This window comes from Streptomyces sp. NPDC101165 (assembly GCF_044768135.1).
Classification (GTDB): Bacteria; Actinomycetota; Actinomycetes; order Streptomycetales; family Streptomycetaceae; genus Streptomyces.
The window spans coordinates 115,344-171,752 of the sequence record NZ_JBIWPG010000007.1 but is presented as its reverse complement, the minus strand read 5'-3'; the positions used below and the strand labels follow the sequence as shown (position 1 = coordinate 171,752).

The following is a 56,409-nucleotide window of genomic DNA, read 5'->3' as shown; positions in this document are numbered from 1 at the left end:
CGGATCGGCGCCGCCCACTTCCTGCACTGGCTGGTCGACGGCGACGTGGCCAACAACCAGCTCAACTGGCAGTGGATGGCCGGCACCGGCACCGACACCCGCCCCAACCGGGTCCTCAACCCGGTCACGCAGGCCAAGAAGTACGACCCGGACGGCACCTACGTGCGCCGTTGGGTCCCCGAACTCGCCGACGTCGAAGCCCCGTCGGTGCACGAACCGTGGAAGCTGCCGGGCCTGGACCGCGCCGCCCTCGACTATCCCGACCCGATCGTCGAACTCTCCGACGGACTCGACCGCTTCCGCCGGGGCCGGGGTAAGCACTGAACCGGTCCACCGAGCACCGGCTCGCCGGGTTCGGCCCGGGCCCCGTAACAGCGCGGAGGGCTTCGCACGGCAGATCGCCGGCCGGCGCGTTCCTTCCGGTCCCGGCGTCAACCGCCCGTCAGGTCCGCCGCCACCTCCCGGGCCGCCCGGGCTCCCGATGCCAGTGCACCCTGCACCGAGCCGGTCGCGCGGTGGTCGCCGCACACGTACCGGCCCGGTGCGACCCGGCTGTGGCGGCTGAGGGGCAGCCCCGGCGGCATCACGGGCAGTGCCTCCTCCACCGTGCGGGCCGCGATCAGGTCCCAGCCGGCGGTGTCGGTCTCGTAGCACTCGGCGAGGGCCGCCCGGACGCCCGTCTCCCGGCCCCTGACGTCATCGCCGAGCACCGAGGTGGCCACGAGTGCGTACCCGCGTCGGGCGTGCGCGGGGTGCAGCTCGCTCATGACGCAGCTGTTGGCGAAGCGCCCCCGCGCGTCCGTCACCAGCGTCGGCTCGCGCAGGGGGGGAGTGGGCGGCGAGGTGGTAGTAGGTCGTGACCGTGCGGTACGGCGGGACGGGCAGGCGCGGCAGCAGTCGGGCCGCCGCACCCGGCCCCGCTGCCACGACCACCGCCCGCGCCGCCACGGGCCGGTCCCCGTCCACGAGGACGCCCTCGTCCGACAGCGCCGTCACCGGCGATTCCAGGGCCAGAGTGCCGGGCCGGAGCCGGGACGCCAGCAGTCCGGGCACGGCCCCGATGCCGGCGGCCGGCAGGCAGAGGGTGCCGCGGGCCATGCTCCGCCACACGAGATGGAAGAAGCGGCTGGAGGTCCCCAGGTCGTCCTCCAGGAACACCCCGGACAGGAACGGCCGGAAGAACCGTTCCACGAACGCGTCGGTGAAGCCTGCCCCGGACAGCGCCCGCCGTGTCGTGGTGTCCCGCCCGCGCCGTAGCAGCGCCGCGGGAGCGAGGGCGTCCCAGCCGGTCAGCGCGGCCAGGGCGGCCAGGTCGCGCGGCCCGGCCAGCCCGTCGGTCAGTCCCGCCACGGCGTGCCGGGTCGCCCGGGTGGGGTCGGCGAACCTGAGCAGCCGGTCGCCGTCACGCACCAGGAAGCCGGGTGTGAAGGGGCGCAACCGCAGCCGCCGCAGGGGCACCCGGCGCCGTACCTGGGGATAGGCGGTGTTGAAGACCTGGAAGCCACGGTCCACGGTGCACCCCGCCACGAGGTCGGTGCGCATCCGGCCGCCGGGCCGGTCCCCGGCCTCCAGCAGCCGTACCCGCAGCCCCGCCGTGAGGAGGTCCCGGGCACAGGCCAGTCCGGCGGGTCCCGCGCCCACGACGACGACGTCCCACCGCGTGCCGTACGGGTCTCGGTTGCTCATCTCGCTCCCTCACCTCCGCCGTCGACCGGGCGCGGCCGCCCGCGCCCGGTCACTCTTCCCCCGCGCACGGCCGGGTGGATGCGGGGCGCGACAGCGGGATGCCGTTCGCCGTACCCGGGTACCGCGGGCCACGACGTCCCAAGTGGCCTGTTCGCCCCGGTACTCGCCGAGGCGCCCCGGGAGTGTCCGGTCGGTTCTCGACGGCCGCCCCGACGCGCGCCGCAGCCCACTGCCGGGCGGCGGTGCGGCCCCGGCCGGGGACCGCCTACAGGGCGTGGCCCCGCAGCCCCACCGGCGCTGCAGCGTGTCGGCGGCGGGGAAGCCGCTGGTGGCCGCTCGTTCCATCAGCGCCACCGGCAGACCCGTGCGGACCGTGTCGCCCGCCACGACCAGCCCGGGCGCGGGCGTGCCCACCGTGGCCTGCAGAACCGAGCGGCCCGTGGCGGGTGCGCGGAGTTCGGACTCGTACCGCGGGCCGAACGGCGTGGGGCGGTCGGACTTGGCCCCGACGGCCGGCGTGCGGCGGTCAGACTCGCCCGGCCGGCCCGCGTACGGCGCCGTCCGTGCCGTACAGGCCGCTCAGCATCCGGACGGCCTCCCGCAGACCCGCGCACCGAGGGAAGCCGCCGGCCCCGCGCCGGTCCCAGCCCGGGCCCGCCGGCAGTACGAAGGGCCCCCTGCGGGCGCCCGCAGATCCCCACTGCAGGTCCGCGACATGCCGGGCCAGCGGCGTCGACGCTGATGAGCGGGTCTGCGCCCACAACACGACGGCGGCCGGGCCGGTGCGCCGGACACAGGCCACCAGCGCCTCCGCCGGTACGGCGGCGCCAAGCATCCGCGTCGGCACGCCGAGTTCGTCCAGCGCCGCGTCGAGTGCCTCCAGCGGCAGCGAGTGCTGCTCGCCGGGTACGCACGCCAGCACGACCGGCTCGGTGCCGACGGGTTCCGCCGCCCGCGGCAGCACCAGCGGCGCACGGCGCAAGGCGGTGGAGATCTGCCAGGACAGCAGGTGCTCCACCTCCACGTAACGGTCGCCGGAGGACTCCCACTTGCGGCCCATCGCGCGCAGTGTCGGCACCATCACCTCCTCCCACGCCGTGGTCAGCCCGTGCTCCCTGACCGCGTCCAGCAGCCGGCTCTCCAGTTCGGGCGCGTCCAGCCGCACCGCGGCCCGGGCCAGCCCCCGGCACTCCTGGCGCACGTCGCCGAGCGGCAGCCCACCGCCTGCACCGCCGCGACGGGCGTCGTCCCGGAGCGCCGGTGCCGGCGGTGGGCTGCCGGAAGGACCGGCCGGGGCAGGGAGGGAAGATCCCCCCTCGCCGTGCCTGAGACGGGCCACCCGAGCCGCTTCGGCCGGGGGAGCGCCGGCCGCCGCCAGCCGGCACATCTCCTCGACCATCGCCACGTCCTGCGGACTCCAACGCCTGTGCCGCCCCTGTGACCGCGAGGCGGGCCCCAGGCCGTAGCGGCGGTCCCAGGAGCGCAGGGTGGTGGGGGAGACGCCCAGTCGACGGGCCACCGCGCCCGTGGTCAGCCCGGCCGACTCCGTCGCGTCGCTCATGACTGTCACCTCGCGCCGCTTCGTCGGGCGTGAGCCCGTCCGTCCGCATGCTCCTGCTTTCAGATTAAACGATGCGAGATCGATGCGAGTTGTCGCCCTCTTCCTCCGGGCGCACGCTGAACGCGCAGGACAACGGCACGTACGGCGCGGTGGGGCCCGAGGCCGCACCGCTCATCGGGTGAGTGTCGCCCCCGATCGGCGACGCCCGCCCGGTTCACGAGGAGAGACGTGGTCATGGACCGCATTCCGGCCGCACCGAGCTCCGTCACCACCGCCGAGCCCGGTCTCGCCCATCCGCCACCGCACGTCGTGGACGGCATCCCGCTGCCCGCCGACGACGCCGCCTGGTCCGCGCTCCACCGGCGGTGGGGCGGGCTGGTCCACGGACTCGCCCAGCAGGCGCTCGGTGACGCAGGGGATGCGGAGGACGTGACCCAGCAGGTGTTCACCGACGCCTGGCGCGGACGGCACGGATACGTCCCGGAGCGTGGAACACCGGCCGCCTGGCTCGTCGGGATCACCCGGCGCAAGGTGGCCGACGCGCTGGCAGCGAGGGCGCGACGCGCCCGGCTCGCCGTCGCGGCCGCCAGCCTGCCCCCGGTGCCGGGCCGCGAGGCCGCCGGCGAGCCCGAGGACGCACTCGACCGGCTGGTAGTGGGCCGCGCGCTGCGGCAACTCAGCTCCGCGCAGCGGCAGGTGCTGCACCTGGCCTACTACGAGGACCTGACGCAGGCACAGATCGCCCGGATCACCGGCTGGCCGCTCGGCACGGTCAAGAGTCACACCCGGCGCGGCCTCGACCACCTCCGCCGCTGCCTCGAGGACTCGGGTGTCGCGGCGGCCTGACGCGCACGATCGATGCAAGTTCGACAATGCTGGAAAAGTGGTCTCCGATTTTGATGCACGGACGACTTGATGCACACACGAAGGGGGTCCTGCTCCTCGGCATCGGCCCTGTGGCAGCGCAGGTCATCCTCCGCCGCCCACGAGAGCCGGCGCCGCGTCCAGGAGGAGCCATGTGTACGGATGGCGGGGCGAACGGAACAGGTCGTCGGAGGCGGCGTGTTCCACGATGCGCCCCAGGCGCAGGACGGCGACGTCGTCCGCGACCTGCCGTACGGCGGTGAGACTGTGGCTGATGAACAGGACGGTCAGGCCGAGACGGCTCTGGAGCTCCCGCAGGGTCCCCAGGACGGCGGCCTGCGACGGCACGTCGAGGGCCGAGGTGATCTCGTCCGCGACATCTGCACCCACCTGCCCCGACGGCAGTCCGTACCGAAGAAGTCGACAGCTCGTGCTCCGGGCGAGCGAGCGTCTGGGGCAACTCCAGCACGCCGGACCACACCCGGCTGCGCGGTGCCGTCGGCCGCGCCTTCACCGCCCGTCGCATGGCGGCCCTGCGCCCCCGTGTCGAGCGGCTCACCGCCGAGCTGCTCGACGATCTGCACCGCTGCTCACCCGACGGCGTCCTCGAACTGGTCGACGGATACGCCTACCCGCTGGCCGTCACGATCGTCTGCGAACTGACCGGCGTCCCCGAGGCGGACCGGGCGGTCTTCCGCCGCTGGGGCCACGACATCCTCGTCATGGAACCCGGACGGCTGCGGGAGTCCTCCCCGGCGGTGATCGAGACCGTCCTGCGCCTGCTCGACGAGCGACGCCGTGCACCCGCCGACGACCTGCTGACCACCCTCGCCGGTGCCCGGGACGACGACAGGCTGCGGCTGACCGAGGAGGAGGCCGTCGCGATGGTCCTCAACGTCGTCATGGCCGGCTACGACAACACGGCCCAGCTCCTCGTCAACGCGATCGCCGCCCTGCTCACCCACCCCGAGCAGCTGCGGCTGCTGCGCGACGACCCCGGTCTGACGCCGGACGCGGTGAACGAGTTCATCCGCTGGTGCGGTCCCGACATCATGGTGCGCATGCGCATCGCCGCCGAGGACCTCGACCTCCACGGCACACCCGTCCGCAAGGGGGACTGCGTCCAGTTCATCCTGGTCTCCGCCAACCGCGACCCCCGCTGCTACGAAGACCCCGACCGCCTGGACATCACCCGCCGCCCCCAGGACGGCACCGAGGGCCACATCGGCTTCGGCCACGGCCTCCACTACTGCGTCGGCGCCGCTCTGTCCCGGCTGCAGTGCGAGATCGCGCTGACGACCCTGCTGGCACGGCACCCCGGCCTGCGCCTGGCCGACGGGCCCGAGGGCCTGCGCCGAACCGCCGTCCCCGGGGGCGGCCTCGCGCCTGCCACACCTGCGGGTACGCGTCTGACAGGGGCCTGGAACAAGTGCCCTCTCAGACAGCGCCGTAGGGGCATCCCTCCGGCGCCCCTGCGGTCCGGTGCACGAAGGCGGGCCGCAGGTCGGGATCCTCGGGGTCGTAGTAGCGGTGGAACACCGCTGTCGCCCCTCCGGACAGGGGCGGGACGATCCAGCTCCAGTCGGTCGGCACCGGGCGCCCGTGCCGCCTCTCGCGGTCCACGTGCGCAAGGAACCGCTGCGATTCCGTGTGGTGGTCGGCCATGCTCACCCCCGCCTTCTCGTAGGAATGCAGGACCGCCAGGTTCAGCTCGACCAGGGCGCGGTCCCGCCACAGGGTGCGCTCGTTGCGGGTGTCGAGGCCGAACAGCTCGGCGACGGCGGGCAGCAGGTTGTACCGGTCGGTGTCGGCGAGGTTGCGCGAGCCGATCTCGGTGCCCATGTACCAGCCGTTGAAGGGCGCGGCCGGGTACGTGACCCCGCCGATCTCCAGCGACATGTCGCTGACGGCCGGCACCGAGTACCAGCGCAGACCGAGGTCGGCGAACCCTGGATGGCCCGGATGCGTCAACGGCACCTCCAACACGGCGTCCTCGGGCACCTCGTAGAACTGCGGGGTCGGGCCGGCGCCGGGCTGCACCAGCAACGGCAGCACCTCGAAGGGGGTTTCGCCGCCCTTCCAGCCCAAGTCCCTGGCCAGCGCCACCCGGTGGGCGCTGCGCGGGTCGTCCGCGTAGCGCACCAACTGCTCGCCCAGCAGCGTGGCGGCGGGACGGCCGGGGCGATCGGGGGCGAAGACGCTGATGACCGGCCGGATACGGCCTCCGTTGGTCGCGATCCGCAGATGCTCGAAGCACTCGCCGGCGATGTCGTCGGGATGTGTGACGTGCCGAAGGTCCCGCACGATCAGGTTGTTCCAGTAGAGCCGGCCTATGCACCGCGCCGCGTTGCGCCAGGCCACCCGCGCGCCGAACGCCAGCTCCGCCGGGGTGTGTTCGTATGTGCCGAAGCGCTCCACCTCCGCGGTGACCTCCGCGAGCCGCCGGCCCGGATCGCCGTCGCCCGGGTTCTCGGCGGCGTACTGGCGGATGAACACCTCGGCGGCCGCCAGGACGGCCTCGTGCGCCGACGGGCGGTGCCGGGCCGGGTCGGACGAGAGGGGGAGTTGCACCGGATTCTCTCCTGCCTGGGGTCTGGTGCTCACACGGGCCCGGCGCGCCGGCAGTGGTCCGGCGGCCGCTCGGCCGGGAGCGGACGGGGCGAAGCCGAGTCCGGTGGGCGGGCGCGGCATGGGAGTGGCCGCACGGCCGGGGCCGGGTCGGGCAGGACGCTCAGTCCTCGGGCGGTTCCCGCAACCGCCGGGGCAGCAGCGCGGCCTCGAGTGCGGGCACGTCGAAGGGGTCGAAATGGATCCGCTCCTGCGGGATACCCTGCCGGGCCAGGGTGGCGCTGGCCTGCGTGACCATGTCCACCGGCCCGGAGAGGAACGCCTCGTGCCGGTACCACGGCCCGAACTCGTTCAGCACCTGCGGCAGGGTGCCCTCCAGCCCCGCAATACGCTCCTGCGACACCGCGGCGCGCACCGAGAGCCAGTGGTGCCGCTGGGACATCCTGAGCATGTCGTCCAGGCCGTAGAGCTCCTCGGCGGTCCGCGCGCCGAGGAAGACGTCGACGTAGCGCTCTCTCCCGGTGCGGGCCGCGTCCTCGACCAGGGCCTTGATGGGGGCCATGCCGGTCCCGCCGGCCACGCACACCAGATCCCGGTCGGTGCGCGGGTCGAGCGTCATGTCGCCCTGAGTGGGTCCGAGTCGCACCGTGTCCCCGGCCTTGGCGCTGTAGACCAGGCCCTGGCTGACCTGGCCCTTGGCGATCGCACGCACGTGGAAGGTCACGGTGTTGTCCGCTCGCGGCGCGTGCGCGGGCGAGTAGTAGCGCCATGCCTTGGGGTGCCAGGGCGTCTCCACGCTCGCGTACTGGCCTGCCGTGTACGGGTAGGGCGCATCGGGCCGCACGGTGATCTCCGCGATGCCGTGGCCGCGGTGCTGGTGCTGGATGATCTCCGCCTCCCACACCGCGGGCGCCGTGCGGGCGTCCTCTCCCGCGGCGTGCATCATCACCTGCGCGACGACGTCGTATCCGTGCGTCCATGCGGCGGCCAGCTCCGGGCTCCACGCCGGGCCGGCGTAGCGGGCCAGGGATGAGAGCAGGCACTCGCCCACCGCGGGGTAGTGGCCGTCCAGCGCCCCGAACTTGCGGTGGTCGCGACCGAGCCGGCCGCAGAACCGGATCAGGTTCTCCGGGTCGTCGACGAGGTCGACGATCTGCAGCAGCCCGCGCAGCAACCGGTCGCGCTGGACGTCCAGGTTGTCCGGGAAGAGCCCGCGCACCTCGGGGTGGCGCGCGAACAGAATGGCGTAGAAGTACACCGTCATGTCCGCTGCTTGCGGGCCGACCACGGCCACGCTCGCGCGCATCAGGGCGATTTCCTCCGCGGTCAGCGGCACGAGGTCCGGCAGTGGACTCGGCGCCGGGGGCGAGGGAGTGGAAGGAGGCGCTGCTGATTCCGGTGACTGTGCCGTGGCATCCGCTGCGTCACGGCGTCCTCGCGACGCACGGGAAAATATCACCGGGCGCCTCCCGTTTCAGATTGAATCGTCATCACCATCAGGGAAATTCGGTGTCAGAGCAGTGGGGAGCGGGGACGGCCGCGACCGCTGCACAACCGGTCGCAGCCGCCGGGGACAGGCCGATGGCCGGCACGGCGTTCCGCTGTGCCGGATGTCCACCCAGTACCCAGAAAGGGTCCGCCGTTCGGCAGTGGCGCCGTCACGATACGACGCCACGGATCAACTCGGCCGCACGCTGGAGACTTTGGAAACGGACGGGGCGGAACTCCCTGGGACGTCCTGCCGTTCGATGGTGATCGGCAGGAACGCATTCACCCTAATACACAATCTTCACCCGTCAACCAAAGGACCGACACGACCTCGCCGCCACTCGCGCGCTTTCGTCCCGCAGGCCCGCCTGTGAGGCGCGTATTCGGTGCGGAGGAGGGGGAGTTGGCTCGGAATCGACCGGAGGAAGCGTGCGCAACCGGCCGGAAGAAAACCGCAGTGCCGCAGCCGTCAACTCCAGGTAATCAGCGCCCACTTCTGCCGGTGCGGTGGCGAAGTCGCTCCGAATTGCCACCCGATACCAGTTGGTTTCGCGCGCTGAGGTGCATTCAGAAGGCATGACTCATGACGGCGTACTACCAGGTGAATTCACCGTGCTGAACGTGATCTCTGTCGGTAAATCCGGATAACCTGGGCACTCGGGTTCCTGGGCTGCGGTCCTTCCCCCCGGAAGACCGGCGTCCCCGCGGGCGCCCGCCGGCGCAGGCGACCGCGGCGCAAGAAGAGGGACCTTCCGCCTTCCGCCGAGAATTCAGGCAAGTGGAAATTGCGCCACCTATTCCTGTCGGCAGTTTCAAGAACCAGACGGGTCTGACGCCGCTCCGCTTGCCTGCCACGGCGTGGCGGCACTGCAGATGAGGGCCGGCACGGCCTGGATGGAAAACGTTGGATAGAGTCGTCGTTGCTGAGAGCCGACGAAACTGATGTCCGCACGACATGTCACCAGGCCTGCGAGGCTCCCTTACCCGGGAGGATAGAGTCGCGCATGATGATCTCCGTCTCCTCCGACATGGACGAACCCGTCGCCCGCCTCCTCGTGGCGGAACTGCGCCGGCGCGGCCACGAGGTGCGTGAGCACGGCGCGCTGCGGTCCGGTGCCGATCCGCAGTGGGCGGTCTGTTCCGAGGCCGCCGCCCGGGACGTCGCCGAGGGCAGGTCCGATCAGGCGGTCGTGTGCTGCTGGACCGGCACCGGCGCCTCCATCGCCGCGAACAAGGTGCCGGGCGTCCGTGCGGCCCTGTGCACGGATGCCGCCACGGCCGAGGGTGCCCGCCGCTGGAACGACGCCAACGTCCTGGCGCTCAGCCTGCGGCTCACCTCGGCACCGGTGCTGACGGAGATCCTCGGCGCCTGGTTCGCCGCCGAGCCGAGCCAGGACCCGGAGGACGTGCAGAACGTGGCCCGCGTCGGCCGCCTGGACGCCGCCAGGAACGTCTCCTAGCGGTGTACGGCGGCCTGGCGCGGGCCAGGGCCGGTCGTTCGCTCGGTGTCGTGTGGGTGGTGTCCGGTGTTCGGCGTGGTGTTCGGTGTTCTGCGTTCGGTCGGATTCAGTGGGCGCCCAGTCCGCCGCCGCCGAACGAGCCGCTCGACCCCTTGCTCCAGCGCGGGCGCTCCTTCGAGGCGCTGGGCCTGGTGTCCATGTTCGTCAGCTCGTACGGGGTGAGCGGGCGACCGCCCTTGGGCATCTCGGGAACCTCCTGGGACTCCCTGTTCTCCCGGACCTCGTGCACCGGGCCCTCGGGTGGCAGGTGCGGCTGCTCCTCGGGGCGTGGTCGCGGGGACTCCCGGTACTTGACGCGCGAGGTCATCCAGTAGCCGCCGGCGAGGAACGCCAGGAGGGCCATGGCCACCAGGAAGAGCACGAGGCTCATCAGACCGCTTGCCGCAGCCAGCTGCATCTGTGCGGTACTCATAGGACAGGAATACCCCACCCGGAACGGGACGAACCGGACACATTGGGTGGCCGCGCCTCCACGGACGGCGACACGGCCCGGTCGCGGCGTCACCTCGCCCCGGTGGAGCGGTGTCACGCGGTCCCGTGAAGCGGGTGTCACCTGGTCCCGGTGAACGGGTTTGCGACGCTCCCGCCCGGCTACCCGCCCGGTGTGACATCGCCGACTTCTCCACAGCAGCTCTACAGGTTCCTGGAGGACCGCTTCGAGTGCGCCCAGGCGTGCACGGAGTGCGCCAGAGCGTGTGCGGTGCGTGCGGGCCTCCTGGATCCGGTCGGTTCGCCGCGGCAGGACCGCGTGCGCCGGCTGGGCATCATGTGCGCCGAGGTGTGCGACTCCACCTGCCGGATGCTGTCCGAGCAGGACCGTCAGGACGAGGAAGGGGTCAGGATCCAGCTGGAATGGTGCCGCTCGGTCTGCCTCGACTGCGCGGACGCTTTCGCCGGGCATCCCGGTGCCGAATCGACCGCGGGGGTGTGCCGGGCCTGTGCCGAGGCGTGCACGGGCTTCATCGCGGCCCTGAACTGAGTCCCGGCGCCGCCATTCCCTATTTCTGAAACACGTTCTACGGTGTGCGCCGTCAGGACCGCCCTTGGGGACCCTGGAGGCGCCGTGCACCTCGACCACACGCCCGAGCAGCAGCGACTGCGCAGCGAGCTGCGCGCCTACTTCGCCGAGCTGGTGCCCGATCATGCCTACGCCCGGTACGCGGATCCGGCCGCGCAGAAGCGGTTCTACCGCGAGACGATCCGGCGGCTCGGCACGGACGGCTGGCTCGGCGTGGGCTGGCCCGAGGAGTACGGCGGGCGCGGGATGTCCGCGATGGAGCAGTTCATCTTCTTCGACGAGGCCGCGCAGGCCGGCGTACCGCTGCCGCTGATGGCGCTGAACACGGTGGGCCCGACGATCATGCAGTTCGGCACCGAGGAGCAGAAGGCGTACTTCCTGCCCCGCATCCTCTCCGGCGAGATCGACTTCGCCATCGGCTACAGCGAGCCCGAGGCCGGCACCGACCTCGCTTCCCTGAAGACACGAGCCGTACGCGACGATGGGGGCACCTCCCGCTCGAGCGAAGCCGAGAGTGGGGGAGAGTACGTCGTCAATGGGCAGAAGATCTGGACCACCAACGGCGACACCGCGGACTGGGTGTGGCTGGCCGTGCGCACCGATCCCGGGGCGCCGCCGCACAAGGGCATCACCATGCTCCTGGTGCCGACCTCCGACCCGGGCTACTCCTGCACCGTCATCAACACCCTCGCCTCGCACGACACCACGGCCAGCTACTACGAGAACATCCGTGTCCCCGTCTCGCGCCGGGTCGGTGAGGAGAACCAGGGCTGGCGGCTGATCACCAACCAGCTCAACCACGAACGCGTCACCCTCGCCGCCCACGGCACCATGGCGATCCGAGCCCTGCACGACGTGCAGCGCTGGGCGATGGAGACCAAGCTCGCCGACGGCCGCCGGGTCGTCGACCTGCCCTGGGTGCGCCGCCTGCTCGCCCGGACCCACACCCGGCTCGACGCCATGAAGCTCCTCAACTGGCAGATGGTGACGGCCGTTCAGGAAGGCACCCTCACCCCGCAGGACGCCTCCGCCGTCAAGGTCTACGGCTCCGAATCCCGCCGGGACGCCTACGCCTGGCTCATGGAGGTCGTCGGCGCCGCCGGCCCGCTGAAGGAGGGCTCGGCGGGCGCAGTCCTGCACGGCGAACTGGAGCGCGGCTACCGCTCCGCCGTGATCTTCACCTTCGGCGGCGGCAACAACGAGATCCAGCGCGAGATCATCTCGTGGATCGGGCTGGGGATGCCTCGGGTTCGGCGGTGACCGTCTTGTGACGAGGCATCTTAGTTGGCACATAGGCTGGATAAATGGCATCGACCCGGACGGTGGGTGGTGCGCACAAGGGAGCAAGTCAGATGGGTGTAGCTCTCGCGAAGAGAAGATCTATGGCTCAGTGTCAGCTTCTGCTGGCATGATCGTGGGCCGTGGGTGATGTCTTTGCGCAGGCTGGTCATGGTGTGCGGGTTGAGTGGGGTCCGGTAGGGGCAGAACGTCTCGCGGGTGATGTTGCCTGCTTGGTGGTCGTCGACGTGTTGTCGTTCACCACGTCCGTGACCGTCGCTGTCGACGCGGGGACGCAGGTGTTCCCCTATCCCTGGCGGGATGAGTCTGCTGTGGGCCTCGCCGAGCAGGTGGACGCCGCTTTGGCGGTGGGGCGACGAGCGGTGACCGACGCTTCGCCATGGTCGCTGTCTCCGGCCGCGCTGCGACGCGCTCCGTTTACTCCGCGGCTGGTGCTGCCTTCGCCGAACGGGTCGGCGATCGCCGCCTCCGCCGCCGAAGGCTCCATCGTGGTCGCCGCCTCGTTGCGGAACGCATCGGCCGTCGGGCGATGGCTCGGTGCGCATGGCCACGGGACCATTGAGCATCCTGTTGGGGTGATCGCCGCCGGCGAACGCTGGCCCGACGGCAGTCTTCGGCCGGCGCTCGAGGATATGCTCGGCGCCGGAGCGGTGGTCGCTGCGCTGCTTGAGTGTGGTGGTGAGGTGCCCTCCTCGGAAGCCGTCATGGCGGCGGCGGTTTTCGCCGGGACTCCGGATCCTCGCGCCGCCGTCGCGTCCAGCTCATCCGGGCGCGAGCTTGGTGCAGCGGGGTTCGCCGACGACGTTGCTATCGCCACGGAGGTGGACGTCAGCTCGGTGGTGCCGGTGCTCACCAACGGCGCTTTCGTCGGCGCCGGTTGATCAGACGCTCGTGCTGGATGGTTCAGGTTGTGAGGGCGCACCTCTGCTGGTCGGGCAGGGGGTAGAGGCGCTGGTGCTCGCGCCGTAGGTGAAAGCGCCAATACTCCTCGAAGTCGCCGTTGTCGTTCAGGGCGCGGAGTTTGAGGACGGCATCGGCTCCGGCCAAGCCCCAGCGGGCGCCGGTGATGTCGAGGCGGCCGCCGATCAGATGACGGCAGGCGCCCTCGATCGCGCCAGTGGCGATCGGCCAGCCCGCCGCGAGGGCGGTGTCGTAGCCGAGTTGGTCGAGGTGGTTGGTCAGATAGCCGACGCAGGCGTCCGCGGCCTCGCGTTTCGCTCCGCGCAGGCGGACCCGGTCGGCCTGCGCGGTGATCTCTCGCGCGGCGCGGGCGGCCTGACCATGCAGGATCGTGATCAGGTGGCTGGCGACCCACGCTTCGGCATCGGCGGTGCCGGGCGGATGGAAGGCGTGCGCCGCGGTCCACAGGTACTCACTGACGTGCACGATGTCGAGCAGGACGTGCACGGGGATGTGGCGTCGGTCGGCTTCGGCATGGATGAGGTCGAGCTGATGGCGGGCGCCGTCGACGAGGACCACCCAGGTACGGACGTGGCCGGGGTCGCGGGCTTCGGCCTGGTCGAAGGCGGCGGCGACGGTGTGCTCGGGCGGGTGGACGACCGACCCGGTCAGCCACTTCGCCGAGGCTTTCGGCCCCGGCCGGATTGTCCGTTCGCGGCTGCGTCCGTCCGGCAGGGCGATGATGTCGTGCGGCCGGCGGGGTGCCGGATCGGCGTCGAAGACGCAGGCCAGAGTGGCCATCCGTTTGCGGTGCGGCTTCTCGCCCGGAGCGAGCCGGGTGCGCATCGCCCGCCGGGCGGTCCGGTGGGCCTTGAGGGTGGCGGGCCGCAGGGCCTCGGGCCGCATGACGATGCCCTTGCCGTCGAACTGCAGGACCAGGAGGGTGTCGGCGGTCGCCGGCAGCGGGATCCGACGCTGGTAGAAGCCGTCGATGTCCCGGGCCGCGGCGATGATGAGGTGTTCGGCCTGACGTTTGCCCAGCACCTTCCCGCACCGTTGATCGATTGCCGCCTTGGCCTGGTCGTAGGAGCCGCGGATGGCCTCGGCGACCGCCAGCCGGCGCAGGCCGTGCGAGTGCCGTCCGGCGGAAAGGGACAGGACCCGGTCGACAGGGTGGACGCTGGGCAGCCCCTTCTGCCGTCAGGAGCACCGCTCGACAGTGACCGTGCCGAACACGCAGGCCAGCCGCCGGTGATGGCCCGTCTCCCGATACGGACGCACCAGCCCGTCCGCCCCGGTCACCACCCCACCGATCCCGCGGGGTTGTCCGCGTTCCCGGCGGGCCCGCTGGCCGAGATGGCCCTGGAATAACAGACGCAGCAGCTCACGGCCCCGCTCCTCGATCAGCTCCTCCACTTCGTGATGCGCCATCCGTGCGGTCGCGGCGTCGGCCAAGTCGCCTTGCAGGCAGCCGAAGGCGCTGACTGCGGCAGCGAACTCATCAATGCCATCGAAGGCGTCGTAGGGTTCCATCGCGCTCTTCTTTCTGCGCTTTGTTCTGGTTGGCACCTACGAAGGTAGAAAGAAGAGCCTTTATCGTTCCGGGAGTTCACGCCTTCGCCTCTGCCGTCCGGTGAGCGAGCGCGAACAGTCCGGGCTGGTCCTCTCTCAGCCAGCCCCGCTCTACCAGCTGTTTCAGCTTCCCCCGCGTCCCCTCGATCTTCGCCGTCACCGCCGGCAGCCCGATCCTCGGCACGATCTGCTTGGCCTGCATCGGATCCGATGCGTCCGCCACGACCTCCACGATGTCGCGGTACACATCCGGCAGTACATCCACCGACAGCCCCTCCCGCCCGTGCGGCACCATGATCGCCCCAACCACCCGCACCGGCTGGTCACCGGCCGTCGGCTTCACCGGTTGCTCGGCGACCGAGGCCCAGTCCGAACTGGACATCTCCGCGACCACCTCGGCCACCGTCTCCCGCAGCCGCGACCACGTCTCCCGCTCGGCCTCCAGTCGCGCCGTCAACTCCGCGATCTGCGACTCAAGCTCCTCCACCCGCACCCGGGCAGCCGCCTCCCGGGCTAGCGTGGTTGCCGATCCTCCGCTTGGGCCAGCGATACCCATGCATCCGCAATGCACCTGACATAGGCAGTGTGTCTCTACCGGGGTGGTCTTTGGGGACCACAGTTCCGGCGAGATCAGACGCCACCCCAGCCCGCGCGTGACTGTAGGGGCGGCACGGAGTTCTGTCATTTGCTCAGCCGTACAGAACGGTAAGGGATGCGAGGAGGAGTGCGGCTGCGGCGGACAGTCCCAGGATCCGGTAGGGGCGCCATACCGTCAGCGCCAGTGCGGCGGCCCACGCCGCTCCTGCGACGGTGGCCGGCCACAATCCGGCCACTGACTCCACGGCGTCCAGCGGGAACGGTGCCAGCAGGAGTGTCGGCGGGATCACCGCTAGCCGGGGTTGGATGCCCAGAAGTCGATACGCCACGATCAGCCCCACGAGCGCGATGGCGAACGAGGCGAGGAGCGACACGTCCGGCCACACCGTCATGCAGAAGCCCGGCGCGTTGGCGCAGGTGCGGGTGTCGTAGCGGTACGCCGAGTCCACCAACCCGAGCGACAGGTACGTGAGAGCGGCACCGGTTCCGGCGGCACCCGCGACGCGCGTGGCCAGTCCCCTACCAGAAGGCGAAGCGCGCTCGTCGTGGCGCTGCACAGAAGTAGTGTCCATGACAGCATCGTTGCGCTTCATCGCGGCCTGGGGCCTGAGTACGCGTACTCAGGCCCCAGCTCGGCGAAGGAAGGACCGGTCCTACAGGTCCTTCCCCTCCCTGTGCGGATTTTCTACATCAGCGCCTGTTCCAGCACGTTCGCGTAGAGGCGGGCTCCCGCGATCTTCGGGTGGAAGGACGCGATGTTCGACGCGATCAGCGGTCCAGGGCCAGGCCGGTGCCGGTGAGACAGCCGTCGATCACGTGGGGTCGGTACTGCAGCATCTTGAGCTTGCGCTTCACAGCGCGGGTGATCTGGCCCAGGTCGGCGGCGGCGAGGTTGCCGATGTCGCGCTTGACCAGGAACCACACGCCTTCTTGCGGGTTCAGGTCGGGGGCGTAGGTGGGCAGTTGGAACACGGTGAGCCAGTCGGCGTTCGCGGCGATGAACTCGTGCAGCGGTGCGGTCAGGTGGATGCGGACGTTGTCCCAGACCAGCACGATCGGTCCGCCGAGCTGGATGCGGGCGCGGACCAGCAGGTCGCGGAAGTCCCGCCAGCCGAAGCCCTTCGGTTGGTCCTTGCGCCCGTTGTACTCGCGGACCGAGTAGATCAGTCGGGACCGCTCGCCCGGCTTGTAGCAGGTCATGCCCGCCATCGACACTCGTCCCGAGCCCCGGCCCCGCACCCGCACTACCGGGGTCTGTCCGATCCGGCCCCAGGTCCTGGCACGCGGCGGCGTCATCGACTGGCCGGCCTCGTCCTCAAAGAGGATCCAGCCGCCGCGCGCCGCCGCGACGCTCTTACCCGCGGCCAGACCTCCTTCTTCCAGAGTTCTACCGCGTCGTCGTCACGCTCGATCGCGCGGCGAGTGGGCTGCTGCCAGGACCACCCATGCCGCTTCAACAGTCGCCACGTGCCCTCCACCGTGTAGGAGACGTGGAACAGTCGCCCGATCAAGTTCTTGACGCGCGCGAGAGTCCATCGCTGGTCAACCCAGCCATGTGCGAGCGGGCCGCGCTCCAACTCCCGCTCCAGCCGGGCGATCTGCTTGTCAGAGAGCCTGGGGCGCCCGGGCGAACCCTTCGAGGCGACATCAGCCGCACCGCCTTCGCGCCACTGCCGTCTCCACCGCTCCACCGATCGCTCTGACACGCGCAGCGCAGTGGCAACAGCGCGGTTCGTCGCCCCGGCCTCGAACCGGGTCACCGCATCGAGGCGCACCCGCTCCCGGGCGTCCCTCTCAGCGTCGGTCAAGCCACCGCCCTGCGCATACCTCACAGCGAAAGCAGTACAGCGCCCCAGGCTCACCGCTCAGCCGAACGGCCCGACATCACCCGATCAAGTTCAGTATCTGAAAATGTGGGCGCTCACCGAGCCGAGAATCGATGGTGACTTCCTTCTCCTGGACGAGGCACAGGACACCAACTCGGTCGTGGAGCAGGTGTTCACAGCTCAGGGGGCCCATGCCCAGCTGGTAATGGTCGGCGACTCCGCTCAAGCCATCTATGGCTGGCGTGGGGCACGTGATGTGATGACCGGCTTCGATGCCACCCGCCTCAGCCTGACCCGCTCCTTCCGGTTCGGCCCCCTTCTCGCCGATCAGGCCAATGTGTGGCTCGGACTTGCGGGAGCATCGATCCGGCTGACTGGCACGGAGGCAATCCCGACGGAGATCGGCGACGTCGCATGTCCGGACGCCGTGCTCTGCCGCACCAACATCGGGGCCATGACGGAGGTACTGCGGCTACTCGCGGCCGGACGTCGTGTCGCGTTGTCGCGAAGTGGGGATACGCTCGTTTCGCTCGCGATCGCCGCCAGGGCTCTCAAGGACGGCCGCCCCACCTCCCATCCCGAGTTGTTCCTCTTCTCCTCATGGGGCGAGCTGCAGGACTATGCGCAGTACGATCCTGCTGGCCGGGATCTGCAGCCGTTCGTGGAACTCGTGGACACTCACGGTCCAGAGGCCATCATCGCTGCAGTCAATGCCCTGACCGACGAAGACCAGGCGGATGTCGTCGTCTCCACAGCTCATAACAGGCCATTTCATTTGGGGAGTCTGCGGTAGCAGATGAGTGTGGCAGCGATCGCGGTGAAGGCCATGAAGTGTTCGGCTTTGCGTTCGTAGCGACGGTGTAGTCGTCGGCATCCGCTGAGCCAGGCGATGGTGCGTTCTACGACCCACCGATGCCGGCCGAGGCGTTGGGAGTTCTCGACTCCGCGACGGGCGATACGTGGTGTGATCCCTCGCATCCGTAACCATCGTCGCAGGTGGGGGTAGTCGTATCCCTTGTCTCCGTGGAGTTTCGCCGGGCGGCGCCGACGTGGGCCACGGCGTGAACGGATAGGCGGTATGCCTCTGACGAGTGGCTCGAAGGCCTGGCTGTCGTGCACGTTGGCGCCGGAGACGCCGATGGAAAGAGGCAGGCCGTTCCGGTCGACGATGAGGTGGATTTTCGATCCACTCTTGCCACGGTCGGTCGGATTCGGTCCCGTCAGCGGCCCCCTTTGACCGCGCGGACGCTGACGGAGTCGATGGCGCACCGCGACCAGTCGAGCTCTCCCTGACCGCCGAGTTCGTCGAGCACCAGGCGGTGCAGTTTGGCCCAGACACGGGCCTGGGACCACTCGGTGAACCGCCGGAACGCGGTGACGCCCGACGGTCCGAACCCAGGCGGCAACTGGTTCCATGTGCAGCCTGACGTGGCCACGAACACGATCGCGGCCAGAACCTCCCGGTCACCGTGCGACCGACGGCGGCCTCCGCCCTGCGGTCGTTCCGGCGCCGGCGGTGCCACCCTCTGAAAGAGCTCCCACAAACCGTCAGGCACCAACCGCTCGACAAGCTCGTTCGCCATACGGCCAGCATCCCGCAAGATCACACCAAACGAAATGGCCTGTTAACGCTTTGGCCGGGCTGTGGTGGGCGGACCCGGCCGCTGGCTATGTGCTGGTGTACTACGCGGCCCGCGAAGTGAAAGAGATCTTCGGAAACCAAGTGAACCAGTAGGCTCTGACCGCCCTCCGCTCAAGGAAGATGTCACGGATGCCCCCCAGAACGCTCCCTCCGGCCCGCCTCCCGCCCCATCGCAGGAACAACTGATCCAGGAGGTTCTTGCCCGCTTCGACGCCTATGCCCGGCTGCGGGGGCGATGCGACAGCGTTTTCGATTCCGCCCGGCCCTCCCCGCAGGAGGAACAGCGCGCCTTTGATGGTCTCTGGCAGGCGGTCACAAAGCTGCGCAGCACTGTCCAGACAGGCCAGTAGGTGCCCCCGACCTGCGACGTCGGACAGCGATGACGGCTGAAGGGTTCTGAGCCGGTCGGCTGCCGGGTGGCCTCTCCGGTGTGGCGCCCGGTCAGCCGGCCTGGGCTTGTTCGGCGTGCGCCTTGGTGTGAGCGAGGCGGTAGGACTCGGTGCCGGTCTGGATGATGGCGCCGTTGAAGGTCAGCCGGTCGACGATGGCTGCGCAGAGCCGCGGATCGGTGAATGTCTTCGTTCACCGCTGAAACTCTCGTTCGAAGCGATGGCGACGCTGTTCTTCTCCTCTCGTTCGGTCAGAACCTGAAACAGCAGCTCAGCGCGCCTACGGTCAAGCTCCATGTAGCCGAGTTCATCAATGCGTAAAAGATCGACTCGGCCGTAGCGGGCGATCGTCTTCGACAGCTGCTTCTCGTCGGCCGCTTCCACCAGCTCGTTCACGAGCTTGGTGGCCAGCACGTAGCGGACGCGGAAGCCGTGCATCGCAGCCTCGGTGCCCAGGGCGATCAGCAGGTGGGACTTTCCGGTGCCGGAGTCGCCGATCAGGCAGAGCGGCTCCCCCTTCTTGACTCACTCGCAGGTCGCGAGGGTGTTCACGGTCGCCGGGTCGATGTTGGAGTTCGCCTCGAAGTCGAACGCCCGCAGGCTCTTGTCCCGGGGAAAGGAAGCGGCCTTGATCCGGCGCTCGGAACGCCGGCGGGCCCGGTCGTCGCACTCTGCCAGCAGCAGTTCGGCGAGGAACGCCCGATACGACATCTGATCGCGGGCGGCGCCTTCGGCGAGGTCGGTGAACTGCTGGCGGATGGACGGCAGCCTGAGCATGCGGCATGCATGGTCGATCGAGGCGGTGGCGGCTTCTTCGGCCAGTCCGCGCTTGCGGTTCATGATCCCTCTTTCTCGCCGGCCGTGCGGCCGTGCCGGTGCAGGAGCTGGTCGCAGTGGGCCACCGACGGCAGCGGCCGGGTGTCGGGCGGGAGATGGGACAGCTTCCAGTCGGACAGGAATGTGACCGTCCCGCCGGTCTCTTCGTGCGGCGGGACGGGACGGGCGGTGGGCTTCGCGGGCTCGGTGAAGGTCTCGCCTTCGGCAGCTTTGCGGGCCTCGAGTGCGACCGCGTCCGCAGTCAGGGCGCCGGCCCGGTGGGCCGCCGCGAGTCCGGCGACGACGTGTTCGTGTTCCATGTGGCGGCCCAGCAGCAGCACCTCGATCAGGGCCCGGGTGCCGGCCGCCTCGCCGTGGGCAGCGCAGGCCGCGGTCCACCAGGCTTCATGAACGGGGGTGAACTTCCCTGCTGCTTTGGCCTGTTCGAGGGCGGTCGCTCCGGGGAAGGCGCCCGGCTTGCGCAGGAGGGCCTCCAGGTAGTGGTCCAGAACCAGGCGGGATTCGCCCCGGCCGCTGAGGCGTTCGCGGTGGGCGACCACGGTACGGCCGTCATAGACGACCAGGTCGTTGGCGTGCAGCCGCTCCAGAAACGGTTGAACGCCGATCGCAGGCATCAGCTCGCAGGCGCGAGGTCAGGAGTAACGTGAGGGGCGGTCCGGGACGAGGTCCGGCACTACGAGTGAGCAGGTGTCCCCAGGCGCGATGGTCACCGCCCGGTCGGCCAGCATCACCCGGATCGGCGACTCCTCCGAGTCCGGCACGCTGATCTCCAGCTGCCCGCTCCGGCGGCGTATGCCTACGCCCCAGTGACCGCGATAGTGCATCGTGAACCCGTACTCGGAGAGCGCCGGGAGCGGTACCGGGTCCAGCCACAGCGCGTCCTCATGTGTCTCCAGCCCCGACAGGCCGCGCTGGACCAGATCGAGGGTCCCGGCCATGGCCCCGAGATGGACACCTTCGCCGGTCGTGCCGCCCTGGATATCCGCGATGTCCGCCTCCAGGGCCTCGTGCACGTACTGCCATGCCTCGGCCCGTCTGGCCCTGGCGAGGACCAGGCCGTGGACGAGCCCGCTGAGAGTGGAGCCGTGGCTGGTGCGCTGCAGGTAGTAGTCCACCGTCCTCCGCCAGACGTCGTCGTCCAGGTCGTACCCGAGACGCCGGAACAGGGCCCGCAGTTCGGAGGGCGAGAACAGGTAGCCGAGCATGAGAACGTCGGCCTGCTTGGACGCCTTGTAGCGGTTGACCGAGTCGTCCTCGGCCTCCAGGATCCGGTCCAAGCCGGCGGATGATGCCGTAGCGCGCACAGTAGGCGTCCCAGTCCAGTTCCGCGAGGTCGTCGTAGCCCTCGAACTGGCTGATGAGGCCCTGGTGGAACGGCACGCGCAAACGACGGGAGACCTCCTCCCATTTCGGCAGCTCGTCGGCGTTCAGCCGGAGCCGGTCGAACAGTTCCTCGCGGCGCCATGCGGGAAGGCGCCGCATGAGTTCCAGGGCGCTGGTGAGGACCCAGGCGGCAGCGACGTTGGTGTATGCATTGTCATCCAGTCCCGGCAGGGCAGCCCCTGGGTAGCTGTCGTGGTACTCGTCCGGGCCGACGACTCCACGGATTCGGTAACGGTTCCTGTCGGAGTCGAAGACGGCGAGGTCTGCCCAGAAACGGGCGATGTGCAGCAGCATCTCCGCGCCCCTCGTGTGGAGGTACTCGGTATCACCGGTGGCCTCGCAGTAATGCCAGACGTTGTAGGCGATCGCCGAGCCCACGTGGTGCTGGAGGCGGGAGTGGTCGGGCAGCCAGCGGCCCGAGGCGGGGTTGAGATGCCATTCCTGAGATTCCTCACGGCCGTCGCTGCCGCTCTGCCACGGGTACATCGCCCCGGCCCGACCGCTCGCGGCGGCTGCCCGGCAGGCCCGCGGCAGGCGTCGGTAGCGGTAGTTCAGCAGCGCCCGGGACACTTCCGGCAAGTGCAGGTTGAGATACGGCAGAACGAAGAGCCCGTCCCAGAAGACGTGACCGCGATATGCCTCGCCGTGCAGGCCCCGGGCGGGCACCCCCACATCCAGATCCGCGGTGTGCGGTGACAGTGTCTGCAGGACATGGAAGAGGTGGAAACGGAGGATGCGGCCGGCCTCGCCGGGGACCTGGAGGTCCGCGCGCCGCCACAGCCGCTCCCACGCGGCGACATGGGAGTCCAGCAGGGCGGTGAAGTCCGCCGCTGTGGACACCCGGTCGACCGCTTCGCCGAGCGGGTCGCTGATCGCCGTGTCCCGTGAGGTGTGCAGGGCCACCGTCTTTTCCACGGTGACGGGCCGGCCGGGGGAGATCGGGACCACCAGGCGGTGGACCGCACGGTGACGGGCCGGACGAAGCACCGAAGACGCCAATGCCCCTTCGGCGACGACCGTCGTCCGGGCAGCCAGGGCGACGGCGATGTCCGAAGCGCTGGTCCGGCAGCTCAGCCATACCGTGCCGGGTTCCTCTGCCCCAGTGCGCACATGGGCCACATGCCGGCGGTTCAGGGCGCGGTAACGATGCACATTGCCGTTGATCACCTCCCCGTCGAGGCAGGACTCGATCTCGATCTCTCCCGACCAGTCCTCGGCCGTGAAAACCGTCCGCAGCGCGGCCAGGTGAGGATCCCCCATGTGCACCAGGCGTGTCTGTTCGACGCCGAGCACACATGCCTCGTCGTCCCGATGGCGGAACGTCCGGGTGAGCGTGCCGCGGCGCAGATCCAGAGTGTGCCTGTGGTCCAGGAGAGCATGCGTGTCAGGGGAGAACCACGGGCCCCACTCTCCCTGGGTGCGGCGCCGACGGAATCGGAGAACCAGCCAGTTCGGGAGGTTGACCAGGTCCTCGTTCACCACCTGCCGCCCTGCCGCGGTCGACTCCAGGCGGTTGTAGCACCCGGCCGCGTAGGTTCCCGGGCAGTGCACCAGGCCCGCCCGGCACTCGGGCACCGCGCCCCGCGTGGCGAAGTAGCCGTTGCCGAGCGTGCAGAGCGCTTCACGCAGTTGTTCGACTGCAGGGTCGTAGCCCGTCCACTCCCATGTCCACTCCGACATCCGCCGCCCTTCCCTCTCCTTCGAAGGCCGCTGGGCCCGGGCCCTCGCGGTGAGCTTCAGACCGGTTGGGGGACGACGGCGACCGGGCATTCCGCGTGGTGCAGCAGGGCATGGGCGACTCTGCCGAGCTGCAGGCCGAAGTGACCGTGCCGGCGCTGAGCACCGACGACGATCAGGTCGGCTTCGGCCGATGCCTTCAGGAGGACCCGGTGGGCGGGGCCTTCGACCGGTCGGCGCTGAATGTCGACCTGAGGGTGTTCCCGTGCGGCCTCGCGCAGCGCGTCGTCGAGGCCGGCCGAGGCCCGCTCCTCGCGCAGCCGGGCGGCGTCGTCGGCGATCAGCATGTGGTCCACGGGCTCTTGGGCCGGGTTGCGCCAGGCCCGTACGGCCGTCAGGGCGCAGCCGCGCACCTCGGCTTCGCGGACGGCGAACCGTACGGCGCCCGCGCCACCAGCCGGGTCCCCGACCCCCACCACGACCCGGCCGAAGGTTCCCTGACGGATCGGGTCCCCGCTTCGGACCACGACGACCGGGCACACGGCACGAGCCGCCACCGCAAGGCTGACCGACCCCAGCAGCAGCCCCGCGACCTCGCCGTGCCCCCGAGAGCCCGTGACCAGGACGAACGCCTCGGGGCCCGCCCGCAGCAACACGGATACGGCATCGTCCGGCAGTACCTCGCCCGAAGCCTTCACCTCGGGATTGCGAAGTTGGGCACGTTCCATGCTGGAAGCGATGATGTGCTGTGCCATGACCTGCTCCGCAGGACGGTCGGTCCTGAAGGACGGTTGGGCTCCCTCGTATCGCTCCCACAGAGAGCCGTGGACCAGGCGCAGCGGCAGCCCGTGCCGTGCCGCCTCGTCCACCGCCCAGTCGACTGCCAGCAGACTGGAGTCCGATCCGTCGACGCCCACGACCAGCGGGAGTTCCATCGCCGCCACCGCCTTCTCCGTCCGGCTGCCGAGAGCCCCTGTGAATGCCGTCGCACCGTCCGAGTACCGCCGCGACACACCGACCGGGTCTCGCATCGGGCGGCCTCCGGCCGGATTGCGGTCCGCCAGGGCGTGGTGATGCTGGAGTCATACGGCCTGACCGACTCCTCCGGCTCGCCCCTGAAGGACTTAGGACATGCCTGACGCTCCGCACATCGTGAGCGATGTGATGACCCTGCCCGTGGTGGCCGTCGGGCGTGCTGCCCGGTTCAAGGAGATCGTGCGGGCCATGGAACAGCGGCAGGTCAGCGCCGTTCCGGTCGTGGAAGGTGAGGGGCGGGTCGTCGGTGTGGTTTCCGAGGCGGACCTGCTGCCCAAAGAGGAGTTCCGGGGCCGCGACCTCACCCGCCCCGAACGGATCCGTCGCCGGTCCGAACTGGCCAAGGCGGAGGCGCTGACCGCCGAGGAACTGATGAGCAGGCCCGCTGTGACAGTCCGCTCCCACGTCACCCTGGCGCAGGCGGCCCGGATCATGGCTGTGAAACACGTCAAACGGCTGCCCGTGGTCGATGACGAGGGCAGGCTGCGGGGCATCGTCAGCCGTGGCGACCTGCTGAAAGTCTTCCTGCGATCGGACGATGACATTGAGGAGGAAGTCCGTCGCACTGTGGTGGCCTACCTGTTCCCCACGCTCGGTCACGCCATCCACGTGTCCGTGCAGGACGGGGTCGTCACGCTTCGTGGCCCGGTCCAAGACACCTCGCTCATCTGGGTCGCCGAGCGCCTTGTTCGCGCCTTGGAGGGGGTGGTGAGCGTCGAGTCCCGGCTTGGCGGCGAGGATGTCGGCACGGGCGGAGCCCAGACCACGCGGTGACCCGCGCACGCGCGGCGCCTGATTGAAGGTCGCCGAATCCACGAAGCCCAGTACCGAGTAGACGGCCGACCCCCACCTATAGGAAGAGGCTGCGCGCTGTGCATCGACGGGGCGGCCGCAGCGTCATGGGTCAGGGCCGCGCCCGCTCGTCGGACGGTATGTGCCCACCAGACTCCGCTCGCGAGTCGGCGCACCCTGGGAGGGGTGTCTCTTCGGTGACCCGTGGCCGTCTACTGATCGGCCGGGGTTATGCGACGGCCCGTGAGGCTCGTGGGCCGGATCGACACCCACATCTCGCGTTCACCGCCCGCCCACGGCGTGGTGTGGGCGCGTTGGGTGAGCCTGTGCACGGCCTCGGGATCGGTCACGACGCTCGCGCGGCCGACGGCGAGCACGCTCCAGCCCTGACTCAGAGCCTCGTCCACGTGATCGACCTCGAAGGCGACGTCCGTTTCCGCGGCCGCCGCCGCCACGGAGTCGGGCGCGGTCCGGAAGACGATGGCTTCATTGACGACCTCGTAGTTGATCGGGACGACCGCCGGGCGGCCGTCGGACGTCGTCACCGCGATGCGCCCCACCCCATGCGTGGAGAGCAGGGAGCGGCACTCCTCCGGGTCGAGGTCCCGCAGTTGAGGGTGCAGCAGTGCGTAGCCCTGACCTGGTGGGAGATCCATGCCTCCGCCGCGCAGAGCAGCGACCGTAGTGCCCAGTGCGTCGGCCAGCCTGATGAGAGTCGCCAGAGTTGGGTCGGCAGGCCGTTCCTCCAGGTATGCCAGGTAGTCGGACGACATCCGGGCGCGGCGGGCGGCTTCCTCCCGGCTGATTCCCTGTCTCCGGCGTTCGACGGCCACGCGCCGGCCGATGTCGCCAGGGTTGGTTGTCCCGGCCGGCGCGGCAGCTGTGGACACGGCCTCCGCCTCTCCCGTCTCCGGCCGTTGCGCGTGGGTGCTCCCGAGCTGTTCATGCTCGAGGTGCCGGATGCGTGCGTCGGGCCCGGGGAACACGAGCGTCACCTCGTCCGTGTCCGACCAGCGCACATCGTAGGGAGGTGTTCCGTCCTTGTGGTGAAGTCCGACGATCTCGCCGTCGCGCTTGGCGGCGCCGGCCGTAGGACTTTCGATGACCAGTTGGTCGCCGAGGTGAGCTCGCATGATCGCCGCCCTCTCCTCAGAATGGTGCTGTATCCAACCTGCCACGCGGGACAGGCCGCCGCATGGGGTGAGAGCCCCCGGGGCCGCGAGGCGGGCGGCCCGTGTACGGGAGGCACCATGCACCACCGAACGGTCGAGGAGCTCATGACCCGGGACGTCGTACGGGCACGGCGTGACACACCGTTCAAGGAGCTCGTCAGGCTGCTGGCGGAGAACGACGTCACCGCCGTACCTGTGGTGGACGATCTGGACCGGCCCATGGGGGTGGTGTCCGAGGCCGACCTGCTGCGCAAGAGCGCTGACCAGGCCGACCCGTCTGGCAGGGCTCCGGTCCCGAACCTGGAGGCCTGGGAGCGGGCCAAGGCGGAGGGTTCCATCGCCGAGGAACTGATGTCGGCTCCCGCAGTGTGCGCGCGCCCTGAGTGGACTGTGGTCGAGGCCGCTCGCCTCATGGAGGCCCAGCACGTCAAGCGGCTGCCGGTGGTGGACGAGGCAGACCGGCTCCTGGGCATCGTCAGCCGTGGTGACCTGCTACGGGTCTTCCTGCGCCGTGACGATGCCATCCGTGAGGAGATCACGGGGGACGTGTTGCGGCGCACCATGGGCCTCGAACCCTCGGATGTGACGGTCGAGGTGCGCGGCGGGCGGGTCGCCCTCGGCGGTTCCGTGGAGTACAGGAGTCTGATCCCCGTCATTGAGCAGCTGTGCCGTGGTGTCGACGGCGTGGTCTCGGTCGCCGCTGACATCGCGTACCGAGAGGACGACGCCCGCCGTTCCTCCACCGGCACCTGACCAGGACCGCCGCCACGGCTGCTGGGAGGCGCGAGGAAGCCCATCGGCCTTCGACATAGCCTGCTCCAAGAGGTGGTCAGATCTGGGGAACGACCGCGATGGGACACGGCGCGTGATGCAGTACCGCGTGATTGATCAGGCCCAGTTGCAGACCTCGATGCATGAGGCGCGGGCGGGTACCGACGACCAGAAGGTCCGCCCCTGATGCGGCTTCCAGCAGTGTCTGGCGTGCCGGTGCTTCGATCAGGATCCGCTCGACCAGGGAGTCGCGGTACTGTTCCGGCAGGCTGCGCAGGGCGTCGTCGAGCACCTGCGCCGACGGGCGCCGGTGGGCCTCCAGGGGCCACGACGGAGCCTGAGATGTGGCGAAAGCTCCGAACGGCGCGCTCCAGGCGTGCACTGCCATCAGCCGGCACCGTCGCACGTGGGCCTCGCGGAACGCGAACCGGAGGGCCGTGCCGCTGTTCTCTTCGTCCTCGACGCCGACGACAATGGTTCCAAACTGGGCGTCCCGGTGCTCTGCTGTGCCGCGGACCACGACGACCGGGCAGTCGGCTCGTGCCGCCACGGCGAGGCTGACCGACCCCAGGAGCATCTCGGCGAGGTCTCCGAGCCCTCTTGACCCGAGCACCAGCGCGAAGGCGTTGCGCCCCTTGTCGACCAAGGCGGAGGCCGCGTCCTCATGCACCACCTCGCTCGACAGCCGCACGGGGGCAGCGCCCTTCGTGGCACGTGCCGAGGCAGCGCTGATCACGTCGGAGGTTTCATGGTCCCCACCCGCTGCGTGCAGGACGTGGAGCGGCACCCCGTGCCGGACCGCCCCTTCGGCGGCCCAGTCGACCGCCTCCAGGCTCGCCTCGGATCCGTACACGCCGACCACCAGGGGAATCGTCACCGCCCCTGTCTCCTCTCGTGCCGGATTCCCGTTCCGGGCTCTCCTCCACACGTCCACATGCGCCGCAGAGGGGCTCGGGTGATCCTCGAATGAGAGAACGCATCATGTTCGGCATGCTGGCGACGTCCGGACCATTCACTCGATCGGACTCGTCCACCGTCGCTTCCAGCTTCGTACGAGACGGAGGCCGCCGCCATGCAACCAGTCGTCACCGTCGGCATCGACGGTTCGCCCGAGAGTCTCAGCGCTGCCCACCGGGCCACCGACGGGGCCGAGAAACGTAGGCTCACCCCGCGCCTGCTGCACGCGTGGCCGCTGCCGGCACCAGGACCGGCCCGTGGGCGCCGAGCGGTCGCTCATGACTGAGCCCGAGCTCCGGGGGACATCCGCGCTGCGGTCGGTGCCTCAGGCGGATGCGTCCGGGCACGAGCGCGAGCCGCTGCCGCGCGCAGACGTTCGCGAGACCCACACGGCCATCCTGTTCTTCGTCGGCGACCGCGTCTACAAGGTCAAGAAGCAGGTTGATCTTGGGTTCCTGGACTACACCGCGGCATCGGCTCGCGAGTCCGCCTGCGAGCGAGAAGTCACCCTCAACCGCCGGTTTGCCCCCGACGTCTACCTGGGGGTTGGCGAGTTCCGCAGCCCTGACACACAGGCGCCTGAACCGCTCGTGGTGATGCGCCGTATGCCGGAGGGCCGCCGCCTCTCCCGCCTGGTCCGAGCAGGAGCCGCCGTCGACGATGTCCTCCGGGCCGTCGCACGGAACCTCGCCGCGTGGCACGCGGACGCGCCCCGCGGCCGCGACGTGGCCGAGCAGGGCACGCGTGACGCGCTGTCAGCGCGGTGGGAGGCCGGCTTCCAGCAGGTGCAAGTGCTGGCTGCCGACGGTTTCGTGCTCGACGGGGTGACGGAGGTCGAGCGGCTGGTGCGCCGCTATCTCGCCGGTCGCAAGCCGTTGTTCGACGCCCGCATCGAGCAGGGACGGGTGGTTGACGGCCACGGCGACCTGCTCGCCGACGACATCTTCTGCCTCGACGACGGCCCTCGCGTCCTGGACTGCCTGGAGTTCGACGACCATCTCCGCTACGTCGACGGCCTGGACGACGCCGCCTTCCTAGCCATGGACCTGGAGCGGCTCGGCGCCCAGGAAGCCGCGGCGTACTTCCTCGCCCAGTACGGCGAGTATTCCGGCGATCCGGCGCCTCCGTCCCTGTGGCACCACTACATCGCCTACCGCGCGTTCGTCCGCGCCAAGGTCTCCATGGTCCAGGCCCGTCAGCGCGCGCCTGGGGCGGAGGCGGTGGCGCGGCGGCTCGCTTCTGCGGCACTGCGTCACCTGCGCGCCTCCGCTGTCTGTCTCACCCTCGTCGGCGGACTGCCGGGCAGCGGGAAGTCCACCCTCTCCGGGGCGTTGGCCGACCGGCTGGGGATCACCCTGCTCAGCAGCGACCGCCTCCGCAAGGAACTGGCGGGCATTCCCGCGGAGCAGTCCGCGACGGCCCGCTACGGCGAGGGCATGTACACACCGGAGTGGACGGCCAGAACCTATGGCGCGCTGCTCGATCGCGCAGCCGCCCTGCTGTCCGCCGGCGAGTCCGTCGTCCTGGACGCCACCTGGTCCGATGCGGGACAGCGTGAGGCGGCCTCGCGCGTGGCCGAACGGACCAGCGCCGACCTGGTGGCCCTGCACTGCCACGTGCCGGGCGACGTGTCAGCGGCCCGCCTGACCACGCGCGCTCCCGGCGCATCCGACGCCGGCCCCGAGATCGCCGCCGCGATGGCGGCCACGGAGCCGCCATGGCCCGACGCCGTCGCGGTGGACACCAGTGGTTCATTGGAGTCCGCGGTCGCCCAGGCGCTGGCAGCCGTGCGGCCATGGGGCGCCGGCCAGGCGCCGGTCCTCCGCCGCCCCTACATGGAGCCGGACTGAGGTGCGCGGGCGGCCGTGTTGCCCGGGCGTTCTGCGGGGGTGACCGTGGAGTGGGGGACGAGGGAGTGAGTACCGTGCGAGCGCTCGTCTACCACGGCCCGGCACAGAGCTCCTGGGACACCGTCCAGGACCCTGCCATCCAGGAGGCGACCGACGCGATCGTGCGTGTCGACGCCACCACCGTCTGCGGCAGTGATCTGCACATCCGGCGAGGAGACCTTCCCGAGGTGAAGCCGGGAACGGTCCTCGGCCACGAGGCCGTCGGCGAGGTCGTCGAGGTGGGTGGCGAAGTCCACCACCTGCGCCCCGGGGATGAGGTGATCGTGTCGTCGGTCTCGGCCTGCGGCCACTGCCGGGCATGCCGCGACGCCAAGTACGGACAATGCGGCGAGGGCGGCGGATGGATCCTGGGTTATCTGATCAACGGAACCCAGGCCGAGTTGGTGCGGGTGCCCTTCGCCGAATACTCCACCATCCGACGCCCCTTCGACCTTCCGCTCGACGACGCCGTGCTGCTCGCTGAGCTCCTGCCGACCGCCTACGAGGTCGGAGTGCGGAACGGACATGTGTCCCCGGGAGACACAGTCGTAGTGGTGGGCGCGGGTCCCGTCGGCCTTGCCACGGTGGTCGTCGCCCGGCTCTACTCGCCCCGCCGGATCATCGTGGTGGACCTGGCCGGTGCCCGGCTGGACACTGCCGTCCATGTGGGGGCCGATGTCGCCGAATCGCCCGGCAAGATGATCACCGACCTGGCCGAAGGACCGGGCGCCGACGTGGTCATCGAGGCGTCAGGCGATCCGGACGGGTTCGTGCTGTGCACGCGCGCCGTCCGCACGGGAGGGCACATCGCCAACATCGGTGCGCATGGCAAACCGGCGACGCTGCATCTCGAATCCCTGTGGCGCAAGAACGTGACGATCAGCACCGGCCAGGTGGACACGTCCTCCATACCCAGGCTGCTCGAGCTGATGAGGTTCGGACGCCTGCACGTCGCCCAGTTGGTCACCCACACCTTCGCTCTCGACCGGATGAACGACGCCTACGAGGTGTTCGCACAGGGCACCACCACGGGAGCCCTCAAAGTCGTGCTGCACCGCGAATGAACACGACGCGCGCCCCTGGACGTATGGGCCTGTGCGGAGAGGGGCTGCCACATCAACCCGCATGAACAGGGCTACGGTCGGGCGGGCTCGCGGCCCAGGCGAGGGCGTCGTCGAGCTGGGCGTATCCGAACTGCCTAGCCTCGGATTGGACGAAGTGGTTCGCGATGTGAGGCACGAGGCCGGCGAGCTTGCTGTCGGCCGCCAGCGCGACCCTCCTGACCTTGCGATGATGGTCGCGGACGAAACGTACATGCCGGAGCAGGCTTCCGATGTTCTCCCAGCCCGGAAAGTCGCGAGCGTGCACCACGACACCGGCCAGTTCGTCGTGGGTCTCGAGCCAGCTGTCGACGGTCTGCGCCAGCGCGTCGAAGTCCTGTGCACGCAGGGGTTGTTCCACCTCGACCACCAGCACCTTGGACTCGGGGAGGAGCTGGTGGGACACGCCGGGTCCTTCAGGCAGCGAGACGAGCCAGTGCAGGGCCTCATCGCGTTCCTGGCCGCCGAAGACGCGTACCGGACAGGGCATCAGGAAACTCGCGAGCCGGGTCGACTCCCGGATCCAGCCGGTGTCGCTGACGACCGCGCATCCCTCGAACAGGCGCATGGCGCCGATCCCGACCTTGAGGTCCTCCCACCCGGCTGCCGGGGTGAACGACCGGAATTCCGAGCCGACTTCCCACAGGAGGCGGATGCGGCGGCCTTCCCTGCGCGCGTCGTCGATGAGTGGCTCGATCACCGCTCTGTAGTCGGCCTTCGACACCGTTCCGATCGCCTTCACGGCGTCGACCCCTGGGGGCACGTCCTGGACTCTGTCGAGCATGCCGTTCCTCTCTCGGTGTCGTGCGATGTGGAGCCCCGGCCGACCCGGTCGGTCAGGGGGCTGCGCAGATGACTTCGACAAAATGGCCCACCTGATCCTCGGGGAGGTGACGTGCGAGGTCTGCCTCGCTGGTCATGCCGACGAGGCGATGGTTGTCGATCACCGGCAGCCGGCGGATCTTGTGCTCCTCCATGGCCTCAAGGACCCGGCCCGCATCGGCGCTGGCGTCGACTGTGATCGGCTTGCCCTGCTCCAGCTGGCCGGCGGTCATGGTCCTCGGGTCCTTGCCCTTGGCGACACACTCCTCAAGACCAGTGTGGATTCATCACCTCCCGTGCGCATGCCGCGGAAACCCCCCATCCGACGTTGATGTGGCGGTATGTGTGCAACCGATGTCGAGGACCGCTGGGCCGGGCCCGCGTGGTCGGCCGAGGTGGCAGCGGATGCCAGCGGGGGCGGGGCGAAAGCGCGCCCCTGACATGCGGTTCGGACGTGTCATCGATGATTTATGAATTCATAGGGGCCTTCCAGTCGTCTCATGAGTGCTGAGCCGACGAGAAGCCATGCCTTGGATGTCGCGCTCCGCGGTCTCCAGCAGCTGGTGAGCGAGGTCGACCATGGCCCTGCCTGCCGCCAGGTCGTCACCGATCTCCGGCACGTTCGTGTCCGCCGGATGGCAGTGCGCACTTCCGTGGGCGGTGAGCGCCGCGGTACCGGTGTCCAGCACCAGGTGCGCCTTCGTTGTTCCGTCGTCGTCTTCGAAGAGATGGAGACGTATCTTCCATTCAGCCGTGTGCGACATCGATTCCTCCTCACCGCAGTACGGACCGCAGTGTGCGGATGCAGCGGCCGGAAGCTCACGGCACTGGGCTGGTCCCGTCTTTCGATCTGTCGATCAGGAACCGCGTGGCATCCGCGAGGGTGGTCAGTTCCGGGTAGTCCTCCTCGTCAATACGGATTCCCGTGCGCTCGGACAGCAGTTCCACCAGGCTGAGGAAGTCGAGCGAATCCAGTTCGAGCACGTCACGGAACTTGTCGTCCGGTTCGACCCGAGTGAAGTCGGCGTCCGGGATGATCTGCGTGATCGACTCTTTGACCACCGTCGTGGCCTCCGTGTCGGTCAGGGGCTTCATGCGGCTCACAGCTCCTCCGGTTTCTGCAGCAGTCGGTCGACAGCCGTCAGGTAACGCGCCCCTACGGCACCATCTGTGGCCCGGTGGTCGGCGGCCAGGGTCGCGGTCACCACCGGACGCACACCGAGCATGCCGCCCGTGGCCCAGGGCCGCTCGACGACCGCACCGAAGCCGACCAGGGCCACCTGGGGCGGATGGATGACACCGAACACGGTCTCCACGCCCTGGTCGCCCAGGTTGGTGACGGTCAGGGTGGCGCCGGTCATCTCGCTGCCACGCAGCCGTCCCCGGCGAGCGCGCTGGACCAGGTCCTTGAGGCTGGTCATGAGGGCGTCGGGCGGCAGTGTGTCGGCGCGGTGGATCACCGGCGCGAGCAGTCCACCCTGCCGGAGCGACACCGCGACACCCAGATTGACCTCGGCACCGGGGACGAACCCGTCGTTCTGCCAGTAGCCGTTGAGGCCCGGCACCTCGCGCGCCGCCACCGCGGCAGCCTTCAGTAGCAGGGCGGCTGGCACGAGGCGGTCGGCAGGCGAACGACCGCGGTTGATCCGGCGGAGCCAGCCGTCGGCCGCCGTGAGGTCGATGGTCGTGGACAGGTAGTAGTGCGGGATCTCCCGTTTGGAGCGGCTCATGAGGTCGGCGATGGCACGGCGCATGGTGCCCGTACGTTGTTCCGGCCGTTCGTCGGCCGGTACGGCCATACGCATGCGCTGCTGGCCGTCCGGTAGGTGCTGAGCCGGCCGCTCGGGTTCGTTTCCTCCGGTGCGTGCGCGCATGGCCGCGTGTACGTCCGCCGCATGCACGGCTCCGCCGTCCCCGGTGCCCCGTACCGTCGTCAGGTCGATGCCGAGGTCATGGGCGAGCCTCCGTGCGTACGGGGTGGCCCGCAGCCTGAGCGCGGGGGGAGGCGGGGCGTGCTCCACGTCGGCACGGGTGATCCGTCCGCCAGGTCCGGTTCCGTGAAGTGTCGTCAGGTCGACGCCCCGCAGCTCCGCCAGGTGCCGCACGAGCGGTCCGGCTCCGAGCGCGGATTCCGCCTCGGCGGACAGCTCCGGCGGCAGTTGCGCGGGACTTTCCGCCGCGCGTACGGGCTGCCTGCCGGGCTTCCTTCGGGATTGTGTACGCACCGGCTCCTCGACGGGCCCCGGTTCCGGGATCCCCTTCCGTCGAGGTGTCGGGCGTTTCCCCGTGGCGGGCTCCTGTTCAGCCTCCGCCCGCAGGGGCGTCTTCTGCGAGAGAGATCCCTCGACCGGCTCGGCGGCCATCGGCGGGACTGCCTCGCCTCTGACCATCGCCGCGTCCCCGGATGCGCCCGCCTTCCCGGCGGCCGCGGGTTCGCCCTCGATCACGGCGAGCGGTGTCCCCACCGGCACCCGGGTCCCCGGCGAAACGAGCAGCCGTCCTACGGTGCCCGACTCGAAGCACTCCACCTCGATGGCCGCCTTGTCGGTCTCCACGACTGCCACGACGTCGCCCTTGTGTACCTGGTCCCCGGGGCTCACGAGCCACTCCTGGAGCACTCCCTCGTCCATGTCCGCGCCGAGCGAGGGCATGGTGAACGCAGTCATCTCAGCCTGGCCTTCCCGTGACCGGCTGCCGTTGCGCCTCGCAGGCTCCGGTCGGGAGGGGCTCGCCGACCGTGCGGCGCGCGGCTGCGACGATCCCGTCGACCTGTGGCAGCGCGGCCGCCTCCAGCCTGAGCGCGTACGGTATGGGCACTTCGGCGCTGCACACCCGCTCTACAGGGGCATCGAGGTCGTAGAAGTGCCCTTCCGTGAGGCGTGCGGAGATCTCCGCGGCGAGGCTGCCGGTGCGCCAGCCCTCGTCGACGACGACGGCGCGGTGCGTGCGCGCCACCGAGTCGCCGACGGTGGCGTCGTCCAGCGGGCGCAAGGTCCGCAGGTCGACGACCTCGGCACTGATGCCGCCGCTCGCGAGGTCGTCGGCGGCGGCCAGCGCCTTGGGCAGCGAGCCGCCGTAGGTGATCAGGGATACGTCCGTGCCGGGTCGGCGGATCGTCGCTCGGTCGATGTCGACCGGCCCCGCGTCAGCGGCCAGGTCGCCTGAGACGTTGTAAAGGCTGCCGTGCTCGAAGATCAGCACGGGGTCGGGGTCGGCGAGCGCGGGGGCCAGCATGTACCGGGCGTCGGTGAGGGTCGCCGGAGCGAGGACCCGCACGCCGGGGATGTGCGCGTACCAGCCCTCCAGGCTGTGCGAGTGCTGGGCTGCGAGCTGCCGTCCCGCACCTGTGGTCATGCGGATCACGATCGGCACGGGCAGCTGGCCGCCCGACATGTGCAGCAGGGTCGCCGCGTTGTTGAGGATCTGGTCGAGGGCCAGCAGGCTGAAGTTGACCGTCATGATCTCGACGATCGGCCGCATGCCCGCCAGGGCGGCGCCGATGCCGGCGCCGACGAACGCGGACTCCGACAGCGGGGCGTCTCGGATCCGTTCCGGCCCGAACTCCTCCAGCAGACCGAGGCTGACGCCGAAGCAGCCGCCGTACCGGCCGACGTCCTCACCCATCAGGAACACACGCTCGTCGGTGCGCAGTGCTTCGCGCAGGGCCTCGCGCAGGGCCTCCCGATAGGTCGTTTTCCGGTCGCGGGGAGCGGCGGGTTCGGCAGTACGGGTGCGGGTCGCGGTCATGGTCTGCTCGCCTCCACCGGGCTGGTGACGTATGTCAGCAGATCCTCGACGGGCTCTTCGGGAGCCTGCTCGGCGGCCTCGACGGCGCGGTCGATCTCGGCGGCCAGGCGGTCCTCGAGGGCGGTGCGGGCTTTGTCGGTCAGCTCCTTCGCCTCCCGCATCCGCCGGGCGAGCCCCTCTACCGGGTCGCGCTCCTTCCAGTGCTCGATCTCGGCCTTGTCGCGGTAGCGGTCGGAGTCGTACATGGAGTGGGCGCGGAAGCGGTACGTGTGCATCTCCAGGAAGTGCGGTCCGGTTCCGGCACGCACCCCTTCGGCCGCCCGCCGGGCGGCGTTCTCGACGGCGAAGACGTCCATGCCGTCGACGGCCCAGGAGACCATGCCGTACCCGGCGGCACGCAGTGCGAGGTCGGTCTGGGCCTGGTGGCGTGCCAGAGCCGTGCCCATCGCATAGAGGTTGTTCTCGCAGACCAGCAGCAGGGGCAGTCCCCAGAGCGCGGCGAGGTTGGCCGTCTCGTGGAACTCTCCCTCGGCGAAGGCGCCGTCCCCGAAGAAACAGCAGGTGACCCGGTTGCGGCCGGTCATGCGGTCGGCGAGGGCGAGGCCGGCTGCGAGAGGGAGCCCGCCCCCGACGATCGCGTTGCCTCCATAGAAGCGGCGGCCGACGTCGAAGAGGTGCATCGAGCCGCCACGGCCCCGGCTGCAGCCGGTGACCTTGCCGAACATCTCCGCCATGATCGCCTCGGTCGGAACCCCGCGGGCGAGCGCGTGGCCGTGTTCGCGGTACGTCGACACGACCGCGTCGTCGTCCGTGAGTGCCTCGTTGACGCCGACGGCCACGGCTTCCTCACCGATGTACAAGTGCATGAAACCCCGGATGCGCGCCGCGCTGTACAGCTCCACGCAGCGTTCCTCGAACCTGCGGACACGCAGCATGGACTCCAGCAGGGCGAGACGGTGCGCGGCCTCGCGGCTCGGCCGGGAGGCGGTCCGAGGGGCGCGCGGGGTGCGGGTGGTGCTCATGCGGACTGCTCCGTCCTCTCCGGGGACGAGGCGTCCTTCTCCAGGGTGGAGGTGTCGCCCTCGGGCAGGCCGAGTTCACGTGCCCGCAGCAGGCGGCGCATGACCTTGCCGCTGCGGGTGTGCGGCAGGTGCTGGTCGAAGGCGATCTCGCGGGGCGCCACGGCCGGCCCCAGTCGGCGCCTGGCGAAGGCCAGCAGTTCCTGCTTGGTCGTGGCGGTCGGGTCGAAGCCCGGTCGGAGCGTGACGAACGCCTTGACGATGTTCCCGGCGACGGGATCGGGCCTGCCTATGACCCCGGCCTCGGCGACGGCCGGATGCTCCATCAGGGTGCTTTCGACCTCGAACGGCCCGATGAGGTGCCCCGCCGACTTGATGACGTCGTCGGCGCGCCCGACGAACCAGTACCAGCCGTCCGCGTCGCGCCGTACCAGGTCGCCGGTGAGGTACCAGCCGTCCGCGAAGGCCGCCGCAGTGCGTGGCTCGTCGTGCAGATAGCCGCGGAACATGGATGGCCAGCCCATCCGGAGCGCCAGCTCACCTTCCCCGCCGGGCTCTTCCAGTACGGTGACGTGTCCGTCTGCGACCTGGGCCCGACCGTCCTCGCCGCGCCGCAGTACCGCCGCTTCCACACCGGGAAGAGGACGCCCCATCGAGCCGGGACGGATGTCGCACGCGGCGAAGTTGGCGATCATGATGGCGCCGGTCTCGGTTTGCCACCAGTTGTCGTGCACCGGCAGGCCGAGCACGTCCCGTCCCCACACCACGGCTTCCGGGTTGAGCGGCTCGCCGACCGATGCGATGAACCGCAGTGTGCTCAGGTCGAACGAGCGGGGCAGGTCGTACGGCCCGGTTCTCGGCGTGGTCCGCATCAGCATGCGCAGGGCCGTAGGCGCCGTGTACCAGACGCTCACCCGCTGCTCGGCGAGGATCCGGTACCAACGCCGGGCGTCGTAGTCGCCCTCGTCCACCACGACCGTCACGCCGTGCATGAGAGGGGCGATGATCCCATAGGACATCCCGGTGACCCAGCCCGGGTCGGCGGTGCACCAGTACACGTCGTCCTCGTGCAGGTCGAGGGCGTACAGCGCGGTCATGTAGTGGCCTACGGCCGCCTCGTGCACGTGCACCGCACCCTTGGGCGTGCCCGTCGTACCGCTCGTGAAGTGCAGCAGGGCCATGTCGTGCGGCGAGGTCGGCGGAATGGTGAAGGTGTCGGCCGCGTCGGCCATCAGCGCGGCGAGGGACAGCGTGCCCGACAGGTCGTCCGCGCCCTCGCCGACGATCAGCACGTGGCGCAGGGCGGCAAGCCTCTCGCGTTGCCCGGCGATCTTCCTGCGGTACAGCTCCGCCGTGGTGACCAGCACCTGCGCGTCGCTCAGCGTCAGGCGCATGGCGACCGGTTCCGGTCCGAACGCGGAGAACAGCGGGCACAGGACGCTGGTGTTCTTCAGCGTGCCGAGGACCACGGTGTACAGCTCGGGGCACCGCCCCAGCAGCGTCACAACCCGGTCGCCGTGACCGATCCCGAGGCCACGGAGCACGTTTGCAAAACGTGCCGTCGAGCGGGCCAGATCTCCGTAGGTCACGCAGGTCAACGAGTCGTCCCGCCCGACACAGCGCAGCGCGACGGCTGTCGCACGGGCCGATGCCGCGTGCCGGTCCACGGTCTCGTGCGCGATGTTCAGTCCCCGCCCGCCGGGCAGCCCTTGCAGCCTGGCCCGTGCCTCCGACCACGAGAAGCCCGCACACTCCTTGTCGTAGTCGCCCAGATTGGCGGCGATCCGAAGCAGGGTGTCCTTCCGGATGGTCTCCCACCGCATGCCGGCCCCTCCTTCCTTCGGGCCTTCTTCGATCATCAGTCCGGACCGATCCGCCCGCACTGGGTCGAACGGCCCCCGTACGTGGCCGGACGGCTCAGGTCGACGGCTACTGCTTACTTGAGACGATGACCGGGGTACGTTCCGGGAGGCGAGGGGTATGGCGCCTCGATTCCGGCTCACGCTTCTGGGCGTGGGCGCCATGGCGTCCCCCGGGGCGGAGCCGCCCGAGGGCTGGCTGGATGCCTGGCTCGTCACCGACGAGCACGCTGAACTCGGCTCCTCCCTGCGCCGTCTCGCCAGGTCTGATCCCCAGGTACGGGGAGTGGGGCCGCGAGGGCCGCACATACCTCCTCTCCCCACGCTGCTGAGCGAGCTGATCGCTCGGAGCTGCCCTCGACGCCCGCCCGGGCCAGGGCGTCGGCCGGCTGGGGCCAAGGGGACCAATGGACCCCGCACGCTTGCCCGCACGGCACTGTCGGCGCGCCGCCGTACCGGAAATGCTGCGATCGTGGTGAAAGGGACGGTAAGGCCCCATGCGCCGTCCCGAGTGCTGAAGGAGGTCGGTCATGAGTGCCGACGCCGATGTGAACGCCTCCCCGGCCCCCGCGTCCGACGGGCACGTGATGGGCAAGGACGGTATGGCCACGCTCGTGGACGTGCTGGTCCGGCGCGGTTTCACCGTGGTCGGTCCTACGGTGCGGGACGGTGCGATCGTGCTGGCGGAGCTGCGGTCGGCCGACGAGTTGCCGTACGGATGGGGTGTGGAGCTGGAGGCCGGGCGGTATCGGCTTCGGGAGCGGTCGGACGGCGCGGCCTTCGCGAACGCGGCGGGACCCCAGTCGTGGAAATCCTTCCTGCATCCGACGCGGGTGCGGCAGTGGAGTGCCGACCGGGTGGAGGGCGACCTGGTCCTCACGGCCGACCAGGCCGCGCCGCCTCGATACGCCTTCCTGGGCGTGCGCGCCTGCGATCTGCGGGCCATCGCCATCCAGGACCGGGTGCTGACCGGTGGAGCGTACCGCGACCCAGTCTACGAAGGACGGCGCTCCGGAGCCCTGCTGATCGTGGTCGAGTGCACAGAGCCCGGCGCCACGTGCTTCTGCGTCTCGATGGGCACCGGACCCGCTGCCGGTCCCGGCTACGACCTGGTGATGACCGAAGTGGTCGATGAGGACGGGCACCGCTTCTGGGTGCGCAGCGGCAGCCAGGAGGGCGCGGAGATCCTGGCCGAGCTGCCCGTTCGTCCGGCCGACTCCGAAACTCGGGGGACAGCTCGCGCAGGCGTCACGGCCGCCGCGGATCGCATGGGGCGGACGATGCCCGAGGCCGATCTGCGGGAACTGATGGCCGGAACGCTCGACGCGCCCCGCTGGGACGACGTCGCAGGGCGCTGCCTGACCTGCGGCAACTGCACCATGGTGTGCCCCACCTGTTTCTGCACCACCACCGAGGACGTCACGGACCTCACCGGCGACCACGCGGAGCGGTGGCGGCTGTGGGACTCATGCTTCGACCTGGACTTCTCGCAGCTGCACGGCGGCCCGGTCCGTGCCTCGTCGCGCAGCCGCTATCGACAGTGGATGACCCACAAGCTCGGCACCTGGTACGACCAGTTCGGCTCGTCGGGGTGCGTGGGCTGCGGACGCTGCATCGTGTGGTGCCCGGTCGGCATCGACATCACCGAGGAAGCCGCCGCCCTGCACGACTGGACACAGTCCGGGGCAGCGGAGGAGGAAAGCGGGTCGCCATGAGCACTGTGACGCCCCCGCTGCCGTACCGCGTCGCCGACACCTGGGCTGAGACCGCCGACACCCGGTCGCTCGAACTGGTACCGACCGGACAGGAACTCTCGCTGTTCGCACCGGGCCAGTTCGCGATGATCTACGCCTTCGGCGTCGGCGAAGTACCCATCTCGGCCAGCGCCCTGCGCGGCCGCCACGGAGGTCTCGTGCACACCGTGCGCGCGGTGGGCTCGGTCTCGACCGCGCTGTACCGGCTGCGCCCGGCTGACACCGTCGGGCTCAGCGGACCGTACGGCACCGGCTGGGACCTTGATGCGGCAGCCGGCCACGATGTATTGGTGATCGCCGGCGGCATCGGTCTGGCTCCGTTGCGGCCGGTCGTGCATGCAGTTCTGGACCGGCCGGCCGTGTACGGCCGCCTTGCGGTCCTGGTCGGTGCTCGTACCCCTGCCGATCTGGTGTACCGGGACGAGATCGAGAGCTGGCGCGGCCCGGCCCGGGTGGAGGTGACCGTCGACCGCCCCGGCTCGGGCTGGGATGGTGCGGTGGGGGTGGTCACCACGCTCCTTGACCGCCTCGACCTGCGGCCCGAACGCACCTGCGCGCTGGTGTGCGGGCCAGAGGTGATGATGCGTTACACCGCACGCGTGCTCTTGCTCAAGGGTCTGGTGCCGCAGCGCGTTCAGGTGTCCTTGGAACGGAACATGCACTGCGCCACAGGCCATTGCGGCCACTGCCAGCTCGGCCCGCTCCTGCTGTGCCGCGACGGGCCGGTCGTCGGCTGCGACCGCGTGGCAGACCTGCTCCTCGTAAGGGAGTTGTGACATGGCCACCGAGCCTGGACCGGCCACCGACCCCCGGCCGGCGCTCGCCGTGTGGAAGTTCGCCTCCTGTGACGGCTGCCAGCTGACCCTGCTCGACTGTGAGGACGAACTCCTCGGTCTCACCGCGCGCGTACGCATCGACCACTTCGTAGAGATGACCCCGGTCGAGGGGGGCGGCGGGGAGCGTGCGCGACTGGACGGCCGGGGACCGTACGACCTCTCCCTGGTCGAAGGGTCGATCACCACCGCCGAGGACGCCGAGCGGATCCAGCACGTCCGCCGCATCTCCCGCTGTCTGGTGACCATCGGAGCGTGCGCCACCGCGGGCGGTATCCAGGCACTGCGCAACTTCGCGGACGTCGACGAGTTCGTCGCCGCGGTCTACGCCCAGCCGGAGTACATCGCCACACTGGAGACCTCGACACCGATCTCGGCCCACGTTCCGGTCGACTTCGAATTGCGCGGCTGCCCGATCGACCGCCGTCAGCTCCTCGAGGTCATCACCGCCTACCTGGCCGGACGTAAACCCCAGATCTCCAGCCACAGCGTCTGCTTCGAGTGCAAGAGGCGTGGCACCACCTGCATCACCGTGGCCCACGGCACCCCCTGTCTGGGCCCGGTCACGCACGCCGGGTGCGGCGCCATCTGCCCCGCCTACGGACGCGGCTGCTACGGCTGCTTCGGGCCGATGAGCCAGCCCAACCTGCGCTCGATGGTCGCGCAGTTGCGCCACGACGGGATGAGCGAGCAGGACATCCAGCGTGTCTTCCGCACCTTCAACGCCGCGTCACCGGAATATGCCCCCGTACCCGACCTCGCGGCCGAGGAGCAGAAGACCCCTCCGGCCTGACAGGACCCCGCACGGAAAGGCCCGCATGAACCATCCCGGAACCCGCGTCCTGCGACTGGACGCGCTGGCCAGGGTGGAAGGCGAAGCGGCTCTCCACCTGCGCGTCCAGGGGGGCACGGTCACCGAGACGCGGCTGCGCATCTACGAACCGCCACGCTTCTTCGAGGCTTTCCTGACCGGCAGGGGCCACACCGAACCACCCGACATCACGGCTCGCATCTGTGGCATCTGCCCGGTCGCTTACCAGATGAGCGCATGCCAGGCGATCGAGAACGCCTGCGGAGTCACCGTGGACGGCCCCCTCGCCGACCTGCGGCGCCTGCTGTACTGCGGCGAGTGGATCGAGAGCCACACCCTGCACATCTACCTGCTGCACGCCCCGGACTTCCTTGGGCGTGCGGATGTCGTGGAACTCGCCCGCGACCAACGAGCCGCCGTCGAACGCGGCCTGAGAATCAAGCAGACCGGCAACGCGCTCCTCGAACAGCTCGGCGGCCGCCCCATCCATCCGGTCAACGTCCGGGTCGGCGGCTTCTATCGGACGCCAGCACCGGAGGAACTCCGTCCCCTGGCGGAACGGCTGCGGCAGGCTCGTGAGGACGCACTGGAAACCGTCCGCTGGGTGGCGGCCTTCGATTTCCCCGACGCCGTGTGCGACCACGACCTGTTCGCACTGCGCGACCCCGGCCGCTACGCCATCGACGCCGGAACACCGGCGGTCATGGCCGCTGACGGCCAAGGCCGGGCGCTGCGCGATTTCTCCCTGGTCGACTTCGAAGAGCACGTCCGGGAAGGGCAGGTACCTCACTCCACCGCCCTGACGGCCACTCTCGACGGCCGCCGCTATCTGACCGGCCCGCTGGCCCGCTACGCGATCAACGGCCGGTGGCTGCACCCCGTGGCATCCGAGGCGGCGCGGGACGCCGGCCTGGGCGACCCGCTGACCGGCCCGGTCTGCGACAACCCCTTCCGGAGCATCGTCGTACGCGCCGTGGAAGTGGTACAGGCCATCGAGGAAGCCCTGCGGATCATCGACGGATACGAACCGCCTCCCCGCCCGGCCGTCGTGGTCCCACCACGCGAGGCGGTCGGCGCCGGGGCCACGGAGGCGCCCCGGGGGCTGCTGTACCACCGCTACGCCCTCACCGAGGACGGCACGGTCACCGAGGCCCGTATCGTCCCACCCACGGCCCAGAACCAGACCGCTATCGAGGAGGACGTGCGCAGGGCGGTCCAGGCGCGTCTGGACGCGGCCGGGCCCGCCGCTGACGACGAGGAGCTCACTCACGTATGCGAACGGGCCATTCGCAATCACGATCCCTGCATCTCCTGCGCCGCCCACTTCCTCGACCTGACCGTGGAGCGCACATGAGCGGCCGGGTCGTGGTGATCGGTGTGGGCAACCCCCTGCGCGGTGACGACGGGGCCGGGCCGGCGGTGGTGGAGGAACTGCGGGGACGTGTTCCCGACGGCACCGTCCTGGTGGCCAGTGACGGGGAACCCGCGCGCATGCTCGACCTCTGGCGCGGCGCAGACACCGTGGTCGTTGTGGAAGCCCTCCGAGGCCGGCCGAGCCGTCCGGGCGAGCTGCACACCCTGACAGCGGCGGAAGCGGCCGGCCACTCACGTGGTACGGCGAGCACGCATGCCTTCGGCCTGGGGGAGTGCCTAGCCCTGGCGGAAGCCCTCGACCAGCTGCCGCCACGGTTCGTGGTGCATGCCGTGGAGGTGGCCGACGTCCAACTCGGCACGGGTCTGAGCGAAGCGGTGCGGTCGGCCCTGCCTGCATTGACCGACCGCGCCGCCACCTCCGTACGACAGGCATACGAACGGAATCACGGGCCGTAGGCGGGGGTGGGGGGGACGAAGGTCCCATGGCCCGGGCCGAAGCGCCTCTCGCAACTTCGAGGGCCCCGGTGCAACGGTGAAGGTCACGCCATGCGCTGCACGGCGTGACAGCCCCATGAAAGGTGGTGGGGAAGATGGCACTTCCTCTGGTGGTGGGCGTCGATGGATCGGACTCGTGTCTGCTCGCGATCGACTGGGCCGTGGACGAAGCAGTCCGCCACGGTCTTCCACTCAGGCTGGTGCACGCCTCCCTCTGGGAGCGCTACGAGGGTGGACTCCCTTCGTTGGGCCAGGAGCGCGCCTCCGAACGGGTGCTGGCCGAGCACATCGTGGCCTCCGCCGCCGACCGCGCCGAGCGGCGCAACCCGGATGTGAAGGTCTCCACCGACATCGTTCCCGAGGACGCCGTGGCCGCTCTCGTGCGCGACGGCAACGATGCCTTTGCCCTGGTGACCGGGTCGCGCGGGCGCGGTCAGCTCAAGGGACTGCTTCTCGGGTCGGTCGGTCTGTCCGTCGCTGCCCGCGCGCAGTGCCCGGTGGTTGTGGTGCGAGGCGATCGGGTGGGCCTGGCGGGTACGCATGAGCGGATCCTGCTCGGCTTGGGAGAGGCCGACACGAGCTCCGAGGCCGTGCGGTTCGCCTTCCGTGAGGCCGAGGTGCGCGGCTGCATCCTGGGCGTGGTGCGTGCCTGGCGCCGGCCCGCCTACGACCGAAGCGGCGATCGACTACCGGCCGCGGCACCGACAGACGACTACGAGGAGCGAGCCTCCGCCCTCATCGACGCTTCGCTCAGAGCGGCGATCGCTGAGCATCCGCACGTCCGAACACGCCGGGCGACGCTTGAGGGGCCCGCAGGCAAGATGCTCGTGGATCGGTCGGCGGCAGCGGATCTCGTGGTCGTCGGGGCACGGCGCAGGACGGGCCACTTCGGGCTCCAGCTCGGCCGGGTGGGCCACACGCTGCTTCACCACGCCCTGTGCCCGGTCGCGGTGGTGCCACAGAGGCAGTGACTGCTTCGAAGCGATGACCGGCGGCGCCGCAGGGAAGACGGGAACGACGCGGCCCCACCGCACATTCGTGGCTCGGCTTGCGTGTCGTGCTGTCAGCCGAACAGATTCCGCACCCGGATGGTTTCGACGCGCCGCCACGTGCCGTCGGGCAGTAGCATCCAGTCGTCGGCCGCGCCGCGGGCACGCAGGTGGACGGAGCCGGCCGTCGACCGTGCGGTCCGCAGCCGCGCCGTTCTGGGAGTCGGCAACGGGGCACCGCAACAGGCGCGCTCGACTCGCCGGTCGGCTCGGGTGCGCTTGCTCATCGTCCCTCCGTGCACATGCCTGACAAAGCCGCAACGGCACAGCAGTCAGCCCGTCCTCGATGCCACGACGGTCGGCGACACGCTCCACCATCACTCCCGAGGTACCCGGGCCTCGGTGGAGCCGAACGGCACTCGCGAGGACCGTGGGGCCCATACCCGCCGAACCTGCGACGCGGGACGGTGGAGGAGCACATGGAACCGACCACTCCAGAGCGGAGGGCCGTGCCATGCGGACACCGCATCTTTCCGGCCACCGGCCCGCCTCCGGACTGCCTGGTAAGTGGCCTCCGTGCGGGCCCTACGGCGCCCGGAGCCGGCTGGAACGGCCCGTGGACCGGATGGAGCACAGACTCCGTGCCTTGCTGAAGGCCGTCGCCATCGTGGTGCTGCCGCTCTTGGCGTGGGGTGCTGGACCGACGACGTATCGCAACTACGCGCAGGCACGGCAGACGCGTTGGCTCGACTGCATCCGGTCAATGCGTGCCTGCTGACGGACGCGCGGTCTAGTGCTGGATTCCCCTTTGGTTGGGTATATGTCCTGATGGCGGGGCGGTTCGGGTGCTCGGGGGCGGGTGCTTGACGGTGGTGTTACGGGCACGGCCGAGCCCTGACGAGAACGAGCAACGCGCTGTGCATCGGCTGTCCCGGGCACGCAAGGCACGGTGCGATCTGGTGGTGCGGGCTCGGATGGTTGAGCTGAGCTGGTCTGGACAGCGAGTGCCCGACATCGCAGGTGAGTTGAGGTGCAGCTCCAAGACGGTCCGCCGGTGGCTGCACCGCTTCAACCGCTTGGGGCTGGACGGGCTGGAGGACCTGGGCGGGCAGGGCCGGAAGCGACGGATCACCGAGCCGGAACGCTCCCAGATCATCGGCCTGGTCAGACAGCCGCCGCCGGGCCGGCTGACGGTGCAGGCGGACGGCGAGCTGGCCGCGGCGGATGAGGCTGGGCCGCCGGAGTGCACCCTCGACGCGCTGGCCGCCGAGGCGAGGCGGCTGGGCATCGAGATCGGCCGCAGTCAGGTTCGCCGGATCCTGCTGGCCGAGGGGGTGCGCTGGCGCCGCACCCGGTCCTGGACCCGCTCGAAGGACCCGGAGTTCGAGGGAAAAGGACCAGGGTCATCGAGCTCTACACCTGCCCGCCCGACGGTGCGACGGTCGTCTGCGCCGACGAGCTCGGACCGGTGATCCCACGCACGTTTCCTCCGGCGCCGGCCTGGTCGCCGGACGGCCACCGCATCAAATCCGAGGTCGACTACGGCCGCGGGCCGGAGAAGACCTGGGTCTACGGCGCCCTGCGGGTACGGAACGGACATGAAATCACGATGACCGCTTCCTCCCGCAACAGGGCCTTCTACCAGCAATTTCTCGAGAAGATCCGCTGGCGCCCCTTGGGACGCCGCTGCCGCGCCCCGGAAGTGCCCCGCACATCGCTTCCAAGGTGGAGCGGGTCTGAGGGCCCGTTCCTGCATTGAGCGCGACCAAATAGGTCCCGAGCCCCTTTCGTGACCGGGAGGGGGCTCGTTGGTGTGCGGTGGCGTGTGAGTCCGTGAGCTTGATGCTGTGGCGTCCCCCTCGACGCAACTGAGTGACAACTTGCTCTGCCTCAGCAAGGCGCCACGCGAGCGCGGCGGGGGCCCGGCGCCCGGCCGGCGTCTGTGCCGCGCTCCAAGCGTTCAGCACGCTTGAGGTCAGAGAAGGGGTGCGTCGTGGCCGGCGCAGTCACTCAGCGGTCGTCTCTGGGCCATGCCGGTCATTGTCTCCGGCCGTTCGGGGCGTGCCAGCTCACCTCCGGCGCTCGGTCCGCCCCGAGGGGGGAGGTTTCTCCGAGCGTGGGCGCTTGGGCCGCCCAGCAGGAGAACGACAGCGAGGCGGGGCCGCCGGGCGTGTCCCTGCACATGGACAGGAGATGGCAAATGCTCGTGCGAGCAACTCGGGCGGTGTGGCACCGGGGAATGCCGACGGTGGTTGTGGCAGCGATGGCGGGGGCGGCCGGCCTGAGCGGGGCGGCCCCGGCCACGGCTGCCCAGAGCACCACGGTGAACTGCAACGCCGACCCCGGCGCCTTGCAGCCCGCGATCAACGCCGCTCCGGCGGGGAGCACCCTGCAGGTGAGGGGGACCTGCGTCGGCAACTTCACCATCGACAAGAACCTGACCCTGACGGGCACCCAGGGCGCGGTCCTCGACGGCAACCACACCGGTTCCGTGGTGACGGTCACCAGTGGCGCCCAGGCGCGACTGGTGGCCTTCACCATCACCAACGGCCGCAACTTCAACGGCGGCGGCGTGCTCAACATCAACGGCAGCACGTCGACGCTGGACCGCACCACGGTGACCGACAACAGCTCCGTCTTCACCGGCGGCGGCATCTTCAACGACGGCACCAGTACGCTGACGCTGAACAACTCCACGGTGCAGCGCAACACCGCGGGGAGCACAGGCGGCATCGACAACCGCGGCACGGCGAGGCTGACCCGCAGCACGGTGCGTGACAACACCTCCGGCGCGGACAGCGGCGGCATCTACAACGGCGGCTCGCTGACGCTGGACCTCTCCACGGTGAGCGGCAACAGCGCCACCTCCCCCGGCGGTGGGGGCATCTTCAACGACGGCACGCTGACGATGACCCGCACCACGGTGAGGGGCAACACCGCAGACTTCGGTGGCGGCATCTACAACCGCAACGCGGCAACACTGACCCTTTCCTCGGTGGTGGGCAACACCGCGAACGGTGGCCCCGGCAGCGGCGGCGGCATCTTCAACAGCGGTAGCACAGTGACGCTGGACCGTACCCTGGTGCGCAACAACACCCCGGACAACTGTTCTCCCGAGAACACCATCCCCGGCTGCACCAACTGACGAGCGATCACTTGTGCACGACTTCCGCCTGATCCGGTGACTGCGGGTCGCGGTCCTTGTGCTGGCCGGTCTGCCCCGCCATGGACACGTACATTCCGGTGGGGACGACCGGGAAGAAGCTGCCGCCGTTGACCGTCAAGAAGTCGGCTCCGACCAGCTGAAACAGGGTGACGACGCGCTGAGCGTAATAGGCGCTCTGAAGGAGTGGGAGCCGCAGGTGCCCGGCGGTCAGATGGACATGTGCGCTGAGGTGAGCGTTCATTCGTTCGGGCGATTGACGTGCTGGCGGCCGAGAGAGCCGCTTCTGTGTGACTGAGCCGTTCGGCCCATGGTCCAGGCGGTCTGGGAGGCAGAGGGGCTTGCCGGCCGGTTTGCTTGCTCTCGGAATGCTGAGAGGAGGTCGGCTTATGGCAGGACGACCGCAAACCGTCGAGCGCGTGCTCGCCGTGCCCAGCGACCTCAACGGGACCGGGCACTACGTGCACTGGGGTGTGGTGCAGGTGTCCGTCGCCAATGTCGTGGTCGTCGGGTTGATGCTGGTCGTCTTCGTGGCGGCCCTGCTTCTTCCCTTCCCCCGAGGGCGAGGCAGGCGATGAGCGAGGCGGGAGAGGCCGGCGGAGGGTGGACCGGAGCGGTACGGCGGAGGTCGGTGCGGGCATTGCCCCCGGACAAGCTGCTGCCCGACACCCAGCCCGCGTACATGGCGTCATGGATCTACGTCTTCGGTGTGCTCACCGTTGCCGCGCTGATCGTCGTTCTGGTCACCGGCGGGGTGCTGGCCCTGAAGGGACCCGCGTGGTGGCACGTCTCGGGGGCCGGCAAGTACGTGAACAGCCTGCACCTGTGGAGCGTCGAGCTGTTCATGTTCTTCATGGTCATCCACCTGTGGGGCAAGTTCTTCATGGCTGCCTGGCGGGGCCGCCGGGCGCTGACCTGGATGACCGGCACGGTGTGCTTCTTCGCCTCGATCGGCACGGCCTTCACCGGCTACCTGGTCCAGCAGAACTTCGACTCCCAGTGGATCGCCGGGCAGGCCAAGGACGGGCTCAACTCGGTCGGCATCGGCGCGTTCTTCAATGTGCTGGACTTCGGTCAGATGTTGATGTGGCACATCGTCCTGCTGCCCTTCGTTCTCGTCCTGCTGACGCTCTGGCACATCCTGCTGGTCCGGCTGCGCGGGATCGTGCCGCCGATCGACGCCACCACCCCGCCCACGGAGGGAACCACGCAGGAGACAGCGCGATGAACCGACACACGCGCAATGCCGCAGAGCCGGACCCGGCCGCCTTCCCCACCAGGCCGTACGACCTGGTCAAGGAGTTCACGATCGCGTTGGTCGTGGTCGCGCTGCTCACCGTGGGCCTGGCCGCCGTCTTTTCCTCGCCCGACGTCAAGCCGGTGACGCTGGCCTCCTGGTCGAGGGCCGACGGCGCCGACTTCACGGCGACCGCAGTGTCCGAGCTCGGCGGCACCAGCGGTACGGCCGAGTACGGGGCGCCGTACAACAACACGCCGGGCGCGGCGCAGAAGCTGGGCCCGGTCGGGCTGCAGAGCGCCGCGGGGGTCCGCATCCCGATGGACACGGCGAACGAATTCGTACTGCGCCCGCTGCGTGATGCCCCAGAACCGCCCGCCGTCACCGTGGCCCTCGCCACCTGGGACGCCGCCCCGGCTGCCCGGCAGCGGGCATGGACCGTGGCCTACTCCGATGCCCTGGCCAAGGCCCACGGCGGTACCCCTGCGAAGGGCGACTACGGCCCTGTCCCCGTCCTCACTGCACGCCTTCTCGAACTTGCTCGCAGCGGTGCGCTGGACGGCCAACTCCAGTCACAGGGCAAGTTCTACGAGACCGACTACACCCGCCCGTTGCTCTTCCTCTCCGACGGTTCCTACCTGGAGTCCCTGGCCCGTGCCGAGCATCTCGGCGGTGACCAGTGGGGGATGATGAACGAGACCGGGAACTACCCGGGTCAGGCGTGGCTGTGGCTCTACACCTTCTGGTACCAGATCGAGCCTTTCAAGTCCTCCGGCAACGCCGACGCCCTGATCTGGGGTCTGATGGCCCTGCTCAGCCTGGCCCTGATGCTGGTCCCCTTCATCCCCGGCGTGCGCTCGGTACCGCGCTGGACGCGGGTGCACCGGTTGATCTGGCGCACGTACTACCGCGAGCAGGCCGTGGAACGGAGCCGGCGGGACTGATTCCCGTGCTTGGACAAGCGCCGGTACGGCTGGCCGGATCGCCAGGCCGGGCCTTGGGGAGCGTGTGTGCGTTCCTCACTTCGCGTTCCTCAACGAGGCTCATGGAGCAGTGGAGTGACCCGGAGTGAGTGAGAAGACTCGGGTGCGTGGATTCGGGCCCGCCGAGGGTGTGTCCCCAGCTGGACACCCACATCCCAATCGGCCCAACCGGCAAGATGCTGCCGTTGACGGTCAACAATGCTGCGCCGGCGCCGGCTGCGAGTGGTCACTCGCACTGAGGTGGGCTGGGCACTCGATCGGGTGGCTGAGGTGCTGGCGGGGTGAGCGCGGACGAGGTGGCGGCTGCGCCGGCTGCAGTCGGCGTCTCACGTCCGCACCCGTTGGTGCTGCCGACGGCGGACACCGTTGCCGGCTCCCAGCGGCGGCTCGCAGATCGTCTCCGAGGTGCAGTGGGTCTGAGGGTCCGTCCAGGCTGGTGCCGGGCTGCGTGACGGGTTGCGCCCCTTCCCTGACCAGGAGGGGGCGGAGTTGCGTTTGGTGATCGCCAAGCCCTCTGTGTTCGGGGTCGCTCAAGAGGAACTGCGCCGACCTGCGGGCTAGAGCGGGGAACGGTAGAAGTGAGGGTAGAGGGCACTCGCGGCACCCCACGGTCGGGGTGGCATCTCCCCGCACCTCCGGCTTTCGCGTGCCAGATGGGCGATGATCGAAATGCACGGCGCCACAACTGGTAATGGATCCGGCCTGTTCCCCGACCCGGCGGCCTCAGCCACGGCCGTCGTCGATGGACGGGGGATTGTCACGGGGTGGAGCACCGGCGCCGAGCGGCTGCTTGGCTACCCCTATCAGGACGTCGTTGGGCGCCCTGCAGCCCGTCTGCTCGGCTTGGATCCCGATGCGGAAGATGTTCTCTCCGCGGTCCTCGACGGGCGGAGCAGTACTGCCGTGCTCCGCCACCGGGACGGCCAACGCATCGAGGTGCGGCTGCGTGCCTTTTCGTCGCTCGACGGCGAGGGCAAAGCGCAACAGCTGGTCGTGGCGACTGCGCCGGACCGCCCAGAACTGCGTGCGGCGACGACAACGGAAGAAGCGTTCACGCAGTGCCATCTGCCCTTGATGGTGTTCGATTCCGAGCTGCGAGCCCTACGAGCGAGCGCCGGCGCTGTTCGCGAGCTTGCTCTCTCGGAAGAGCAGCTGAGTGGTCGGCGGGTCACCGAGATCATGCCGCCCCACATCTGCCAGGCGGTCGAGGAGGGCATGCGCCGTGCGTTCAGGACGGGGAAACCGGAGCAGTTCCACGTACGGGGTAAAGCGCGGCCCACGGCACGCGAGCGGGTCTGGTCCATCACCGTGTCCCCGCTCAAGACGCCGACCGGACAGGTACGACGCGTGCAACTGACTGCGCTCGACGTCACCGAACAGCACTTGGCCCGCGAACGACTCGCCCTGCTCAACGATGTCAGTACGCAGGTGGGCAGCACCCTCGACGTGATGCGTACAGCTCAGGAGATGGCAGATGTCGCTGTGGGCTGGCTTGCCGACTTCGTCACCATCGACCTGCTGGATTCGCTGTTCCGGGGTGTCGAGCCGACGCCTTCTGCCACCGGCGCTGTCGCTCTCCGTCGCGCTGCGCAACAGTCCGTGCTCCCTGGCGTGCCCGAGGCATTGATCCGACCGGGAGATGTGGACTACTACCCGCAGTCCTCGCCGCCCGCGCGCTGTCTGGCCACCGGTCGGCCCTCGCTCCATCGCGCAGTGGACGAAGCGATCAAGGATTGGCAGGCGGCCGACCCCAAGCGGTCATGGGTGGTCCAGACGTTCGGAGTCCACTCGATCATGGTGATTCCGCTGCGTGCCCGCGGTATCACGCTTGGCGTGGGCGTTTTCGTCCGCCACCGGCGTCAGGAACCTTTTCAGGACGACGACCTGCTCCTCGCAGAGGAAATCGGCGCACGTGCCGCCGTGGCCGTGGACAATGCACGCCGCTACACGCTCGAACGCACCACCGCCCTGGCCCTGCAGCGGAGTCTGCTCCCACGGCGGTTTGCCGCCCAGGACGCGGTCGAGGCCGCTTATCGCTACCTTCCGGCTCGAACCCGGGCGGGGCTGGGAGGCGACTGGTTCGATGTGATCCCCCTGTCGGGCGCGCGGGTCGCCCTCGTGGTCGGGGACGTGGTGGGCCACGGCCTGCGCGCCTCCGCCACCATGGGCCGACTGCGGACCGCAGTGCGCACTCTGGCCGATGTGGACATTCCCGCCGACGAACTCCTTGTCCACCTCGACGACCTCGTCACCCACCTGGCGGCAGAGGAGGACCCCACAACGGACCCCGGGGCCGAGCCGGCCCTCGACACCACCACCGATCTCATCGCCACGTGCCTGTACGTCGTGTACGACCCCATTGAACGGCGCTGCACGGCTGCCAGTGCGGGTCACCCGCCTCCAGCCGTCGCGACGCCCGACGGTACGGCGCACTTCGTCGACGTCTCGCCAGGGCCTCCACTGGGCGTAGGAGGGCTGCCCTTCGAAACGGCCGAGTGGCAGCTTCCCGAAGGCAGCCTCCTTGCCCTCTACACCGACGGCCTCGTCGAGGGAACCCGCCGTGACCTCGACAAAGGTCTCACGCTACTGCGCCGGCGACTGGAGCGGCCCGCGCAGTCGCCGGAGGCCGTCTGCGAGGACCTGATCCAGACCCTGCTCCCCGCCCAGCCGCAGGACGATGTCGCTCTCCTGGTCGCCCGCACCCGTGTCCTGGACGCCAGTCAGGTCGCCACGTGGGATGTGCCGTCCGACCCTGCCGCGGTGGCCGGAGCTCGTGCGGAAGCCCAGGCCCGGCTGGCGGCGTGGCGACTTTCCGATGTTGCCTTCACCGCGGAACTGGTGATCAGCGAACTGGTCACCAACGCGATCCGTTATGGGCAGCCACCCATTCGGTTGCGTCTGATCCGTGACGCCGCGCTCATCTGTGAGGTCTCGGACAGCAACAGCACAGCCCCGCATCTGCGGCGTGCCCGTGTCTTTGACGAAGGCGGCCGCGGCCTACTGCTTGTCGCACAGTTCGCCGATCGCTGGGGGACACGCCACCATGCTCAGGGGAAGACGATCTGGGCGGAGATCGCTTGCTGAAGCAGCGGGCTGGTCGTTGTCGGCTTCGAATCCTCCTGACAACGGGCCCCGGAACGGGAACGAGGTCCGCAGTCGTGCTCCGCCACCTCCTGGACCTGCGCCTCATACGGTGCGGGACGGCTGCGACCGAAGCACGGGCGGCGGATGCCTGGAGACCCGGCCGGCTCGCCCCATGTGTCGCCTGACCCCCGGGCCGGCCGTGAAATTCCCCGCCGTGGGACCGGCCACAGCGCCGTCGGAGGGAGCGGGCGACTGGTCTGCCTCTGCGGGCTCGGGAGATTCCGTGTACGTCACGGGAACTCCGGTTCTCCGTCCGGTGGCCCGGCGAGGCCACAGCGACGTGTGTACTCCGAACGCCGGGCTTGCGTGCGTGTCGGCCCGGGGAAGCCCGACGGTGCGCAATGGCCGAGTTAGCGTTGACCGGAATGCGACGTGGGAGCACGGGAGGCGCTACGGTGTCGTCCGCTGAGTCACGTACCAACGCGACGACCCTGCCGATCATCCTCGCCCTCGCCCTCGCCTTCACGGTCACCGTCGTCGACCCGCTGGTGCTCAGCCTGAATCTGCCGCAGGTGAGCCGGGCCCTGCGTGTGCCGCCGCAAGTCGTCGGGCTGCTGGGCGGAGCAGCGACGCTGGTGATGGCCACCTCCGTTCTTGCCGCGGGCAGGCTCGGGGACTCCGTCGGGCTCAAACGCCTGCTGGTGCTGGGACTGGTCGTCGTCACGGTCGCCGACCTGCTCTCCGTGCTCTCGCCCGGCTACGGCTTCCTGCTGGCGATGCGCTTTCTGGCCGGGCTGGGGATGACCGCGCTGCTGGCAGTGCCGCTGGCCCTGCTGAAGGTGTCCGTGGCGCCGGAGAGGCGGCCGGTCGCCATCGGTGTCCTGATGGCCGTCGACGTGATCCTGTGCGGGGTGATCCCCACGTTCACGGGCTGGGCGGTGACGGCCGTCGGCTGGCGGTTCCTGTTTCTGATCGCCCCGCTGCTGTGCCTGGTGTCGCTGTGGTTGACGGTCCGGTACATCCCGGAATCACCCGTCCAGCAGGGCCGTCGCCTCGACGTGGTCGGTGTCACCCTGATCGGGGCGACTCTGCTGGCCCTTGTCGTCGGCCTCGCCGCGGCGCAGAACGGCATCCTCCGGCCCGAGACCTGGGTGCCGCTGCTGATCAGCACGGCCGTCGCCGTGCTCTTCGTGCTCCATGCACGCCGCACCCCGGAACCCGCCTTGGACCTGGCACTGTTCCGCAGCGCACCGTTCAGCGTCGCCTTGGCGGCGACCCTCACGCTGAACTTCCTGATCGCGGGGCTCGGCATCGTCCTGGGGCAGTTCGGCAGCGTTGTGCTGTCGCTGTCACCCGAGTCCATCGGCCTGCTGTACCTCCCCGGCACACTGCTGATCGCCGGTGCCGTGATCCTGGCCGGCAGTCTGATCGGGAAGTACACCCCGCGGCCGGTGATGGTCACCGGCCTGCTGGTGATGGCGGCAAGCGGACTGCTGTTGGCGGGGACCGCCGGTCCCACGATGGCGGTGTGGCTGCTCGTGCCGACCACATGGCTGTGCAACCTCGGGTCGGTGGTCACTTCCGCATCGGTGTCCGAGACGGTCCTCTCCCAGGCGCCGCCCGGGCGCTCCGGCACGGTGGCCTCCGTCCAGATGGCCTTCGCGATGACCGGCGCCGCTTTCGGGCCCACCGTCTACGTTCTGCTTCTCGACTTCTTCTTCCGGCGGCAGTGGCTGGTGGACGCGAAGTCACGCGGGCTGTCGGTGGCCCGGGCCGGGCGGGCCGTGGATGCCGTGCGCAGCGGACTGGCGCAGAGTCCGGGCAGCACCGTATACGACTCCAACCTGCTCCGTCAGGCTTCAGGACTGGACCTCGGGCTGGACTTCGCTCACGGACTACGGCTCACCATGGTGATCGTCAGCATCCTGCCGCTCGTTGTGGCGGTGCTGGCCTTGCTCCTGATGCCCCGCCGCAAAGAGCCCACGGTCTAGGGTGCGTGCCGAGCCCGTCGTCGGCCGTGCCGGTGGCCCGCTCCGCGAACGCGGTGCCGTCAGCCGATGCGGTTGATCGGCGGGCACATCCATCGGGCGTCGATGACTTCGGGGCGTGGCAGATACATGCGCAAGCCGATGAACCAAATGCCCTGTCCGGGTGTGGGAATCCAGTTGGGCTCACGGGCGGGACCTGGGGACTCCGGTTGTAGGTGGATGGTCAAGCTTCCGTCACCGTCGGTGAGCAGCCCTGGGGTGCGGTCACCGATGGAGTAGCGGCCGATCGGGTTGGGAACCAAGTTCCTGTCCTCGCCGTAGACGGTCAGCGACCAGAAGGCGTCCACAGGGGGCAGATCCCCTGATTTGAAGCGCAGTTCGTAGCGGCCCGTGGACAGCTTGCTGCCGTCCGCGTCGTGGAAGGCGGCCAGGTAGACCGCTTCCTCGGGATCATTGACGGCGACTCCGACAAAGGACTGCTCCGCGGCTCGCCTCAGGAAATCGTCCCCGAACCGTCCCATCTGTGGTGGCGGGTAGCGCCAGCCGTTGATGACATGAGCCCATTCACCACTGAGCAGTTGCTGTTCGAGCATCCGAACGCCGGTCGTCGCGGCCCGGATCAGGCTCTGCCTGACGGGTTCGGGCTGGGCTTCGACATCGAGCCCGGGCCCGATACCGATCTCGGCGAACTGCTTGAGCAGAACCTCGTGGTGCCGGGGTGGCGGATTCTCGGCCAGCATCGCGTTCAGGGTCTTCCACGGCCCGAGAGGATCATCTGCCGCGTCGATCGGTTCCAGCACGTCGCGGCGTTCCGGAACGTGCGCTCCTTCTTTGCCGAACAGATGGAGCGGGGTCAACCGGTACCGGCGTTGAAGTGCATGAACGTTCGCAAGGTCGGGCTCGCCTTCGGCCAGGGTCCGGCCGATGATCACGGCCCAGGGGCTGGGGGCGGTCGCGGTACGGCGCACCCCTTCGGGGAGGTCTCCTGTCCATCCCGGCCCGACGAGGGCGAAATCTCCGGCGTGTGACCCGGTGGCGCGCTGTCCCACGTAGTCGTAGTTGTCGGAGGTGACGCCGACCAGTTCGAAGGTGAAGTAGCGGTCGGCCATGTCCGGGTGCGAGAGGATGACGGGTTCCTCGCTCAGGTCGACCCAGGCGAACGAGTACAGGGTGTCGTTGTTGGGGGCCAGGCCTTCCCGGTCTGAGGCGTCGAAAAGCGTGCGAGCGTGCCAGAAGTGGTTGACGGCGGCATACGGCGCCGCGTCGGTGTCGGGCTTCTGGGTCACCCACCGGTGGCGGAGCCGGGCGTTGTAGATGTACGGGAACCCATAGACAAAGGCCTGTTCCCCGAGGGTGTAAGCGTATTCTCGGCGCCAGTCCCTGACGTGGCCGGTCAGCACCGGCTTCACCGACTCCCACATCAGCGGCAGCGCCTGGGATGCCTCGCGGGCGCGTCCGGCCATTGCTCGTGGGTGGCGCACGGCGTCCGCTGTAACCCTGCCTGTCGCCGTCGCCGCATGGCCGATGCTCGACGCCGCTCCTGTGAGTTGGTCACGCAGTCGCTGAAGGGGGCGGCTGATCGTGGCTTCAGAGGTCATTTCAACGCTCATCTCCCGTCGTTGAGCACCACGGCGTCTCACCGTCTCCGGCCGAACAGCCGGCTCCGTCGACGACGCGGTCCAGGCCCCTGCCTGGACCGACGTCCGCA

Annotated in this window: 48 protein-coding genes and 8 pseudogenes (1 of these 56 cut by a window edge); 26 read left to right on the top strand and 30 right to left on the bottom strand. The window is 69.7% G+C overall.

The window, feature by feature from the left end; all coding sequences use genetic code 11:
- A protein-coding gene (locus tag ACIRVH_RS16780) for a cryptochrome/photolyase family protein (protein WP_403953378.1) crosses the window boundary here: on the top strand, positions 1–324 show its 3' portion. The gene continues 1,050 nt to the left of window position 1, outside the view; 324 of the gene's 1,374 nt are visible here — the last part of the coding sequence; its start codon lies beyond the left edge, outside the window; its stop codon occupies positions 322–324.
- 107 nt (positions 325–431) lie between these two features.
- Here ACIRVH_RS16780 and ACIRVH_RS16775 read toward each other — a convergent pair.
- The 3 genes and pseudogenes from ACIRVH_RS16775 to ACIRVH_RS16765 form a co-directional block, all read right to left on the bottom strand.
- Positions 432–1,686: pseudogene (locus ACIRVH_RS16775) on the bottom strand (FAD-dependent oxidoreductase).
- A 220-nt stretch (positions 1,687–1,906) separates the two neighbouring features.
- A pseudogene (locus ACIRVH_RS16770) lies at positions 1,907–2,103 on the bottom strand (isorenieratene synthase); the annotation flags it as partial.
- A gap of 109 nt (positions 2,104–2,212) precedes the next feature.
- Positions 2,213–3,247: a MerR family transcriptional regulator gene (locus ACIRVH_RS16765; protein ID WP_403953375.1), complete on the bottom strand. Its 1,035-nt coding sequence runs from the start codon at positions 3,245–3,247 to the stop codon at positions 2,213–2,215.
- A gap of 234 nt (positions 3,248–3,481) precedes the next feature.
- Between ACIRVH_RS16765 and ACIRVH_RS16760 the strand changes: the two genes are divergently transcribed.
- Positions 3,482–4,093: an RNA polymerase sigma factor gene (locus ACIRVH_RS16760; protein ID WP_403953372.1), complete on the top strand. Its 612-nt coding sequence runs from the start codon at positions 3,482–3,484 to the stop codon at positions 4,091–4,093.
- Between the two features lie 123 nt (positions 4,094–4,216).
- On the opposite strand, the gene ACIRVH_RS16755 is transcribed toward ACIRVH_RS16760, so the two are convergent.
- Positions 4,217–4,501 carry a hypothetical protein gene (locus ACIRVH_RS16755; RefSeq protein WP_403953369.1) on the bottom strand — a complete coding sequence of 95 codons (285 nt, stop codon included), beginning with the start codon at positions 4,499–4,501 and terminating at the stop codon, positions 4,217–4,219.
- A 134-nt stretch (positions 4,502–4,635) separates the two neighbouring features.
- Here ACIRVH_RS16755 and ACIRVH_RS16750 point away from each other — a divergent pair.
- Positions 4,636–5,364 (top strand): annotated as a pseudogene (locus ACIRVH_RS16750) (cytochrome P450); the annotation flags it as partial.
- 184 nt (positions 5,365–5,548) lie between these two features.
- Here the strand turns inward: ACIRVH_RS16750 and ACIRVH_RS16745 are convergent.
- Both ACIRVH_RS16745 and ACIRVH_RS16740 read right to left on the bottom strand, forming a co-directional pair.
- Entirely contained in the window at positions 5,549–6,682 is a 1,134-nt protein-coding gene (locus ACIRVH_RS16745; protein WP_403953367.1) for a nitric oxide synthase oxygenase, read from the bottom strand.
- Between the two features lie 160 nt (positions 6,683–6,842).
- Entirely contained in the window at positions 6,843–8,015 is a 1,173-nt protein-coding gene (locus ACIRVH_RS16740; RefSeq protein WP_403953364.1) for a globin domain-containing protein, read from the bottom strand.
- A gap of 1,156 nt (positions 8,016–9,171) precedes the next feature.
- Between ACIRVH_RS16740 and ACIRVH_RS16735 the strand changes: the two genes are divergently transcribed.
- Positions 9,172–9,627: an RpiB/LacA/LacB family sugar-phosphate isomerase gene (locus tag ACIRVH_RS16735; RefSeq protein ID WP_403953362.1), complete on the top strand. Its 456-nt coding sequence runs from the start codon at positions 9,172–9,174 to the stop codon at positions 9,625–9,627.
- Positions 9,628–9,733: 106 nt separating this feature from the next.
- On the opposite strand, the gene ACIRVH_RS16730 is transcribed toward ACIRVH_RS16735, so the two are convergent.
- Positions 9,734–10,099, bottom strand: a complete 366-nt coding sequence (locus ACIRVH_RS16730; protein WP_403953360.1) for a DUF6479 family protein — start codon at positions 10,097–10,099, stop codon at positions 9,734–9,736.
- 192 nt (positions 10,100–10,291) lie between these two features.
- Between ACIRVH_RS16730 and ACIRVH_RS16725 the strand changes: the two genes are divergently transcribed.
- The 3 genes from ACIRVH_RS16725 (at position 10,292) to ACIRVH_RS16715 (ending at position 12,885) form a co-directional block, all read left to right on the top strand.
- Complete coding sequence (locus ACIRVH_RS16725; RefSeq protein WP_403953357.1) at positions 10,292–10,666, top strand: ferredoxin; 375 nt, start codon at positions 10,292–10,294, stop codon at positions 10,664–10,666.
- 84 nt (positions 10,667–10,750) lie between these two features.
- On the top strand, positions 10,751–11,965 hold the full coding sequence (locus ACIRVH_RS16720; protein ID WP_403953356.1) for an acyl-CoA dehydrogenase family protein: 1,215 nt from the start codon (positions 10,751–10,753) through the stop codon (positions 11,963–11,965).
- Positions 11,966–12,219: 254 nt separating this feature from the next.
- On the top strand, positions 12,220–12,885 hold the full coding sequence (locus ACIRVH_RS16715; protein WP_403953939.1) for a 2-phosphosulfolactate phosphatase: 666 nt from the start codon (positions 12,220–12,222) through the stop codon (positions 12,883–12,885).
- 22 nt (positions 12,886–12,907) lie between these two features.
- Here the strand turns inward: ACIRVH_RS16715 and ACIRVH_RS16710 are convergent.
- The 5 genes and pseudogenes from ACIRVH_RS16710 to ACIRVH_RS16690 all read right to left on the bottom strand — a co-directional run bounded on the left by ACIRVH_RS16710 (position 12,908) and on the right by ACIRVH_RS16690 (position 16,905).
- A pseudogene (locus ACIRVH_RS16710) lies at positions 12,908–14,437 on the bottom strand (ISKra4 family transposase).
- Positions 14,438–14,513: 76 nt separating this feature from the next.
- A complete protein-coding gene (locus ACIRVH_RS16705) occupies positions 14,514–15,032 on the bottom strand; it encodes a hypothetical protein (RefSeq protein WP_403953354.1) in 519 nt (172 codons plus the stop codon).
- A 133-nt stretch (positions 15,033–15,165) separates the two neighbouring features.
- Entirely contained in the window at positions 15,166–15,645 is a 480-nt protein-coding gene (locus tag ACIRVH_RS16700; protein ID WP_403953352.1) for a hypothetical protein, read from the bottom strand.
- Between the two features lie 196 nt (positions 15,646–15,841).
- Entirely contained in the window at positions 15,842–16,369 is a 528-nt protein-coding gene (locus tag ACIRVH_RS16695) for a transposase (protein ID WP_403953351.1), read from the bottom strand.
- On the bottom strand, positions 16,366–16,905 hold the full coding sequence (locus ACIRVH_RS16690; RefSeq protein ID WP_403953348.1) for a winged helix-turn-helix domain-containing protein: 540 nt from the start codon (positions 16,903–16,905) through the stop codon (positions 16,366–16,368). The genes ACIRVH_RS16695 and ACIRVH_RS16690 overlap by 4 nt, the downstream gene beginning before the upstream one ends.
- Positions 16,906–16,969: 64 nt before the next feature.
- Between ACIRVH_RS16690 and ACIRVH_RS16685 the strand changes: the two are divergent.
- Positions 16,970–17,659, top strand: a pseudogene (locus ACIRVH_RS16685) (UvrD-helicase domain-containing protein); the annotation flags it as partial.
- An 11-nt stretch (positions 17,660–17,670) separates the two neighbouring features.
- Here ACIRVH_RS16685 and ACIRVH_RS16680 read toward each other — a convergent pair.
- The 5 genes and pseudogenes from ACIRVH_RS16680 to ACIRVH_RS16660 form a co-directional block, all read right to left on the bottom strand.
- A protein-coding gene (locus ACIRVH_RS16680; RefSeq protein WP_403953345.1) for an IS5 family transposase occupies positions 17,671–18,482 on the bottom strand; the annotation gives its coding sequence in 2 pieces (ribosomal slippage) (positions 17,671–18,129 and positions 18,132–18,482; 810 coding nt in all).
- A 500-nt stretch (positions 18,483–18,982) separates the two neighbouring features.
- Positions 18,983–19,770, bottom strand: a pseudogene (gene istB / locus ACIRVH_RS16675) (IS21-like element helper ATPase IstB).
- Positions 19,767–20,381: a hypothetical protein gene (locus ACIRVH_RS16670; protein ID WP_403953343.1), complete on the bottom strand. Its 615-nt coding sequence runs from the start codon at positions 20,379–20,381 to the stop codon at positions 19,767–19,769. Before ACIRVH_RS16670 ends, istB begins: the two are co-directional and overlap by 4 nt.
- An 18-nt stretch (positions 20,382–20,399) precedes the next feature.
- A pseudogene (locus tag ACIRVH_RS16665) lies at positions 20,400–22,830 on the bottom strand (glycoside hydrolase family 65 protein).
- A 56-nt stretch (positions 22,831–22,886) separates the two neighbouring features.
- Entirely contained in the window at positions 22,887–23,762 is an 876-nt protein-coding gene (locus tag ACIRVH_RS16660; RefSeq protein ID WP_403953936.1) for a universal stress protein, read from the bottom strand.
- 196 nt (positions 23,763–23,958) lie between these two features.
- On the opposite strand from ACIRVH_RS16660, the gene ACIRVH_RS16655 reads away from it, so the two are divergent.
- The gene (locus tag ACIRVH_RS16655; protein ID WP_403953340.1) at positions 23,959–24,636 is read left to right on the top strand and encodes a CBS domain-containing protein; all 678 of its coding nucleotides are present in this window, start codon (positions 23,959–23,961) and stop codon (positions 24,634–24,636) included.
- Between the two features lie 230 nt (positions 24,637–24,866).
- On the opposite strand, the gene ACIRVH_RS16650 is transcribed toward ACIRVH_RS16655, so the two are convergent.
- Entirely contained in the window at positions 24,867–25,787 is a 921-nt protein-coding gene (locus ACIRVH_RS16650; protein ID WP_403953337.1) for a pyridoxamine 5'-phosphate oxidase family protein, read from the bottom strand.
- A 117-nt stretch (positions 25,788–25,904) separates the two neighbouring features.
- On the opposite strand from ACIRVH_RS16650, the gene ACIRVH_RS16645 reads away from it, so the two are divergent.
- Entirely contained in the window at positions 25,905–26,579 is a 675-nt protein-coding gene (locus ACIRVH_RS16645) for a CBS domain-containing protein (protein WP_403953335.1), read from the top strand.
- Between the two features lie 76 nt (positions 26,580–26,655).
- Here ACIRVH_RS16645 and ACIRVH_RS16640 read toward each other — a convergent pair whose 3' ends face one another.
- Complete coding sequence (locus tag ACIRVH_RS16640) at positions 26,656–27,474, bottom strand: universal stress protein (protein WP_403953332.1); 819 nt, start codon at positions 27,472–27,474, stop codon at positions 26,656–26,658.
- A gap of 195 nt (positions 27,475–27,669) precedes the next feature.
- Between ACIRVH_RS16640 and ACIRVH_RS16635 the strand changes: the two are divergent.
- The 3 genes and pseudogenes from ACIRVH_RS16635 to ACIRVH_RS16625 form a co-directional block, all read left to right on the top strand.
- A pseudogene (locus tag ACIRVH_RS16635) lies at positions 27,670–27,813 on the top strand (universal stress protein); the annotation flags it as partial.
- Between the two features lie 19 nt (positions 27,814–27,832).
- The gene (locus ACIRVH_RS16630) at positions 27,833–29,404 is read left to right on the top strand and encodes an AAA family ATPase (protein WP_403953330.1); all 1,572 of its coding nucleotides are present in this window, start codon (positions 27,833–27,835) and stop codon (positions 29,402–29,404) included.
- 74 nt (positions 29,405–29,478) lie between these two features.
- Positions 29,479–30,507 carry an alcohol dehydrogenase catalytic domain-containing protein gene (locus tag ACIRVH_RS16625; RefSeq protein ID WP_403953933.1) on the top strand — a complete coding sequence of 343 codons (1,029 nt, stop codon included), beginning with the start codon at positions 29,479–29,481 and terminating at the stop codon, positions 30,505–30,507.
- Positions 30,508–30,559: 52 nt separating this feature from the next.
- On the opposite strand, the gene ACIRVH_RS16620 is transcribed toward ACIRVH_RS16625, so the two are convergent.
- From ACIRVH_RS16620 to acsA, 8 genes are all read right to left on the bottom strand, one after another.
- Complete coding sequence (locus ACIRVH_RS16620) at positions 30,560–31,327, bottom strand: STAS/SEC14 domain-containing protein (RefSeq protein ID WP_403953327.1); 768 nt, start codon at positions 31,325–31,327, stop codon at positions 30,560–30,562.
- Positions 31,328–31,379: 52 nt separating this feature from the next.
- Complete coding sequence (locus tag ACIRVH_RS16615) at positions 31,380–31,598, bottom strand: CBS domain-containing protein (RefSeq protein WP_403953325.1); 219 nt, start codon at positions 31,596–31,598, stop codon at positions 31,380–31,382.
- Between the two features lie 243 nt (positions 31,599–31,841).
- Positions 31,842–32,129: a DUF1876 domain-containing protein gene (locus ACIRVH_RS16610; RefSeq protein ID WP_403953323.1), complete on the bottom strand. Its 288-nt coding sequence runs from the start codon at positions 32,127–32,129 to the stop codon at positions 31,842–31,844.
- Between the two features lie 55 nt (positions 32,130–32,184).
- Positions 32,185–32,460, bottom strand: a complete 276-nt coding sequence (locus ACIRVH_RS16605) for an acyl carrier protein (protein WP_403953320.1) — start codon at positions 32,458–32,460, stop codon at positions 32,185–32,187.
- Positions 32,461–32,465: 5 nt separating this feature from the next.
- The gene (locus tag ACIRVH_RS16600; protein ID WP_403953317.1) at positions 32,466–34,031 is read right to left on the bottom strand and encodes a 2-oxo acid dehydrogenase subunit E2; all 1,566 of its coding nucleotides are present in this window, start codon (positions 34,029–34,031) and stop codon (positions 32,466–32,468) included.
- 1 nt (position 34,032) lies between these two features.
- Complete coding sequence (locus tag ACIRVH_RS16595; RefSeq protein ID WP_403953314.1) at positions 34,033–35,112, bottom strand: alpha-ketoacid dehydrogenase subunit beta; 1,080 nt, start codon at positions 35,110–35,112, stop codon at positions 34,033–34,035.
- On the bottom strand, positions 35,109–36,134 hold the full coding sequence (pdhA, locus tag ACIRVH_RS16590) for a pyruvate dehydrogenase (acetyl-transferring) E1 component subunit alpha (protein WP_403953311.1): 1,026 nt from the start codon (positions 36,132–36,134) through the stop codon (positions 35,109–35,111). Before pdhA ends, ACIRVH_RS16595 begins: the two co-directional genes overlap by 4 nt.
- On the bottom strand, positions 36,131–37,954 hold the full coding sequence (gene acsA, locus ACIRVH_RS16585; protein WP_403953309.1) for an acetate--CoA ligase: 1,824 nt from the start codon (positions 37,952–37,954) through the stop codon (positions 36,131–36,133). The genes pdhA and acsA overlap by 4 nt, the downstream gene beginning before the upstream one ends.
- Before the next feature lie 566 nt (positions 37,955–38,520).
- Between acsA and ACIRVH_RS16580 the strand changes: the two genes are divergently transcribed.
- From ACIRVH_RS16580 to ACIRVH_RS16555, 6 genes are all read left to right on the top strand, one after another.
- Positions 38,521–39,705, top strand: coding sequence for a 4Fe-4S dicluster domain-containing protein (locus tag ACIRVH_RS16580; RefSeq protein ID WP_403953306.1), 1,185 nt, complete (start codon positions 38,521–38,523; stop codon positions 39,703–39,705).
- On the top strand, positions 39,702–40,520 hold the full coding sequence (locus ACIRVH_RS16575; protein WP_403953303.1) for an FAD/NAD(P)-binding protein: 819 nt from the start codon (positions 39,702–39,704) through the stop codon (positions 40,518–40,520). Before ACIRVH_RS16580 ends, ACIRVH_RS16575 begins: the two co-directional genes overlap by 4 nt.
- A 1-nt stretch (position 40,521) precedes the next feature.
- Positions 40,522–41,370: an oxidoreductase gene (locus ACIRVH_RS16570; RefSeq protein ID WP_403953301.1), complete on the top strand. Its 849-nt coding sequence runs from the start codon at positions 40,522–40,524 to the stop codon at positions 41,368–41,370.
- Between the two features lie 25 nt (positions 41,371–41,395).
- Positions 41,396–42,742, top strand: a complete 1,347-nt coding sequence (locus ACIRVH_RS16565) for a Ni/Fe hydrogenase subunit alpha (RefSeq protein ID WP_403953299.1) — start codon at positions 41,396–41,398, stop codon at positions 42,740–42,742.
- Positions 42,739–43,218: a hydrogenase maturation protease gene (locus ACIRVH_RS16560; protein WP_403953298.1), complete on the top strand. Its 480-nt coding sequence runs from the start codon at positions 42,739–42,741 to the stop codon at positions 43,216–43,218. Before ACIRVH_RS16565 ends, ACIRVH_RS16560 begins: the two co-directional genes overlap by 4 nt.
- Positions 43,219–43,352: 134 nt before the next feature.
- Positions 43,353–44,228, top strand: coding sequence for a universal stress protein (locus tag ACIRVH_RS16555; protein ID WP_403953296.1), 876 nt, complete (start codon positions 43,353–43,355; stop codon positions 44,226–44,228).
- 92 nt (positions 44,229–44,320) lie between these two features.
- Here ACIRVH_RS16555 and ACIRVH_RS16550 read toward each other — a convergent pair whose 3' ends face one another.
- The gene (locus ACIRVH_RS16550) at positions 44,321–44,533 is read right to left on the bottom strand and encodes a hypothetical protein (RefSeq protein WP_403953294.1); all 213 of its coding nucleotides are present in this window, start codon (positions 44,531–44,533) and stop codon (positions 44,321–44,323) included.
- A 687-nt stretch (positions 44,534–45,220) separates the two neighbouring features.
- On the opposite strand from ACIRVH_RS16550, the gene ACIRVH_RS16545 reads away from it, so the two are divergent.
- Both ACIRVH_RS16545 and ACIRVH_RS16540 read left to right on the top strand, forming a co-directional pair.
- Positions 45,221–45,718, top strand: a complete 498-nt coding sequence (locus ACIRVH_RS16545; protein WP_403953292.1) for a transposase — start codon at positions 45,221–45,223, stop codon at positions 45,716–45,718.
- A 728-nt stretch (positions 45,719–46,446) separates the two neighbouring features.
- The gene (locus tag ACIRVH_RS16540) at positions 46,447–47,391 is read left to right on the top strand and encodes a hypothetical protein (protein WP_403953290.1); all 945 of its coding nucleotides are present in this window, start codon (positions 46,447–46,449) and stop codon (positions 47,389–47,391) included.
- A gap of 7 nt (positions 47,392–47,398) precedes the next feature.
- Here ACIRVH_RS16540 and ACIRVH_RS16535 read toward each other — a convergent pair whose 3' ends face one another.
- Complete coding sequence (locus tag ACIRVH_RS16535) at positions 47,399–47,653, bottom strand: hypothetical protein (protein WP_403953287.1); 255 nt, start codon at positions 47,651–47,653, stop codon at positions 47,399–47,401.
- Positions 47,654–47,798: 145 nt separating this feature from the next.
- Here ACIRVH_RS16535 and ACIRVH_RS16530 point away from each other — a divergent pair, with 145 nt between their 5' ends.
- The 5 genes from ACIRVH_RS16530 (at position 47,799) to ACIRVH_RS16510 (ending at position 54,704) form a co-directional block, all read left to right on the top strand.
- A complete protein-coding gene (locus tag ACIRVH_RS16530) occupies positions 47,799–47,987 on the top strand; it encodes a hypothetical protein (RefSeq protein WP_403953285.1) in 189 nt (62 codons plus the stop codon).
- Positions 47,984–48,637 (top strand): cytochrome b N-terminal domain-containing protein, encoded by a 654-nt coding sequence (locus tag ACIRVH_RS16525; protein WP_403953283.1) that lies wholly within the window; start codon positions 47,984–47,986, stop codon positions 48,635–48,637. The genes ACIRVH_RS16530 and ACIRVH_RS16525 overlap by 4 nt, the downstream gene beginning before the upstream one ends.
- The gene (locus tag ACIRVH_RS16520; protein WP_403953282.1) at positions 48,634–49,590 is read left to right on the top strand and encodes a hypothetical protein; all 957 of its coding nucleotides are present in this window, start codon (positions 48,634–48,636) and stop codon (positions 49,588–49,590) included. The genes ACIRVH_RS16525 and ACIRVH_RS16520 overlap by 4 nt, the downstream gene beginning before the upstream one ends.
- A gap of 699 nt (positions 49,591–50,289) precedes the next feature.
- Positions 50,290–52,713 carry a SpoIIE family protein phosphatase gene (locus ACIRVH_RS16515; RefSeq protein ID WP_403953281.1) on the top strand — a complete coding sequence of 808 codons (2,424 nt, stop codon included), beginning with the start codon at positions 50,290–50,292 and terminating at the stop codon, positions 52,711–52,713.
- 455 nt (positions 52,714–53,168) lie between these two features.
- On the top strand, positions 53,169–54,704 hold the full coding sequence (locus ACIRVH_RS16510) for an MFS transporter (RefSeq protein WP_403953279.1): 1,536 nt from the start codon (positions 53,169–53,171) through the stop codon (positions 54,702–54,704).
- 59 nt (positions 54,705–54,763) lie between these two features.
- On the opposite strand, the gene ACIRVH_RS16505 is transcribed toward ACIRVH_RS16510, so the two are convergent.
- Positions 54,764–56,164: a DUF1254 domain-containing protein gene (locus ACIRVH_RS16505; protein WP_403953277.1), complete on the bottom strand. Its 1,401-nt coding sequence runs from the start codon at positions 56,162–56,164 to the stop codon at positions 54,764–54,766.
- Between the last annotated feature and the right edge of the window lie 245 nt (positions 56,165–56,409).

Bases quoted from the DNA above. Each gene is read 5' to 3' on its own strand.
- ACIRVH_RS16765 (WP_403953375.1), bottom strand. From the start codon at position 3,247: ATGAGCGACGCGACGGAGTCGGCCGGGCTGACCACGGGCGCGGTGGCC.
- ACIRVH_RS16760 (WP_403953372.1), top strand. From the start codon at position 3,482: ATGGACCGCATTCCGGCCGCACCGAGCTCCGTCACCACCGCCGAGCCC.
- ACIRVH_RS16735 (WP_403953362.1), top strand. From the start codon at position 9,172: ATGATGATCTCCGTCTCCTCCGACATGGACGAACCCGTCGCCCGCCTC.
- ACIRVH_RS16730 (WP_403953360.1), bottom strand. From the start codon at position 10,099: ATGAGTACCGCACAGATGCAGCTGGCTGCGGCAAGCGGTCTGATGAGC.
- ACIRVH_RS16705 (WP_403953354.1), bottom strand. From the start codon at position 15,032: ATGGGTATCGCTGGCCCAAGCGGAGGATCGGCAACCACGCTAGCCCGG.
- ACIRVH_RS16700 (WP_403953352.1), bottom strand. From the start codon at position 15,645: ATGGACACTACTTCTGTGCAGCGCCACGACGAGCGCGCTTCGCCTTCT.
- ACIRVH_RS16695 (WP_403953351.1), bottom strand. From the start codon at position 16,369: ATGACGCCGCCGCGTGCCAGGACCTGGGGCCGGATCGGACAGACCCCG.
- ACIRVH_RS16670 (WP_403953343.1), bottom strand. From the start codon at position 20,381: ATGCCTGCGATCGGCGTTCAACCGTTTCTGGAGCGGCTGCACGCCAAC.
- ACIRVH_RS16660 (WP_403953936.1), bottom strand. From the start codon at position 23,762: ATGGAACTCCCGCTGGTCGTGGGCGTCGACGGATCGGACTCCAGTCTG.
- ACIRVH_RS16655 (WP_403953340.1), top strand. From the start codon at position 23,959: ATGCCTGACGCTCCGCACATCGTGAGCGATGTGATGACCCTGCCCGTG.
- ACIRVH_RS16650 (WP_403953337.1), bottom strand. From the start codon at position 25,787: ATGCGAGCTCACCTCGGCGACCAACTGGTCATCGAAAGTCCTACGGCC.
- ACIRVH_RS16645 (WP_403953335.1), top strand. From the start codon at position 25,905: ATGCACCACCGAACGGTCGAGGAGCTCATGACCCGGGACGTCGTACGG.
- ACIRVH_RS16630 (WP_403953330.1), top strand. From the start codon at position 27,833: ATGACTGAGCCCGAGCTCCGGGGGACATCCGCGCTGCGGTCGGTGCCT.
- ACIRVH_RS16620 (WP_403953327.1), bottom strand. From the start codon at position 31,327: ATGCTCGACAGAGTCCAGGACGTGCCCCCAGGGGTCGACGCCGTGAAG.
- ACIRVH_RS16615 (WP_403953325.1), bottom strand. From the start codon at position 31,598: ATGACCGCCGGCCAGCTGGAGCAGGGCAAGCCGATCACAGTCGACGCC.
- ACIRVH_RS16610 (WP_403953323.1), bottom strand. From the start codon at position 32,129: ATGTCGCACACGGCTGAATGGAAGATACGTCTCCATCTCTTCGAAGAC.
- ACIRVH_RS16605 (WP_403953320.1), bottom strand. From the start codon at position 32,460: ATGAAGCCCCTGACCGACACGGAGGCCACGACGGTGGTCAAAGAGTCG.
- ACIRVH_RS16600 (WP_403953317.1), bottom strand. From the start codon at position 34,031: ATGACTGCGTTCACCATGCCCTCGCTCGGCGCGGACATGGACGAGGGA.
- ACIRVH_RS16595 (WP_403953314.1), bottom strand. From the start codon at position 35,112: ATGACCGCGACCCGCACCCGTACTGCCGAACCCGCCGCTCCCCGCGAC.
- pdhA (WP_403953311.1), bottom strand. From the start codon at position 36,134: ATGAGCACCACCCGCACCCCGCGCGCCCCTCGGACCGCCTCCCGGCCG.
- acsA (WP_403953309.1), bottom strand. From the start codon at position 37,954: ATGCGGTGGGAGACCATCCGGAAGGACACCCTGCTTCGGATCGCCGCC.
- ACIRVH_RS16580 (WP_403953306.1), top strand. From the start codon at position 38,521: ATGAGTGCCGACGCCGATGTGAACGCCTCCCCGGCCCCCGCGTCCGAC.
- ACIRVH_RS16575 (WP_403953303.1), top strand. From the start codon at position 39,702: ATGAGCACTGTGACGCCCCCGCTGCCGTACCGCGTCGCCGACACCTGG.
- ACIRVH_RS16570 (WP_403953301.1), top strand. From the start codon at position 40,522: ATGGCCACCGAGCCTGGACCGGCCACCGACCCCCGGCCGGCGCTCGCC.
- ACIRVH_RS16565 (WP_403953299.1), top strand. From the start codon at position 41,396: ATGAACCATCCCGGAACCCGCGTCCTGCGACTGGACGCGCTGGCCAGG.
- ACIRVH_RS16560 (WP_403953298.1), top strand. From the start codon at position 42,739: ATGAGCGGCCGGGTCGTGGTGATCGGTGTGGGCAACCCCCTGCGCGGT.
- ACIRVH_RS16555 (WP_403953296.1), top strand. From the start codon at position 43,353: ATGGCACTTCCTCTGGTGGTGGGCGTCGATGGATCGGACTCGTGTCTG.
- ACIRVH_RS16550 (WP_403953294.1), bottom strand. From the start codon at position 44,533: ATGAGCAAGCGCACCCGAGCCGACCGGCGAGTCGAGCGCGCCTGTTGC.
- ACIRVH_RS16545 (WP_403953292.1), top strand. From the start codon at position 45,221: ATGGTTGAGCTGAGCTGGTCTGGACAGCGAGTGCCCGACATCGCAGGT.
- ACIRVH_RS16540 (WP_403953290.1), top strand. From the start codon at position 46,447: ATGCTCGTGCGAGCAACTCGGGCGGTGTGGCACCGGGGAATGCCGACG.
- ACIRVH_RS16535 (WP_403953287.1), bottom strand. From the start codon at position 47,653: ATGAACGCTCACCTCAGCGCACATGTCCATCTGACCGCCGGGCACCTG.
- ACIRVH_RS16530 (WP_403953285.1), top strand. From the start codon at position 47,799: ATGGCAGGACGACCGCAAACCGTCGAGCGCGTGCTCGCCGTGCCCAGC.
- ACIRVH_RS16525 (WP_403953283.1), top strand. From the start codon at position 47,984: ATGAGCGAGGCGGGAGAGGCCGGCGGAGGGTGGACCGGAGCGGTACGG.
- ACIRVH_RS16520 (WP_403953282.1), top strand. From the start codon at position 48,634: ATGAACCGACACACGCGCAATGCCGCAGAGCCGGACCCGGCCGCCTTC.
- ACIRVH_RS16515 (WP_403953281.1), top strand. From the start codon at position 50,290: ATGATCGAAATGCACGGCGCCACAACTGGTAATGGATCCGGCCTGTTC.
- ACIRVH_RS16505 (WP_403953277.1), bottom strand. From the start codon at position 56,164: ATGGCCGGACGCGCCCGCGAGGCATCCCAGGCGCTGCCGCTGATGTGG.